Source organism: Agromyces flavus (assembly GCF_900104685.1).
In the GTDB taxonomy this organism is placed as follows: Bacteria; Actinomycetota; Actinomycetes; order Actinomycetales; family Microbacteriaceae; genus Agromyces; species Agromyces flavus.
Genome location: NZ_LT629755.1, coordinates 2,047,580 through 2,105,250, shown reverse-complemented (window position 1 = coordinate 2,105,250; position 57,671 = coordinate 2,047,580). Strand labels below are relative to the sequence as shown.

The window sequence follows — 57,671 nt, the reverse complement described above, 5'->3', positions numbered from 1 at the left end:
GCTCAGCCGTCGTCAGCGCCTCGTCTACGTGCTCGTCCTCGGCGCGCTCACCGCGCTCGGGCCGTTCACGATCGACCTCTACCTGCCCGCGTTCCCCGCACTCGAGGCCGAGCTCGGCGTCAACGCCGCCGCCATCCAGATCACGCTGACCGGCACGATGATCGGCTTCGGCCTCGGCCAGCTCATCGTCGGCCCCTGGAGCGACAAGGTCGGCCGTCGCCTGCCGTTGATGCTCTCGACCGCCCTGCACATCGCGGCGTCGGTCGCCGCGGCGCTCGCACCCGACATCGCGTGGCTCGTCGTGTTCCGCCTGCTGCAGGGCTTCGGTGCGGCGGCCGGCGGCGTCGTGGCGATGGCCATGGTTCGCGACCTCTTCGGCGGCAAGCCGCTCGTGCGCATGCTCTCGCGCCTCGCGCTCGTCAACGGACTCGCGCCCGTGCTGGCGCCGGTGATCGGCTCGCAGCTGCTGCAGGTCATGGACTGGCGCGGCGTCTTCTGGGTGCTCGCCGGCTACGGGCTGGTCGTGGTCGCCGCCGTCGGCTTCTTCATCGTCGAGACGCTGCCCGAGTCGCGCCGCCACATCGCCGGCCACTCGTCGGTCGGACAGCGGTACCGGGCACTGTTCCGCGACCGCGTCTACCTCGGTGCGGCCCTCGTAGGCGGCATGACCTTCACCGGGCTGTTCGCGTACCTGTCGACGTCCTCGTTCCTGTTCCAGCAGGTCTACGAATTCACGCCGCAGCAGTACGGCATCCTCTTCGCCGTCAACTCGATCGGCGTCGTCGCGGGCGTGCAGATCTCGTCGCGGCTCATCCGCGGCCCGATCCCGCCCCAGTACGTCATCGCCGGCACCACGGTCGTGCACCTCGCGATGGCGATCGCGATCGTCGTGCTCGACGGCGCCGGTGCCGGCTTCTGGGGCACCGCGATCCCGCTCTGGATCTACATCGCCGCATGCGGGTTCACCTTCCCGGCCGTGCAGGTGCTCGCGCTCGCGAACCACGGTGCCGAGGCCGGCACTGCGGCGTCGCTGCTCGGCGCGCTGAACTTCGGCCTGGCCGGTGCGATCTCGCCGCTCGCCGGACTGTTCGGCGTGGGCAGCGCGGTCCCCATGGCGGTCGTGATGCTCGGCGCCGCCGTGATCGCGATCGCCGGGGTCTGGGCGCTCGTGCGCCCGGCGACGGTTCCCGCCCTCTCCGACTGACCCCCGCCGAGCGGATATCGCGTGCCGCGCGATGCGCCGGCGCGCAGGCCGAAGGATAGCGGATCGCGCGATGCTCGGCCACGCGGCATCCGATCTCATGGGGTTCGCTGCGCGCGGACTACCGTGAGGGAATGAGCGCACCCGGCACCGACCAGGGCCCCGAGGGCACGACGACGAGCGAAGCCGGCCGCACCGCGGCGAAGAGCGACGACCTCAGGCCCGCCGCGCGGGTGGCGCGCACCGAGTACGTCGCACGGTTCGTGCCACTCGCCGCCGGCATCGCCGCGGTCGTGATCGCGGCCGTGCTCGGCGTGCTCATCGCACTGCGGTCGGGCGGGATGCCGTTCGGGATCGACGAGGAGTGGGCCGAGGAGGTCTTCGAGTTCCGCGGCGGGATCTGGGACGTCTTCGCCTTCGGCATGGACGAGCTCGGCGGGGGCATCATGGGCGTGGTCATCGTGCCGATCGCGACGGCCGTGACCCTTCTCGTCATCCGCCGGCCGTGGGCGGCGCTCTACTTCATCGTCGCGTCGGCGGCGAGTGCGCTCATGGTGCAGCTGCTCAAGAACCTGTTCGGCCGCGCGCGACCGGAGGACATCCTCGTCGTGGCGGACTTCGGCTCGTTCCCCTCGGGCCATGTGGCGAACGCGGCCACGATCGCGGTCGCGATCGGCATCATCGCGCCCAAGCGCTGGGTGTGGATCGCCGGCGCGATCTACACGTTCCTCATGGCGGTGAGCCGCACCTACGTCGGCGCGCACTGGCTCACCGACACGATCGGCGGCGCGCTCGTCGGGGCCGGGATGGCGCTGCTCACGTGGACGCTCTTCGCGCGCAAGCTCGAGGCCGAGCGGCTGCGCCGCGCGGCGATCATCGCCGAGCGCAACGCGGCCCGAGCGCAGTCGCACATCACGCCGCCGGCCCGGGTGCGGGAGCGCGCGTAGCGCCCGTGCCGGGCGGCGCTACTCGACGACCGACGTGCCGACCGGGGCCGTCTCCTCGACGAGCTGCAGGATCCGTGCGGCGACGCTCACCGCGATCGCCGCGGGCTCCTTCGAGCGGATGGCGTCGATGCCGATCGGCGTCGTGATGCGCTCGAGCGCGCGATCGTCGTGTCCGGCGGCGGCCAGTCGCGTGCGGAACCTCGCCCACTTCGAGCGCGAGCCGATCAGCCCGATCGACGCGATGCCGGGGGATCGCAGCGCGAGGTCGCAGATCGCGAGGTCCTCGGCGTGGTCGTGAGTCATCACGAGCACGTGCGCACCGGCCGGCAGGTCGCGCAGCGCCGCCTCGGGCACCGGCCGGTGCTCGACCTGCACGGTCGCCACGGGGTCGGCCAGCGGCCCGCGCTCGCCGGGCACGCCGAGGCGATCGACGGCCAGCATCGCCTCGCGCGAGTCGACGAGGTGCAGCTCGATCGGTTGTCGCGCCAGGATGCGCGCGAGCTCGAGGCCCACATGCCCCATCCCGAAGATCGCGACGACCGGCACGACGGGCACGGGTTCCAGCAGCATCGTGACCTCTCCTCCGCAGCACTGCACGCCGTAGTCGGTGACGGCCTTGTCGCTCAGCGTCAACGTGAGCAGTTCCGGTTCGACGGATGCCTCGGCCAGCATCGCTCGCGCCCGTTCGAGCGCGGTGCGCTCGAGGTTGCCGCCGCCCACGGTTCCGACCGCGCCGTCGGCGGAGACGACCATCTTCGCGCCGCCGTTGCGGGGAGCATGACCGCGCACCATCGCGAGCGTCACGATGACGCCCGGGCGGCGCTCGGCGCGGAGCCGCTGCACGGCCTCGATCCAGTCCACGCGCGCCTCGCTCAGTGCTCCGCGCGCGGGGAACGCCGTGCGGCGGCGAGTCCCGCGTCGGCGAGCCGGTCCGGCGCGCCCGCCGCGGTCTCAGCCCGCCGATCCGACCGTTCGGCCGACGCGTCACGGTCGGCGTCGCCGGCCCCGCGCGCCGCCTCGACCGCCCAGAAGACGGCCTCGGGCGTCGCGGGCGACCCGAGCTCGACGCTGTGCCCGCGCGGCCCGAAGGCGCCGACCGCCTCGCGGATCGCCTCCCGCACGCTGAAGGCGAGCATGAGCGGCGGCTCGCCGACCGCCTTCGAACCGTAGACCGCGCCATCCTCGGTCGCGCGCTCGAGGAAGTGCACGTTGAGCTCGTCGGGCAGTTCGCCGAGACTCGGCAGCTTGTAGGTGCTCGCCGACTGCGTGAGCAGGCGTCCGCGCCCCGGCCCATCGGTCTCGTCCCAGCGCAGCTCCTCGAGCACGAGCCATCCGACGCCCTGCAGGAAGCCGCCCTCGACCTGGCCGAGGTCGATGATCGGCGAGAGCGAGTCGCCGACGTCGTGCACGATGTCGACGCGCCGCAGCCGGGTCGCGCCGGTGAAGCCGTCGACCTCCACCTCGCTGGCGGCGACCCCGTAGGCGAAGTACTTGAACGGCGTGCCCTGCATCGTGCCGGGCTCCCAGCCGAGGCCCTCGGTGCGGTAGAACCCGGCGGCGAACAACTGCACGCGGCGTGCGTACGCCGCCTCGACCAATTCGTCGAAGCCGAGCGACGTGCCATCCGGATCAGGACCCGAGACCTTTCCGCCCTCGAACCGCACGTCTTCTGCGGCGACGCCGAGCAGATCGGCCGCGACGGGCACCAGGCGCTCGCGGATCTGGTCGCACGCGTGCTTGACCGCCGCCCCGTTGAGGTCGGCGCCGCTCGACGCGGCCGTGGCCGACGTGTTCGGGACCTTGTCGGTGCGGGTCGGCGCGAGCCGCACCGCCGACATCCGCACGCCGAGCGCGGTCGCGGCGACCTGCAGCATCTTGGTGTGCAGGCCCTGCCCGAGCTCGGTCCCGCCGTGATTCACGAGTACGGAGCCGTCGCGGTAGACGTGCACGAGTGCGCCGGCCTGGTTGTACGCGGTGAACGTGAACGAGATGCCGAACTTCACGGGCGTGATGGCGAGCCCGCGCTTGACGTCGGGGTGGGCGGAGTTGAACGCCTCGACCTCGGTGCGGCGCTCATCGAGCCGGCCCTCGGTGCGCACGCGCGCCCAGGCGTCGTGCAGGCGCTCGGCGTGCCGCACCTCCTGTCCGTACGGCGTCGTCTGGCCGGGCCGGTAGAGGTTGCGCTCGCGCAGCACCGCCGGATCGATCCCGAGGAGCGGAGCGACGCGGCCGAGGATGTCCTCGATCACGAACATGCCCTGCGGGCCGCCGAACCCGCGGAACGCGGTCTGCGAGGTCTTGTGCGTCTTCGCGATGCGACCGTGCACGACGATGTCGGGGATCCAGTACGCGTTGTCGACGTGGCACAGCGCTCGCCCGAGCACGGGCTCGGACAGGTCGAGGCACCAGCCGCCGTCGGAGGTGAGTGTCGCCTCGAGCGCGAGGATGCGCCCGTCCGCGTCGAAGCCGGCCCGCCAGGCGGCGTGGAACGGGTGACGCTTGCCCGTCATCGTGAGGTCCTGCGTACGGGTGAGCCGCAGGCGCACCGCCCGCCCCGTGAGCGTGGCGCCGAGCGCAGCGATCGCGGCGAACCCGTGCGGCTGCATCTCCTTGCCGCCGAACCCGCCCCCGAGCCGCAGCGACTGCACGGTCACGCGGTGGTTCGGCACGCCGAGCACGTGCGCCACGATCTCCTGCGTCTCCGACGGGTGCTGCGTGCTCGACTCGACGAACACCTGCCCCTCGGGATCGACGTGCGCGAGCGAGGCGTGCGTCTCGAGGTAGAAGTGCTCCTGGCCGTTGATCTCGCACACGCCCTCGAACACGTGGGGCGCCGACCCCAGGGCGGATGCCGCGTCGCCGCGCTGCACGGTCGGCGCGATGCCCTGGAACGAGCCGGCCTCGATGGCCTCGCCGATCGTGACGATCGACGGCAGCGGCTCGTACGCGACGTTGACCGCGGCGGCGCCGAGCCGAGCCGCCTCGGCGGTCTCGCCGAGCACCCACGCGAGCGCGTGGCCGTGGAACATCGCCTCGGACGGGAAGAGCGGCTCGTCGTGCTTCGCGCCCGCGTCGTTCTCGCCCGGCACGTCGGATGCGGTGAGCACGCGGACGACGCCGGGCACGTCGAGCGCCGGCGCGACGTCGAGGGTCACGAGCGCGTGCGCGTGCTCGGACTGCACCGGCCAGGCGGTGAGCACGTCGGCGCGACCGGCGGCGAGGTCGTCGGTGTAGATCGCGGTGCCCGTGGCGTGGCGCGCCGCGCTCTCGTGCGGCAGGGCGACGCCGACGAGGGCGCCGTCGGGGCGATCGGCGAGTCCGCTCATGCGGGCACCACCTCCTCGTGGGCCGCGGCCCGGAACAGCCGCAGCAACGACTGCTGGAGCATGATCGCGCGGTACTCGGCGCTCGCGCGGTGGTCGCTCATCGGCGTCCCCTCCGAGCCCAGCACGGATGCCGCGTCCCGCACGGCCTCGCCGTCCCACCGTCGTCCGACCAGCGCGGCCTCGGTCGCGCGAGCTCGGATCGGCGTCGCCGCGACGCCGCCCAGCCCGATGCGCGCCGCGGCCACGACGCCGTCGGCGCCGACGTCGAGCGCGAATGCCGCGGCCATGCTCGAGATGTCGTCGAAGCGGCGCTTCGCGACCTTGTGGAAGCCTGAGAGTGCGGCGAGGGGCAGGGGGATCCGCACCGAACGGATCAGCTCGCCCGGCCCGCGCACGGTCGTGCGATAGCCCGTGAAGTACTCGGCGAGGTCGACCTCGCGCTCGCCGTCGATCGAGCCGAGCACGAGCCGTGCCTCGAGCGCGAGCAGTGCCGGTGCGGCGTCGCCGATGGGGGAGGCGGTGCCGAGGTTGCCGCCGAGGGTCGCGCGGTTGCGGATCAGCGGCGACGCGAACTGCGGGAACAGCTCGGCGAGGAGCGGCACGCGGCCCTCGAGGAGCCGTTCGGCCTCGGCGAGGGTCAGCCCCGCGCCGAGCTCGATGCCGGCGTCGCCGAACGCGAATCCCCGCAGTTCGGGCAGGCGGTCGATGGCGACCGTGAGCGGCGCACGGCGTCCGCGCAGGTTCACCTCGACGCCCCAGTCGGTGCAGCCGGCCACGACCGCGGCGTCGGGCTCGTCGGCGATCAGGGCGAAGGCCTCGTCGAGCGAGCGAGGGCGGACGAAGCGAGCGCCGTCGGCCTCGATCCGGGTCGCGACCGTCTCGGGTGCGGGCCGGCTCCGGCGCGCGGCCAGCGGGTCGTCGGCGTCGGGGGTGCCGAGCCCGACCGCGGCGTCGCGGATCGGCCGGTAGCCGGTGCACCGGCAGAGGTTGCCGGCCAGCGCGTGCACGTCGAACGCGCCCGCGCCATCCGCCTCGCTCGCGCCATCCGCCTCGCTCGCGCCATCCGCTTCGCCCCGCCGGGCTCGGTAGAACTCGGCGGCCATGCTGCAGGCGAACCCGGGCGTGCAGTACCCGCACTGCGAGCCGCCCGCGGCGGCGAGCGCGGCCTGCACCGGATGCATGGACTGGGGCGCGCCCAGACCCTCGGCGGTCACGACCTCCTGGCCGTCGAGCGCGGCGGCCGGGACGAGGCACGAGTTCACGGCCGTCCACGCGGTGCCGTCGGCGCCGTCGGGCATGGCGACGAGCACCGAGCACGCGCCGCACTCGCCCTCGGCGCAGCCCTCCTTGGCGCCCGTGAGCCCCTGCGCCCGCAACCAGTCGAGCGCCGTCGTGTGCGGCGCGACTCCGCGCAACGTGCATGACCGTCCGTTGACGGTCACCATCGAGTCGTCCATCCTCGCACCCCTCGTTCCGGCGAGTCTACGCTCGCGCGGAAGGGCGGAGACCTCGTGACGGCGCGCCCGTCGTGCGCCAAGATGAGGGCAGCGTGGTGGCATCGACCCGGAGGGGAGCGGAAGCCGCATGACGATCGAGATCGCACGTGCCGACGACGTCGCGGGCGGGGAGGAGATCCTCGCCGACGACGCCCTCGCGTTCGTCGAGGAGCTGCACCATCGCTTCGACGCGCGTCGACGGGAACGGCTCGAGGCGCGCCGCGAGCGCCGCGACCGCATCGCGCGCGGCGAGGAACGTCTCGGATTCCTCGCCGAGACGGCCGACGTCCGGTCCGGCGACTGGAGCGTGCCTCCGCCTCCGCCGGCGCTCGTCGACCGCCGCGTCGAGATCACCGGTCCGGCGGCGCCCGCGAAGATGGCGATCAACGCGCTCAACTCGGGTGCGCGCGTATGGCTCGCCGACCTCGAGGACGCCTGCAGCCCGACGTGGGCGAACATCGTCGGCAGCATCCGCAACCTGCGCGACGCTGCGCGCGGCACGCTCGCCTTCACGTCGCCCGAGGGCAAGGAGTACGCGCTGCGAGACGACATCCGCCGGCCGACCGTCGTGACGCGTCCGCGCGGATGGCACCTGCCCGAGAAGCACGTCCTGGTCGACGGCGAGCGCGCTTCGGCCTCCCTCGTCGACTTCGGCCTGCACGCGTTCCACACTGCGCAGCTGCTCATCGACCGCGGCGACGCACCGTTCTACTACCTGCCCAAGCTCGAGTCGCACCTCGAGGCGCGCCTCTGGAACGACGTGTTCTCGTTCGCCGAGGAGCGGATGTCGCTCGCGCCGGGTACCATCCGGGCGACGGTGCTCATCGAGACCATCCCGGCGGCGTTCGAGATGGACGAGATCCTGTACGAGCTGCGCGACCACGCGTCGGGCCTGAACGCCGGCCGATGGGACTACCTGTTCAGCATCATCAAGGTGTTCCGCGACGCAGGGCCCGAGTTCGTCGTGCCCGACCGGGCCTCGGTGGCGATGACCGCGCCGTTCATGCGCGCGTACACCGAGCTCCTCGTGAAGACGTGCCACCGCCGCGGTGCGGTCGCCATGGGCGGCATGGCGGCGTTCGTGCCGAACCGCGCCGACCCCGAGGCGACCGCGGTCGCGTTCGAGAAGGTGCGGGCCGACAAGGCGCGCGAGGCCGACGACGGGTTCGACGGCTCGTGGGTCGCGCACCCCGACCTGGTGCCCGTCTGCCGCGAGGTGTTCGACGGCGTGCTGGGCGACCGGCCGAACCAGCTCGATCGGCAACGGCCCGAGGTCGAGGTGTCCGCGGCAGAGCTGCTCGACGTCGCCGCGACGGGCGGGCAGGTCACCGAGGCGGGCCTCCGCACGAACCTGTCGGTCGCCGTGGCCTACCTCGCCGTCTGGCTCTCGGGCAACGGCGCGGTCGCCCTGCACAGTCTCATGGAGGATGCCGCCACCGCCGAGATCTCGCGCTCGCAGGTGTGGCAGCAGCTGCGGCACGAGACCGTGCTCGCCGACTCAGGTCGGCGGCTGACGCCCGCGCTCGTGCGCGAGGTGCTCGACGACGAGGTCGCCGCCCTGCGCGCCGACGTGCCGCCGGACCGGTTCACGGCCCACTACGAGCCGGCGGCCCGACTAGTGGCCGACCTGTGCCTCGCCGACGAGTACGTCGACTTCCTCACGCTCCCCGCCTACGAGCTGCTGGAGTGAGCGTGCGCACCGCCCTCTCCGCCGCCGATCTCGCCGCGATCGACGCCCGGCTCGTCGCGACCGACGAGCTGCTCGCCCGCGCCTACCCGGGCGACGACAGCTCCCGCCAGCCGGTGCACACGGTGTACGTGCCCGGCGACCGGTTCACGCCCGAGCTCACGACGGTGTGGGGCCGACTGGCGCGCGAGGCGGTCGAGGCCGCGGGTGGCCTCGACGCGGTCGCGGGCCTGATCGGCTTCGACGAGCGGCTCGCGGCGGCGGTCGTGCCGCGCGTGCACGTCAAGCTGGACCGCGAACCGATCGAGGACCTCCGCATCGACTTCGAGGACGGGTACGGCGACCACGGCGACGAGCACGAGGACGCCGACGCGGTCCGCGCCGCGCGCCGGGTGCTCGCCGCCGAGGGGGCCGGCTTCGCGCCGCGATCCATCGGCATCCGCTTCAAGAGCTTCGAGGCCGCGACTCGCGTGCGCGGCATCCGGACGCTCGATCTCTTCATCACGACGCTCGTCGAGCACGGCGGAGTGCCCGACGGCCTCGCCCTGACCCTGCCGAAGGTCTCGACGGTCGCCCAGGTCGAGGCGATGGCCGACGTCGCGGCGGCCCTCGAGCGCGTGCACGGCCTGCCCGACGGCCGGCTGCGATTCGAGGTGCAGGTCGAGACGCCGCAGCTCGTGCTCGGCCCCGACGGCGTCGCGCCGGTGGCCCGGCTCGCACTCGCGGGCCGCGGCCGGGTGAGCGCACTGCACTTCGGCACGTACGACTTCAGCGCGTCGCTCGGCATCGCCGGGCCGTACCAGTCGCTCGAGCATCCGGCGGCCGACCACGCGAAGCACGTGATGCAGCTCGCGGTCGCGGGCACGGGCATCCGCCTGTCGGACGGTTCGACCAACGTGCTGCCGGTCGGCGACCGCGCCCCGGCAGCCTGGCGACTGCACGCGCGCCTCGTGCGTCGCTCGCTCGAGCGCGGGTTCCCGCAGGGCTGGGACCTGCACCCCGCGCAGCTGCCGACCCGCTTCCTCGCGACGTACGCCTACTATCGCCAGAGCTACGCCGGGGCCGCCGCGCGCCTGCGCGACGTGCACGACCGACGCGCGGGCGGCGTGCTCGACGAACCGGCCACGGCGCGCGCGCTCGCCGGGTTCGTGCGGCACGGCGTGCTGTGCGGTGCGCTGACCTCCGACGAGGTCGAGGCCGACACCGGGTTCGACGAGCGAGCGCTCACCGCGCTCGCGCGCGTGAGGGAGGGCGCATGAGCTACTTCACCCCGCCGGGCGGACTGCCGGGCCAGTCCGAGCTGCTCACCGACCGGGCGATCGTGACCGAGGCGTACACCGTGATCCCGAAGGGCGTGCTCCGCGACATCGTCACGAGCAACCTGCCCGGCTTCACGCGGACGCGCTCGTGGATCCTCGCGCGGCCCATCGCCGGCTTCGCGACGACGTTCGCGCAGCTCATCGTCGAGGTCGCGTCGGGCGGCGGTTCCGAGCGTCCCGAGCGCGAGCCGGGCGTCGAGGGCGTCGTGTTCGTGACGGCGGGCGCACTCACGCTGCGCCTCGACGGCGAGCGGCACGTGCTCGAACCCGGCGGCTACGCGTACCTCGCCGCCGGAGCCGAATGGGCGATCGCCAACGACGGCGACGCGATCACGAGCTTCCATTGGATTCGGAAGGCGTACGAGCCGCTCGACGACGTCGCCGCGCCGCGGTCGTTCGTGACGAACGACGCCGAGGTCGAGCCGCGTCCCATGCCCGACACCCAGGGCGCCTGGGCGACCACCCGCTTCGTCGATCCCGACGACCTCGCGCACGACATGCACGTGAACATCGTGACCTTCCAGCCCGGCGGCGTGATCCCGTTCGCCGAGACGCACGTCATGGAGCACGGGCTCTACGTGCTCGAGGGCAAGGGCGTGTACCGGCTCAACGGCGACTGGGTGGAGGTCGAGGCGGGCGACTTCATGTGGCTGCGCGCATTCTGCCCGCAGGCCTGCTACGCGGGCGGCCCGGGTCCCTTCCGGTACCTGCTCTACAAGGACGTGAACCGGCAGGTGCGGCTCACCGATCCGGCCGGCGGTCCGGCCGGCGGGCCGCGGTGGTGAGCGAGCGGATGTCCCGGGGCGGGCCGGTCGAGGCCGGCACCGCGCCGTACGACCTCGTCGTCACCGGCGCGCGGGTCCTGGTCGCCGGCGCGTTCGCGCCTGCCGAGGTGGGCGTGCGCGACGGGACCGTCGCGGCGATCGAGTCGCTCGGCGCCGGGCTCGAGGGCGTGCGGATGGCGCGGCTCGCCGACGACGAGGTGCTCATCCCGGGCCTGGTCGACACGCACGTGCACGTGAACGAACCCGGACGGACCGAGTGGGAGGGTTTCCGTACCGCGACGCGCGCGGCCGCCGCCGGCGGCGTCACGACGATCGTCGACATGCCCCTCAACAGCATCCCGCCCACGACCTCGGTCGCCGCGCTCGAGGTCAAGCGCCGGGCCGCGGCGGCCGCCGGTCTCTCCGTCGACGTCGGGTTCTGGGGCGGCATCGTGCCGGGCAATCTCGCCGACCTGCGGCCGCTCGTCGCCGAGGGCGTGTACGGATTCAAGTGCTTCCTGGTCGACTCGGGCGTTCCCGAGTTCCCGCCCGTGACCGCGCCGGAGCTCGAGGCGGCGATGCGGGTGCTCGCCGATCTCGACCGGCCCGTGATCGTGCACGCCGAGGACCCCGCCGTCATCCGCTCGGCGCCGGCGGCGAACGGCCGGCGTTACGCGGACTTCCTGGCGTCCCGACCGCCGGCCGCCGAGGCGGCCGCGATCACGACGGTGATCGAGGCCGCGCGGCGCACGGGCGCCCGGGCGCACATCCTGCACCTGAGCTCGGCGGCGGCGCTGCCGCTCATCGCCGCGGCGAAGCGAGACGGCGTGCGGATCACCGCCGAGACCTGCCCGCACTACCTCTCGCTCGTGGCCGAGGACGTGCCCGCCGGGGCGACGGACTACAAGTGCTGTCCGCCCATCCGGGAGACCGACAACCGCGACGCGCTCTGGGGCGGGCTCGAGGACGGCACGATCGACCTCGTCGTGACCGATCACTCTCCCGCGCCGGCCGACCTCAAGCACGCCGGCGACGGCGACTTCGCCGAGGCGTGGGGCGGCATCGCGTCCCTCCAGGTGGGACTGCCCGTGGTCTGGACCGAGGCGCGGCGCCGCGGCATCCCGATCGAGCGCGTCGTCGGATGGATGGCGTCGGCGCCCGCGCGCATGGCCGGCGTCGAGGGCAAGGGGCAGATCGCGGTCGGCGCCGCGGCCGACCTGGCCGTGGTCGCGCCCGATGCCGAGTTCGCCGTGGATGCGGCGCGGCTCGAGCACCGTCATCCGATCACGCCGTACGACGGGCGCACGCTGCAGGGTGTCGTCCGCGCGACGTACCTGGCGGGCGAGCCGGTCGACGGCGGGGCAACGCGCGGGCGGATGCTGCGCCATCCGTGACCCGTCGTCCCGACCCTGCTATCCATCTGGACAATTCGCGCGCCGGCGGCTACCGTACCCACCATGCGAATCCTCCTCGTCGGCGCCGGAGGCGTCGGAGACGCCATCGCCAAGATCGCCGCACGCCGCTCGTTCTTCGAGCTCATCGTCGTGAGCGACTACGACGAGTCGCGGGCGACCCGCACGGTCGAATGGATCCGTGCGCGGCACGGCGACGATGTGGCTGCCCGGTTCGCCACGGCCCAGATCGACGCGAGCGACCCTGAGGTCGTGGCATCCGTCGCGCGCGAGCACGGCGCAACCCACGTGATGAATGCGGTCGAGCCGAAGTTCGTGCCCTCGATCTTCGCCGGCGCGCTCGCCGCGGGCGCCGATTACCTCGACATGGCGATGAGCCTGTCGGAACCGCATCCCACCGAGCCGTACGCCGAGCCGGGCGTGAAGCTCGGCGACGACCAGTTCGCGCAGGCAGGCGACTGGGAGAAGGCGGGCCGCGTCGCCCTCGTGGGCATGGGCGTCGAGCTGGGGCTCTCCGATGTGTTCGCGCGGTACGCCGCCGACCACCTCTTCAGCGAGATCGACGAGCTCGGCACGCGCGACGGCGCCAACCTCGTCGTGCGCGACGATGCCGGCAACGAGATCTTCGCGCCGTCGTTCTCGATCTGGACGACGATCGAGGAGTGTCTCAACCCCCCGGTCGTCTGGGAGAAGGATCGCGGCTGGTACACGACCCCGCCGTTCAGCGAGCCCGAGGTGTTCGAGTTCCCCGAGGGCATCGGGCCGGTCGAGTGCGTGAACGTCGAGCACGAGGAGGTGCTCCTCATGCCGCGGTGGGTCGACGCCAAGCGCGTGACCTTCAAGTACGGTCTCGGCGACGAGTTCATCGGCGTGCTCAAGACGCTCAACCTGCTCGGGCTCGACAAGACCGCGCCGATCCGGGTCCGGAGCGCGAACGGTCCGGTCGAGGTCGCGCCGCGCGACGTCGTCGCCGCGGCCCTGCCCGACCCCGCCACGATCGGCCCGCGCATGACGGGCAAGACGTGCGCGGGCCTGTGGGTGACGGGCACCGGCACGGATGGCACACCCCGCGAGGTGTACCTCTACCACGTGAGCGACAACGAGTGGACGATGCGCGAGTACGAGGCCCAGTGCGTCGTCTGGCAGACCGCGCTCAACCCCGTCATCGCCCTCGAGCTGCTCGCGACCGGGGCCTGGCATGGCGTCGGCGTGCTCGGGCCCGAGGCGTTCGACGCGCAGCCGTTCCTCGACCTGATGGCGCGCGCCGAGGCCGACGGTGGCTACGGCCAGGCGTGGGGCATGGAGGACCGCCTCGCGCGCTGAGCGGCGCGTTGCGACATCCGTTCCTCGAGTGCCGCTTCTGCGCTCGAGTGCGGTTCGACGGCGTCCTCCAAAGCAGAAGCGGCACTCGTGCGCGCGCATCCGACCGGTCGACCCCGCGCGATAGGGTCGCGGGCATGACGGATGGCCCGGAGCTCGCTGCGGTCGCGCTCGCGGCCCGCGCACTCGCCGATGATGCCGACCGGCGCTCTGGCGTCGTCACGCGCGAGGCGCGCATGGACGAGCTGGCGGGCACGCTCGCCCGCTTCGACGCGACCTGGGGCGTTGGGCGCACGGTCGACCTCGCGTCGCTGACCGCGATCGCGCACGCGGGCAACACCGTGCTCCTCGCCGTCCCGGCGCCGGGGCGAGCCCAAGCCGCGGGCGAACTCGCCGCACCCGACGAACCGCCGCTCGGGGCCGCGCTCGGCTTCCTGGGCTGGACCGGCGGACTCCACGTGCACTCGCACATGAACGCGGTCGACCCGAGCGCGCGCGGGCGCGGCATCGGCGTCGCACTCAAGTTGCGGCAACGTGCGATTTGCCTCGAGCACGGCATCGAGGAGGTGCGCTGGACGTACGATCCGCTCATCCGCCGCAACGCGCGGATGAACCTGGTGCGCCTCGGCGCAGAGGTGATCGCGTACCACCCCGACTTCTACGGCGAGTTGCGCGACGCGATCTCGGGCGGCGACCGCAGCGACCGGTTCGAGGTGCGCTGGCGGCTGGCCTCGCCGCGCGTCGAGCGGGCCCTGCAGCGGATGCCGCAGCCCGCGTGGCGATCGGAGGGCGGACTCGCGCTCACGGCCGATTTCGAGGGCGTGCGGGCCGCCGACCCGCGGGCGGCGGCGGACCTCCGGGCTGCGTCGCGCGAGGCGTTCGCGGCGCTGGCGGACGGGCGGCTGCGCCCGGAGCTCGACGAGCGCGGAGACTACGTGTTCACGGCCGACGACGCCGACCGCGCGCCATCCGCCTCGGTGCCGCCGACGACGCCCGGCTCGTGAGGAGGCGCCACCCCACCAGTCGACTCGCGTACGACGATGCGGAACTCGGGCTTGACCTGGCGCGGCGGCCGGCGCTCGCCCTTCTCGAGGATGCGCTCCGAGAGCAGTTCGACGGCGATCTCCGCGATTTCGTCGCGCCCCGGGTCGACGCTCGACATCGACGGAACCGAGAATCGCGACTCGTCGATGTTGTCGAAGCCGATGACGGCCACGTCCTCGGGCACGCGCAAGCCGGCCTCGCCGAGCGAACGCAGTACGCCCAGGCCGAGGGTGTCGTTGAGGGCGAAGACGGCGTCGAACGACACGCCCTCGTCGATCATGCGCCAGGTCGCTGCCGCTCCAGTCTCACGGTTCCACGGCTGCGCGACGCGGATGAGCCGGGAATCATCGGCGATGCCCGCGGCCGCGAGCGCCTGCCGGTATCCGTCCAGTCGGAGTGATCCGGAGCTCGCATCGCCGTGCGGCGACTCGGGTGCGCCGATGAGGGCGATGCGGGTGCGCCCGAAGCCGAGGAGGTGCTCGACCGCCGCTCGTGCCGAGGTGACGTTGTGCATCGTCACGTGATCCGTCGGACCGCCGAAGATCCGCTCGCCGAGCAGGACCAGCGGGATCGAGACGTCGAGTGCCTCGGCATCGGCCTGGCCCAGGCTGACGGGACTGAACAACAGGCCATCGGTGAGATGGAGCCTGCCGCCCGAGAGCGATCGGAGTTCCTTCTCGCGGTCGCCGTTCGTCTGCTCGATCAGCACGCTCAGATCGCGACGCTCGGCCGCCCGGATGACGGAGTCGGCCAACTCGGCGAAGTAGTTCTCGCGAAGGGAAGGGACGGCGAGGCCGATGACCCCGGTGCGGCCGGATCGAAGTCCCCGCGCCGACACGTTGGGGCGATACCCGAGCTCGCGGATCGCGCTCAGCACTCGTTCGCGCGTCTGCGGCCGGACGTGCGGGTAGTCGTGCACCACGTTCGAGACGGTCTTGATGGAGACGCCTGCCACCCTGGCGACATCGTGCAGCGTGGCCCCCAATGTCGCCTCCGTCCTGCTCCGCGCCCCAGCGCCACTGTACTCCAGCGATTCTCCCGCACCCGGAGCGCGTCAGTGCGACTCGCGGGCCACGTCCGGACCGCTCGCGCCGACCAGGAAATCGAGGTCGGCCCCGGTGTCGGCCTGGAGCACGTGGTCGACGTACAGCCGCTCCCATCCGCGGACCGGGGCCGCGAAGGCATCCGACGTGGCGCCCGGCACCCGACGACGCTGCAGTTCCTCATCGGGGACGAGGAGCTCGATCCGACGGCCACCCACGTCGAGCAGGATCTCGTCGCCATCCTGCACGAGCCCGAGCGGACCGCCCGCGGCGGCCTCGGGGCTCACGTGCAGCACCACCGTGCCGTACGCGGTGCCGCTCATCCGGCCGTCGCAGATGCGCACCATGTCCCGCACCCCCTGCTCGAGCAGCTTCCGGGGCAGTGGCATGTTCGCCACCTCTGGCATGCCCGGGTATCCCCGCGGTCCGCACCCGCGCAGGACGAGCACCGACGAGGCGTCGACATCCAGGTCGGGGTCGTCGATGCGGGCGTGCAGGTCCTCGACCGAGTCGAACACGACGGCCCGACCCCGGTGCTCGAGCAGCTCAGGGCTGGCGGCGGCGGGCTTGATGATCGCACCGGTCGGTGCGAGGTTGCCGCGCAGCACCGCGATGCCGGCGGCGTCGAGCAACGGCTCGGAGCGAGGCGAGATGACGTCGGCGTCCCAGATCTCCTGGTCGTCGAGGTACTCCACGAGCGGGCGTCCGGTCACGGTGATCGCCGTGGGGTCGAGCAGGTCGCGCACCTGGTCGAGCACGGCGAGCAGGCCGCCCGCGCGGAAGAAGTCCTCCATCAGGTAGCGGCCGGCCGGCTGCAGGTTGACGAGCAGCGGGACGTCGGCGGCGATGCGGTCGAAGTCCTCGAGGGTGAGGTCGATGCCGAGGCGCCCCGCGATGGCGAGCAGGTGCACCACGGCATTCGTCGAGCCGCCGATGGCGGCGAGCGTGACGATGGCGTTGTGGAAGGACGCCGCCGTGATGGTCGTGCTGGGTGTGCGGCCCTCTGCGACCATCTCGACGACGAGCCTGCCGGTCGCGTGCGCGCCCTCGAGCAGTCGGCTGTCGGGAGCGGGCGTCCCCGCGATGCCCGGGATCGTCGTCCCGAGCGCCTCGGCGAGCAGCCCCATCGTCGAGGCGGTGCCCATGGTGTTGCAGTGACCCCGGCTTCGGATCATGGACGACTCGGAGCGGGTGAAGAGCTTCTCGGAGAGGGTGCCGGCGCGCACCTCCTCGCTGAGCTTCCACACATCGGTTCCGCAGCCGAGGGGAACGCCGCGGAACGTGCCGTTCAGCATCGGCCCGCCGGGCACCACGACGGCGGGGATGTCGACCGATGCGGCGGCCATGAGCAGGGAGGGGATGGTCTTGTCGCACCCTCCCAGCAGGACCACGCCGTCGATCGGATTGGCGCGCAGCATCTCCTCGATCGCCATCGCCGCCATGTTGCGCCACAGCATCGCCGTCGGCCGCACCTGCGTCTCGCCGAGCGAGACGACGGGCAGGTTCAGCGGGATGCCGCCCGCCTCGTAGACGCCCTGCTTGACGCTCTGGGCGACCTCGTCGAGATGGGAATTGCACGGCGTGAGGTCGGAGGCGGTGTTCGCGATCGCGATCTGAGGTCGGTCGAAGGCGTCGGCGGGGATGCCCCGTCTCATCCATGCGCGGTGGAGGTAGGCGTTCCGATCGGTGCCGTCGTACCACTGCGAACTGCGTCGTTCGTTCATTGCATTCCACTCCTCGGCGGGGCGTCCCGGCGCCCCGGTGTCGTCAGGTCATCGGTCGGTGGGCTCACGGCGTCGCGTCCGCCACTCGTCGGGTCGTGGCTCGGGGAACGGGCGGCGGAGTCGGCGGCGAGCGCGGCGATCAGGGAACGGACACCGAAGGTCCACGGCTCGAGCTGCTCGCTGATCCCGACGGTGTTGACGAGCGATCCGAGCGCCGGGCTCGAGATCGTGACCCGGTCGCCCACGCGGTGGGTGAAGCCGCGTCCGTCCACACCGCGATCCTGCACCGGAGCGAACAGCGTGCCCGTGAACAGGGCGAAGCCGTCGGGATACTGGTGATGGGCGCCACACACCGCTGCGATGAGTTCCTCGAAGGGCCGGCTGATGCGGTCGAGCGCGTTCGTTCCCTCGAGGATGAAGCCGTCCGCGCCCTCGACCCGCAGCCCGATGGTCTCCGAGCGCAGGCGGTCGAGACCGAAGCCCGCGTCGAACAGTCGCAGGAAGGGTCCGACCGCGCACGATGCGTTGTTGTCCTTCGCCGATCCCAGCAGCAGCGCGCTGCGTCCCTCGATGTCGCGCAGGTTCACGTCGTTCCCGAGCGTGGCCGCGACCGGCGTGCCTCGCGAGTCCATGACCAGGACGAGCTCGGGCTCGGGGTTGTTCCACCTCGATTCCCGTCGCACGCCGACCTGGGCACCGAAGCCGACGGAGGAGAGGACCGGGGCTTTCGTGAACACCTCGGGGTCCGGACCGATGCCGACTTCGAGGTACTGCGACCAGAGGCCTTCGGCCACGAGCGCCTCCTTCAGCTCCATCGCCTCCGGGGAGCCCGGTCGGACCCGGTCCAGCTCGCGGCCGATGGCGTCGGCGACGCGCTCGCGGATGGCATCCGCGGCGCTCGGGTCGCCGCCGGCGCGTTCCTCGATGACCCGTTCGAGCAGGGAGTCGGCGAACGTGACTCCGCACGCCTTGACGACCTGCAGGTCGATCGGGGCGAGCAGCCGCGGACGCGACGGGTCGCGCGCCAGCGAGGCGTGGAGGACGTCGTCGAGTTCCCAGGAGCGCGCGGCCGGGTCGGCGCCCCCGAGCGCTCCATGCACGTCGCCGAGGTCGAGCAGGTCCGAGACGGTCGCCGAGACCGATGAGACGTCGACCAGGGCATCGCCGCGCACGACGGCAACGGCGGGCGCGGCTCGCCCGGGATCGCTCACGCGGGCGATCAGCAGCGCCTCCTCGGCGTCGTCGGGCAGGAACCCGAGGATCGATCCTGCCGGCTCCGTGGTCGTCACGAGGGCCTCCTCCTGCGGGCCTCGATGCCCGCTCCGCTCGAAACGATGACATACTCGCCCGAAACATCGAAGGCCGAGGGAGGGCCGGGATGCGGGCGGAACGGATCACCGGGCGCGTCGCGTACCACGGCGAGGGCGCCTTCTGGGACGACAGGGACGACCGCCTGCGATTCGTCGACATGCTCGCGGGCGCGGTCGTCACGCTCCTGCCGACGGGGACCGTCAGCCGGCGGCAGGTCGGTGAGGTGGCCGCCGTCATCCGGCACCGCTCCGGCGGCGGTTACGTCGTCGCGGGGGCGCGCGACATCCTGCTGCTCGATGCGGACTGGGGACCCGAGCGATCGATCCCAGTGCTCGACGACCCCGCGATGCGCTTGAACGAGGGTGGATGCGACGCCGCCGGGCGCTTCTACATCGGGTCGATGGCGTACGACATGACGGCGGGCGCGGGGACGCTGTACCGCCTCGACCCGAACGGCCGCCTCGGCACCGCCCTGACGACCGTCACGATCCCGAACGGGCTCGTCTGGTCGGCGGATGGCGCCCGCGCGTTCCACAACGACACGGCCGCGGCGACCATCACTGCATACGATGCCGACCCCGACGGGCGACTGCTCGATCCCCGGGTGCTGGTCCGATTCGAGCCCGGTGGCGCCGCGCCGGACGGAATGGCGATCGACGCCGACGGCGGGCTGTGGGTCGCGTTGTGGGGTGGGGCGCGCGTGCACCGCTACTCGCCGGACGGCATCCTCGACGAGGTCGTCGACGTACCGGGCGCGCACCATGTGACGTCGTGCGCCTTCGGCGGCGACGACCGGCGGACGCTGTTCATCACCACCTCGGTAGAGGGGATCGAGCCTGCCGCGCGCGGTGCCGGCGGCTCGCTGTTCGCCGTCGACCTCGCGGTCGCCGGCGCGCCTGTGCACGCCTACGCCGGCTGACGGCCGCTCGACGTCCCGGAAGTTTCGTCCACGCCCTTGACAACTTCCGGTCGCGGGCGGATACTCACTGCAACGTTGCATATACAACGTTGTACACCCTGGCGGAATATTCGCAAGTCGTCCGATTCGCTCGACCTGTCGTTCCGTATCTGGGAATGCACCGACAAGGATGTCCACGCTTCCGAAAGGGAACCCCAGTGAAGACCAAGCACCTCCTGGCCGCGACGGCCACGGTCGTTCTCGCCGGCTCGCTCGCCGCCTGCACCCCCGGCGAGGACAGTGGCAATGACGACGCCAACTGCACCAACACCATCCCCAAAGCCGACCTGCCCGTGGTGACGATGTGGGCCTGGTATCCGAACATGGAGCTCGTCGTCGACAACTTCAACGAGCAGAACGACGAGGTCCAGGTCTGCTGGACCAACGCCGGTGCCGGCGGTGACGCGTACGACAAGTTCCAGACGGCGATCTCGGCCGGAAGCGGGGCCCCCGACGTGGTCATGCTCGAAGCCGACCGCATCCCGACGTTCCAGGCCCAAGATGCGCTCGTGGAGCTCAACGACCTCGGCTACGAGGACGTGAAGGACGACTTCAGCGATGGCGCCTGGAAGGACGTCTCGGTCGGTGAGGGCATCTACGGGGCTCCCGTCGACGGTGGCCCGATGGGAATGATCTACCGCAAGGACATCTTCGAGCAGTACGGCCTCACGCCGCCGACCACCTGGGCGGAGTACGAGGAGGCGGCACAGGCGCTGAAAGACGCCGGCGGCCCGTTCTTCGGCGACCTCGGTTCCAACGTCCCGGCGGTGATGATGGCGCTGCAGTACCAGAACGGCGCCCAGCCGTTCACCTACGACGCGGCAGAGCCGGAGAAGATGGGCATCACCCTCAACGACGACGCCTCGAAGGAGGTGCTCGACTACTGGGCCGGGCTCTCCTCGAAGGGCCTGGTCGGCAAGCAGGACCAGTTCACGCCCGAGTACATCTCGGGAGTGATCGGCGGCGAATACGCGACCTACCTCTCGGCCGCGTGGGCGCCCGGGTACCTGCAGGGCGCCGGGGTCGGCGAGGGTGCCGACGAGGGCGTGTGGGCGGTCGCCCCGCTGCCGCAGTGGGATCCCGACAACCCCGTCTCGGTGAACTGGGGAGGCTCCGCGTTCTCGGTGACCAAGCAGGCCGACGACCCGGAGCTCGCCGCCCAGGTGGCGTTCGGCGTCTACGCCGACGAGGCGTCGCTCGAGGACGGCTGGCAGAACCAGATCATCTTCCCGCTCAACGTGAACGTCCTGGAGGACCCGGCGTTCCAGGACTACGAGGTGCCGTTCTTCGACGGCCAGCAGGCGAACAAGGAGGTGTACGTACCGGCGGCGAACGCCTACACGGGCATGACCTACACGCCGATCGGGCAGTACTACTACTCCGCGTTCACGGAGCAGATCGCCGCCATCAACGAGGGCTCGGTCAGCGGGTCCGAAGCCGCCGACGCACTCCAGGAGGACGTCGTGGGCTACGCGGAGGAACAGGGCTACACCGTCGAATGACGTGAGCCTCGCGGGCCGGTCCGCCTCGCGGGCCGGCTCGCCTCCTTCCTTCCATCTCCACCTGATCGGGAGTATCTGCCATGACCGTCGATCTCATCGAAGAGGCCGCCGCCCCTCCACGAACCCGACGCCCGCGCACGAAGAGCGACGTCCGCCGCAATGTCACCGGGTGGGCCTTCGTCGCGCCCTTCGCCGTCGTCTTCCTGGCGTTCCTCATCGCTCCCCTCGTGTACGCCCTGTACCTCAGCCTCTTCCAGAAATCGCTCGTCGGGGGGACGCGCTTCGTCTTCTTCGGGAACTACCTGAAGGCGTTCAGCGATCCCAGCTTCCTCGACGGCGTCTGGTTCGTGATCAGCTTCTCGATCGTCCTGATCCCGCTGCAGATGGCGATCTCGCTCGCGATCGCCCTCATCCTCGACGTGGTCACGACGTCCTTCGCGCGGTTCTCGAGGCTGATGATCTTCCTGCCCTACGCGATTCCCGCCGTCATCGGCGCGCTGATGTGGGGCTTCCTGTACAGCCCGAACTTCGGTCCCATCGCCGACTTCTTCGACGCGTTCGGAGCGACGGGCCCGGACTTCCTCAGTTCGGACCTGATCTTCTACGGCCTGCTCAACATCGTGACCTGGCAGTGGGCCGGCTACTACATGATCATCCTCTACGCCGCCCTGCAGGGGATCGACCCGACTCTCTACGAGGCGGCTCGCATCGATGGTGCGTCGCAGTGGCAGATCGTCCTGCGAATCAAGATCCCGCTGGTCGCGCCCGCGCTGGTCCTGATCCTCGTGTTCGCCCTCATCGGGACCCTGCAGTTCTTCAACGAGCCCAAGATCCTCCAGCAGCTCGCGGCCGGGGCGATCCCCGATGACTTCACGCCGAACATGTACGCCTACGAGCAGGCCTTCACGTTGGCGAACTACAACTACGGCTCGGCCATCTCGTTCGCGCTCGGCGCCGTCGTGTTCATCTGCGTCTACATCTTCCTGTTCTCCACACGCAAGCGAGGGAGCTTCCTCTCATGAGTGCCAGCGTCACTCGCGCCACGCGCCGTCCGACGCGGTACGTCTCGCTCCAGATCGTGCTCGGCGTCCTCATGGTCTACTTCCTCGTGCCCTTCTGGTGGGTCGTGGTCAACAGTTCGAAGACCTCGGCGGGACTGTTCGGAGGCGGAAGCGCGCTCTGGTTCGCGGACGACATCGATTACCTCGGCAACCTCCAGCAGCTGTTCACCTACGGCGGCGGCATCTACCTCCAATGGCTGTTCAACTCGGCGCTGTACGCGATCGTCGGCGGGGTCGGAGCCACGGTGCTCGCGGTGCTCGCCGGCTACGGCTTCGCCAAGTACCAGTTCGGCGGGCGGCGGCTCGGCTTCGCCGTGCTCCTGGGTTCGGTCATGGTGCCCTCGACGGCACTCGTCATCCCGACGTTCGTGCTCTTCGCTCAAGCGGGCATGACGAACACCATCTGGGCGGTCATCCTGCCGACGCTCCTCAATCCGTTCGGCGTGTACCTGATGTGCGTCTACGCGCGGGATGCGGTGCCCGACGAACTGCTCGACGCCGCCCGCGTCGACGGCGCCGGGGAGTTCCGCGTGTTCCTGCAGGTGGCGCTTCCGATGCTCCGGCCCGCGATCGTGACGGTGCTGCTGCTGTCGGTCGTGGCATCGTGGAACAACTACTTCCTGCCGCTCGCGATGCTCTCCGACAACCGCCTCTTCCCCGTGACGGTCGGGATCGGACTCTGGCAGGCGACGGCATCGACGTACGGCGCGGCCGGCGGGGAGAGCCTGTGGAGCATCGTCATCCTCGGGTCGCTGGTCTCGGTGATCCCGCTGATCATCGCGTTCCTGACCCTGCAGAAGTACTGGCAGGGTGGGCTCTCGATCGGAAGCCTCAAGTGACCGCGAGCCGCGCAACGGCTGCCCCAGACCACGCCCGAGACAGGCAACGAGGAATATGAAGCGAGCACATCTCACCATCGACCCGCACTTCGTCGTCGGCCGGGTGCAGCGCCGGCTGTTCGGCTCGTTCGTGGAGCACCTCGGTCGATGCGTGTACGACGGCATCTACGAGCCGGGCCATCCGAACGCCGATCCCGATGGGTACCGGTCCGACGTCATCGAACTCGTTCGCGAACTGGGGGTCTCGGCCATCCGCTACCCGGGTGGCAACTTCGTCTCCGGGTACCGCTGGGAGGACGGCGTCGGCCCGCGGGACGAGCGACCGCGGCGCCTCGACCTCGCCTGGCACTCGACCGAGACCAACGAGGTCGGCCTCGACGAGTTCGCATCATGGCTGCGCAAAGTCGGCAGCGAGCTGATGTACGCCGTCAACCTGGGCACGCGCGGTGTCCAGGAGGCCCTCGACGTGCTGGAGTACGCGAACATCCGATCCGGCACGACGTTGAGCGATCGACGGGTCGCGAACGGCTCGCCCGAGCCCCACGACATCCGCATGTGGTGCCTCGGCAACGAGATGGACGGCCCGTGGCAGCTCGGCCACGGGACCGCCGAGGAGTACGGCAGGCTCGCCTCGAAGACGGCCCGGGCGATGCGACAGGTCGACCCCGAGCTCGAGCTCGTCGCGTGCGGGAGCTCGAGCGCCCACATGCCGACCTTCGGGCACTGGGAGCGCACGGTCCTCGAGGAGACGTACGACGACGTCGATTACATCTCCTGCCACGCGTACTACGAGCCCAAGGGCGGGGACTACGGCAGTTTCCTCGCCTCAGGAGTCGACATGGACCGGTTCATCGACTCCGTCGTCGCGACGGCGGACCACGTGAAGTCCGCCCGCGGCAGCGAGAAGACGATGTACATCTCGTTCGACGAGTGGAACGTCTGGTACCAGTCGCGGTACAACGAGGTCGACCGCATCACCGACGTCGCGGAGTGGCCGGTCGCGCCGCGCCTCCTCGAGGACGTCTACTCGGTCGTCGACGCGGTCGTGTTCGGAAGCCTGCTCATCTCGCTCATCCGGCACGCCGATCGCGTGACGTCCGCGTCGCTGGCGCAGCTCGTGAACGTGATCGCGCCGATCATGACGGAGCCGGGCGGACCGGCCTGGCGGCAGACGACCTTCTTCCCGTTCTCGGTCACCTCCGCACTGGCCAAGGGCGACACGCTCGAGCTCAAGCTGGATTGCCCGACGTACTCGACGGCCCTCTACGGCGAGGTCCCCCTCGTGGACGCGGTGGCGACGTACGAGCCGGCGACCGGTGAGACCGCGGTGTTCCTGGTCAACCGCAGCCTCGACGAGGAGGTCTCCCTCGAGATCGACACGAGCATCCTCGACGGGCTGACGGTCCGTTCATTCCAGACGCTCAGCGACGAGGACATCCACGCGGTCAATACCCTCGAGGTGCAGGATCGCGTCCGCCTGCGCGACAACGACTCGGCGAGGACGACGGAGGGCGCGGTGACGGTGACGTTGCCACCCGTCTCGTGGTCCGCGCTCACGCTCGCATGATGACCGGGGAGCTCCTGCGCGTCGACGGTACGCGCATCATGGCTGGCGACGCTCCGGTCGTGCTGACCGGCCTCGGGCTGGGCGGCTGGATGAACATGGAGAACTTCATCACCGGCTATCCGGCGACCGAGTCGCAGCAGCGGCGGGCGCTGCGACGCGTGCTCGGCGACGAGGGGTACCGGCGGTTCTTCGACCGGTTCCTCTCGGTGTTCTTCACCGACGCGGATGCCGCCTTCCTGGCCGGCCTCGGACTGAACTCGGTGCGCGTGCCGTTCAACTACCGGCACTTCGAGGACGACGACGCCCCCTTCGTCATCACGGAGGAGGGATTCCGGCTGCTCGACTCGGTTGTCGAGGCGTGCGCCCGGCACGGGATCTACACGATCCTCGACCTCCATGCCCTGCCCGGGGCGCAGAACCAGCACTGGCACAGCGACAACCCCACGCAGTGGGCGCACTTCTGGAGCCAGCGGCAGTTCCAGGACCGGGTCGTGAACCTGTGGGAGCACATCGCCGAGCACTACCGCGGCAATCCGTGGGTCGCGGGATACAACCCCGTGAACGAGCCCGCCGATGCGCACGGCACGGCGATCCGGCCGTTCTACGAACGGCTCGAGGCGGCGATCCGTGCGATCGATCCGCATCACATCCTCTTCCTCGACGGCAACCGGTACTCCACCCAGTTCGACCAGCTGGGCGATCCCATGCCGAACTGCGTCTACACCGCGCATGACTATGCGCTCCCGGGGTTCGTCGACGGCGGACCGTATCCCGGCGTCAGCCGCGGTCGCTTCGTCGATCGCGACGTCGTCGAGGAGACCTTCCTCGAGCGCACGGCGTACATGCGGGAGACGGGGACGCCGATCTGGGTCGGCGAGTTCGGGCCGGTGTACACCGGCGACCCGGAGCGTGACGCTCAGCGTTTGCGGCTGCTGGAGGACCAGCTCGAGATCTACCGCCGTCACGATGCGAGCTGGGCCCTGTGGACCTACAAGGACATCGGGCTCCAGGGGCTCGTGCATGCCGATCCCGACTCGCCGTACCTCCGCCGGATCGCGCCGGTGCTCGAGAAGAAGGCGCGGCTCGGCGTCGACTCCTGGGGCTCCACCGATGCGGGCGTCCGGCACATCCTGGAGCCGATCGAGCGACTGTTCGAGACGGAGTTCCCCGACTTCCAACCGTATCCGTGGGGGGCGCGGCGATGGATCCACGGTCATATCCGCCACGTGATGCTCGCGGAGGCGATGGTGGACGAGTTCGCTCGGGCCTTCGAGGGCGTCGAGCCCGACGAGGCCGAGCGACTCGCCGACGCGTTCTCGTTCGATGCGGTCCGGGTGCGGGAGCCGCTCGCCGCCATCCTCGGTCGCGCAGCCACGCAGGGGTGACGCGCATGCGTCCCTCGCGATCGCTCACGGCGAAGGGGCGCGTGCGATCGTCACGCCTGCGGTGCGGGCGGGCTCATGGCGGATGAACGACGGTCGCGAGTCACGCTGGCCGCACTCGCCGCCGAGGCGGGCGTGTCCCTCACGACGATCTCGAAGGTGCTGAACGGCCACGCGGATGTCGCGCCGTCGACGCGATCCCGTGTCGAGGCGCTCCTCCGCCGCAGCGACTATCGACGGCGGGGGAGCGGCCGGCGCACCAGGGCCGTGGAACTCGTCCTGCCGAACCTCCACGGTCCGCTGTCGCTCGAGGTGATCGACGGCGTCCGTGAGGCGGCCGCTGCATCGGGCCTTTCGCTGACGCTGACGGTCAGTGGGAACGGGAACGGGAAGGCCGGCGACGACTCCTGGCTGGATGCCGTGCTGGAGCGGAGGCCCGCCGCGGTGATCGTGTACTCGGGTGTGGCCGCCGAGGTTCGCGAGGCGCTCCGGTCCCGCGACATCCCGGTGGTGGTACTCGAGCCGGCGGATGCGGCGGACCCCTCCGTTCCCGCGATCGGGGTCGCGCACTGGTCTGCTGCCGTCACGGCGACGCGCCACCTCATCGACCTGGGGCACCGGCGCGTCGCGGCGATCAGCGGGCCGGACGCCGTGGTGGGATCGCACGCACGCCTCGACGGCTACCGGTCGGCGATGCACCTGGCCGGGCTGCCGGTGCCCGAGGGCTGGGCCCGCTTCGAGGAGCTCGACGCCGAGGCCGGCGAACGCGTCGCGCTCGAGCTGCTCCGCTCCTCGCATCGGCCGACGGCGATCCTCGCCGGTGGTGACCTCCAGGCGCTCGGCGTCCTGAACGCGGCGCGCGCCGCTGGGCTCCGCATCCCCGAGGATCTCTCCCTCGTGGGGTACGACGATCAGCCCGTGTCGACGTCGTCGTCCCCGAGGCTCACGACGGTCCACCAACCGCTCCGCGAACTGGGCGTCGCGGCCACGCGGCTGGCGCTCCGGCTCGACGACCAGCGAGATGTCGAGCCCACGCGGCTCGACCTCGCGGCGACGCTCATCCTGCGCGATTCGACGGCGCCACCGCCCGATTCATATACAACGTTGGAAATCGACTCTTGACAACCAACCGCCACCGCGGACAGCATGAACGCGGGGTCCGATTTACGACGTTGTAAATGGGAGTTCGATTCGAGTACGGCGCCGTGGTCCGACCCCTCACTCGGTCAGCCGAAGGCTGGCCTCTCCGTGCAAGTTCCGCGCACGTCCCGAACACGGGGCGGAAGTGAGAGGAAGAAGGATCGATGGAGATCACGGCAACGGAGCGTCGCCCTCGACGCCTGCCGCAGCGACGCCGATTGGCGTCGCTGCTTGCGGCAGCAGCGGTCGCGGCCAGCGCGCTCATCGCAACCCAGCCTGCGGCGGCTGAGGATCCATGGCTCACGCAGCTCGATGGCGGCTACGTGCGCATCACCATTCCGAACGCCGCGGTGGAGGCGGCGGTCGGGCCCGTGTCGCAGGTGGTCGTCGAGGGCAACTTCGCGCCATCCGCCAACTGGGGTCAGATCGGGCTCACGCGGAGCGGCGCCAACTGGCAGACGACCTTCGGACCGCTCGAGCCCGGTCTGCACTACTACCAGGTCACGGGCGACGACTCGAATGTCTTCAAGGACCCCACGAACCCGACCTCGGTCGCCTCGGAGCCGGAGTGGAGCACGTTCTTCGTCGCCGGTGAGTCGGCGGCGCTCCTCGCCGACGCCCCGGAGGAGGCCGGGACGATCAAGACCCTGACGTACCACAGCGACGTCGCCGATGAGGAACGCTCGGCCCTCGTCTGGACGCCGCCCGGCTACCGGACCGATGGCAGGCCGTACCCGGTGCTGTACCTGCAGCACGGCGGCGGCCAGGGCTACCGCGACTGGACCGAGGTCGGTCGTGCCGAGCAGATCCTCGACAACCTCAGCCTGTCGGGTGAGCTCGCCGACATGGTCGTCGTGATGGGCGACGGCAACGTGCCCGACTTCACCACGGAGCTGCTGGACAACCTCATCCCCGCCGTGCGCGACGCCTACCACGTCTCGAACGCCAAGAAGGATCGCGCGCTGGCCGGGCTCTCCATGGGCGGCGTGCAGGCGTTCCGCGTCATGCGGGACCACCCGGGCGAGTTCGCCTACGTCGGCGTCTTCGGCGCCGGTCCGAGCCGATTCGGCGACATCCGGGATGTGCCGGTCGAGGAGCTCAACGACCTCACCACCCTGTTCCGGCTCTATGTCGGGAACAAGACCGACATCGCCTACAACGACGTCTATGAGTCGATGCAGCAGTTCGACGAGCTCGGCCTCCGCTACCAGTTCGACGGCGTCAATCCCGACAACGGGCACAACTGGAACGCGTGGCAGGAGAACCTCGTGGACTTCGCGCCACGACTGTTCCAGGGCAAGAAGGAGACGGGCGACGCCGGTTTCAGCGCGGGCCACACGGCGCTCGAGGAGCGCTTCGATCCGCCGGCTGCGGGCACGACGCCGACCCCGTGGATCACGGACGACGGCTTCGTGACCTTCGAGACCACGACCGACTTCGCCGAGGCCGACTTCGTCTCGGTCTGGGCCAACTGGGGTCCGAACGGCAGCTGGGTGCGGGTCGAGGCGACGAAGGTGGGCGATCGCTGGCGGGCGACCGTCGGACCGCTCGATCCCTGGTCGTACTACTACCGGCTCATCGTCGACCGCGTCTCGGTGAAGGACACGTCGAATCCGACCAAGGTCACGTCGGAGCCCGCGTGGAGCACGTTCTTCATCCCCGGTGAGGAGTCGCGGCTGCTCGCCGATGTGCCGCAGGGAGAGGGCGGAACGCTCGACGTGCTCACCTACCAGAGCGCCGTGGCGAACCAGCAGCGGAGCGCGTACGTGTGGACGCCGCCGGGCTACGACCCCGAACGGGCCGAACCGTATCCGCTGTTCGTCCTCAACCACGGCGGCGGGCAGAGCTGGACCGACTGGGTGGAGGTCGGCCGCGCCAGGCAGATCCTCGACAACCTGACCCGGGACGGCGACGCCGAGCCGATGATCGTCGTGATGCCGAACGGCAACGTGTCGAACTTCAACGCCGAGATCCTGGGAAGCCTGCTTCCCGCAGCGGAGGCGAAGTACCACATCAGCACCGACCCGGCGGAACGTGCCATGGCGGGCCTGTCCGCCGGGGGTGCCCGTACAGCCGGCATGCTGAAGGCGAACCCGGGTGCGTTCGCGTACATCGGGTTGTTCTCGGCCGGATTCGGGGCCACCACCGGGATCGACGTGGCGGCGATCAACGAGGGCACCGAGCTCCTGCTCATGCACGTCGGCGACGTCACCGACTTCGTCTACCCCGGTGCCATCGCCTCGATGGCGCAGATGGAGGCGGCCGGGATCGAGTTCGAGTTCGACGGGGTCACTCCCGGCCCGCACGGCTGGGACCCCTGGCAGAAGAACCTGATCGACTTCGCGCCGCGCCTGTTCCACGACGCGCAGTGAGGTTCGGCTCGTGCCCCGGCGATCCCGCGATCGCCGGGGCACGGGCGTGTCCGTCGTGCGGGTCGAGGAGCGCGCGCAGCGCGTGTCATCTGTGCGGGTCGCGGAACGCGCAGCGCGCGTCCCGAGACCCCGAGCATGCGAGAGTGAGGACCGTGGAACGCAACTGGGCGGGCAACCTCGAGTACCGCGCGACGCGCATCGTGCACCCGTCGTCGATCGACGAGCTGCGTGAGGCGCTCAGCGGCGACGGGCCGATCCGCATGCTCGGCACGAGGCACACGTTCAACGACCTGGCCGACACCGCTGGCACGCTCATCGCGACCGACCGGCTGCCGGCCGAGGTCGATGCGGGCAGCGCCCCCGGCGTCGTCCGGCTGAGCGGTGGTCTGCGGTACGGGGAGGTCGCGCCGCGCCTGCAGGAACGCGGACTCGCGCTGGCGAACCTCGCGTCGCTGCCGCACATCTCGGTCGCAGGCGCGGTCGCAACCGGCACGCACGGCTCGGGTGACCGAATCGGCTCGCTCGCGAGCGCCGTCCGCGCCGTCTCGTTCCTCACCCCTGATGGCGAGGTGCGCTCGCTGCGGCGCGGCGACGCCGACTTCGACGGTGCGGTCGTGCACCTCGGTGCGCTCGGCGTCGTGCTCGCGCTCGAGCTCGACGTCGAGCCGACGTACGACGTCGCCCAGACCGTGCACGAGGCACCCCGATGGGACGCGATCCTCGCCGACCTCGACGCGACGACCTCGCTCGGCACGAGCGTGAGCATCTTCACGCGATGGTCCGACGCCGAGACGGCCGACCAGCTGTGGGTCAAGCAGCGACTGCCCGTCGAAGCGGATCCCGCGGAGCGCCGTCGCGCGGTCGTCGACCGCCTCGGCGCCCGGCCGGCGTCGGTGCCGCGCCATCCGATCCTGGGCATGCCCGCCGACGCGTGCACCGCGCAGCTCGGCGAGCCCGGGCCGTGGTTCGAGCGGCTCCCGCACTTCCGGCTCGAGTTCACGCCCTCTGCCGGCGAGGAGCTGCAGTCCGAGTACCTCGTGCCGCGCGCCGACGCGGTCGACGCCATCGAGGCGCTGCGCTCGCTCGCCCACCGCATCGCGCCGCTGCTGCAGGTGTGCGAGGTGCGCACGGTCGCCGCCGACTCGCTGTGGCTGAGCCCCGCATACGGCACCGACGTCGTCTGCCTGCACTTCACGTGGCTGCTGGACCAGGCGGCCGTCGAGGCGCTGCTGCCGGTCATCGAGGCAGCGCTGCCGACGACGGCGCGCCCGCACTGGGGCAAGCTGTTCACCCTCCCGGCCGACGAGCTGCGCCGCCGGTACCCGCGGTTCGACGAGTTCGCCGCGCTGCGCGAGCGCTTCGACCCCGCCGGGCGTCTCCGCAACGCCTACCTGGAGCGGATCGGCCTCTGACGAGCCGGCAGCGGGCGGCCCTGGCTCGAGAAGTCGCGTTTGCAAGGCCGGGCCGTGCATCCGCGACTTCTCGATTCCGCCCGGCGTGCCGTACGGCCCTGCGCCAGACTGGGAACAGCGGCTGACGACCAGGAGGCGACCATGACGACGGCGAGCACGCCGAAGATCGAGGCGATCGAGCTGCACCGGCTCGAGGTGCCGCTCGTGCGCCCGTTCGAGACGTCGTTCGGTCGCGAGACGGCGCGCGAGGTGCTCCTCGTGCGCGTGCGGACCGATCAGGGCGACGGGTGGGGGGAGTGCGTCGCGGGTCGCGACCCGTTCTACTCGTCCGAGTACGTGGACGGCGCGGCATCCGTCATCGAGCACTACTTCGCGCCGGCGCTGATGGAGCGGCCGGCACCCCACGCGGTGGACGACGGTCATGTCTCCGGCGTCCTCATCGAGGATCCCGCGCACTCCGCCGGCATCTGGGTCGACGACCGCGAGCAGCACGTCGAGGGCGCGGCAGGGCCGGCTGCGGCGGGCGGCGCGACCGCGTCGATCGCGACCGTGCCGCTCGCGGCATCCCTCGCCCCCGCCCTGGCGTTCGTCGCGGGCCACCGGATGGCCAAGGGCGCGCTCGAGGCCGCCGTGCTCGAGGCCGAGCTCCGGGCCCAGGGCCGGTCGATGGGGGAATGCTTCGGTGCCGTACGCGAGTGGGTCGACTGCGGCGTCTCGGTCGGCATCGCACCGACCATCGAGGAGCTGCTCGACGAGGTCACCGGATACCTCGAGCAGGGCTACCGGCGCATCAAGCTCAAGATCAAGCCCGGCTGGGACCTCGTGCCCGTCGCGGCGGTCCGGGAGCTCCTCGGCCGCGATGCGCTGCTGCAGGTCGACGCGAACACGGCCTACACGGCCGACGACATCCCTTTGCTCGCGAGCCTCGACCCGTTCGAGCTGCTGCTGATCGAGCAGCCGTTCGCCGAGGAGGATCTCGCGACGCACGTCCGGCTCGCCGAAGCGGCCACGACGCCCGTGTGCCTCGACGAGTCGATCCTCGACGTGACGACCGCGGTCGACGCGATCGAACGCGGCGCGGCGTCGATCGTCAACATCAAGCCGGGCCGCATGGGCGGGTATCTCGAGGCGCTGCGGGTGCACGATGCGTGCCGGGCGCGCGAGGTTCCCGTGTGGTGCGGCGGCATGCTCGAGACCGGAGTGGGCCGCGCGGCGAACGTCGCGCTCGCGGCCCTGCCCGGGTTCGTGCTGCCGGGCGACACCTCGGCGTCGGCGCGCTACTTCGCGGACGACCTCACCGAGCCGTTCATGCTCGGCGAGGGCGAGCACCGCGGGCAGTTGCGGGTTCCGGATGGCGCGGGCACGGGCGTGCACGTGCGGGAGGAGCTCGTGCGCGACTGGGCGAGCAGCGCGCCCGTGACGATCACGGCGCGCTGACGCCGTCGGGCGAGGACTCCGGGCGGAGGTCGCGGTCCCGCGGCTGCGCCGCCAGCACGGGCATCAGCAGCCCGGCGAGCAACGATCCGAGCGTGCCGAACACCATGTCGGAGACGGTGTCCTCGTAGGTGAGCACGGTCGCCGGGTCGATGAACGTCGTCGTGAACCACTCGAAGATCTCCCAGAGCGCCGCGAGGCCGGCGCCGATCGTCGTCGTGACGACGGCATACGAGAACCTCGAGCGTCGCAGCGTCGCAGAGTCCGCCATCGCGCCGAACCGCACGAACAGGATGTAGCAGGTCGCTGCGGCGATCCCGGTCATCGCGAAGTGCATCACGTCGTCGAGCCACCACACCACGCTGTAGAAGTCGGTCACGCTGCTCCAGGTCGCCGCGAGCGCGATGACGCCGTAGGTGATGTCGAGGGCCGGCCGCACCCCGAGCGCCCGCGGCAGCAGCATGGCGACGCTCACGACGGCGAAGCTCGACACCCCCTTCCCGCCCCAGCCGAGCCCGGCCAGGACGATGCTCGCCACGGCGAGCACGCGCAGGCCGTCGGCGACCAGTTCGGCGGGCCCGTGCGGGCGCCGGCGCAGGTTCGCCAGGAGTCCGCGCATGAGGTTCCCCTTCGTCGGGTCGGCGGTCGAGGCCGGGCGCCGTACGTCAGGCCACGGGGCGCGTCGGCGGGCCGTCGGAGGCGGCGGTCGAGCGGTCTGCGCCGGCCGCCCCGCCCTCGCCGGCGTCCGCGGACGCCGCCGCCCGGCCCGGTTGCGCGACGAGCACGGGCATGATCAGGCCCGCGAGCAGCGACCCGAGCCCGCCCGCGACGATGTCGCCGATCGTGTCGCGGTAGCCGACATAGATCGTCTCGTCGAGGAAGGTCTTGCCGAACCACTCGAACATCTCCCAGAACGTCGCGAGCGCGAGGCCGATCGCGGTCGTGACGACGGAGGTCGAGAGGAGCGGGCGCGGCAGGGTGGATGCCTCGGCGACGACGCCGAACCGCTCGAGCGGGATGTAGCACACCGCCGCCGCGAGCGCGGTCATGAGGAAGTGCATGGGCAGGTCCCACCACTTCACGGTGACGTAGAGGTCGGTGACGCTGCTCCACACCGAGACGAGGGCGATGACGCAGTAGGCGATGTCGAACCCGGGGCGAACGGCCAGCGCGCGCGGCAGCAGCATCGCGCCGCTGACGAAGGCGAGGCTGACTGCGCCGAGCGGGCCCCATCCGATGCCGGCGATGACGATGCACACGAGCCCGACCACGCGCAGCCCGTCGGCGACCAGTTCGGCCGGCCCGTGCGGTCGGCGACGCAGGTTCGCGAGCAGCTCGTGCATCATTCGTCCTCCTCCGTACGGCGGGTGGTACCGGCGCGGCGGTGGCGCAGCACCGCCTGCACCGGCTCGTGGTCGGATGGCGATCGTCCGTCGAATCGCGTGGCGTTGATGCCCGCGCGAAGCACGTCGAGTCCGTCGTCGACGAGGATGTGGTCGATGCGCCGTCCGCCCACCCTGAGCCGACGATAGCCCGAGTAGGTGCCCCACTGCGGCGTGACCCGCTCGTCGGCCGCATCCCAGACGTCGCGGAGGCCGTCGCCGAGCACGAGGTTGCGGTGCACCGCCGAGTCCTCGCCGGCGTTGAAGTCGCCCGTGATGACGACGGCCGCGGCGGGGTCGGCGGCACGCGCGGCCTGCGCGAGCCGCGCGATCATGCGGGCGGAGTGCAGCCGCGAGCGCCATGAGATGTGGTCGAGGTGTGTGTTGAACGCCATGAGCCGTGCGCCCGTCTCGCGGTCGGTGAACTCGGCCGTGACGAGGATGCGGCGGGTGACGTTCCCCCACGACCGCGAGCCGTGGAGGTCGGGCGTCGCCGAGAGCGCGAGCTGGCGCCAGGCCGTGAGCTCGAGGCGCGTCGTGTCGTAGAAGATCGGACAGCGTTCTCCGCGCCCCGACGGGTCGCGCCCCGTGCCCACCCAGCGATAGTGGTCGCCGAGGGCCTCGGCGACGACCTCGATCTGGTCGGCGAGCGCCTCCTGCACGCCCAGGACGGTCGGCAGCTCGGCGGCGAGGAGGCGACGGACGAGGCGCTTGCGCTGGGCCCAGTCGTCGGGGCTGCCCGGCCGGTATCGCGGGATCCGACGCCGGATGTTGAAGGTCATGACGTGCAGCGCGGGCGGTTCCACCCGGCCGATCAGCGCGACATCCGTCATCCCGCCAGCGTACGCGCGGCGGCGGCGATCGAGCTCAGGCTTGTGCGCCGGCGGCCTGCTGCTCGGCGATCCGGCGCCGCACGTCGTCCATGTCGAGCGCCTTCGCGCCCTGGACCACCTGCTCGAGCTGGGTGCCGTTCAGCGCACCGGGCTGGGCGAAGACGATGATGCCCTGGCGGAAGACGACGAGGGTGGGGATGGAGGTGATGCCGAAGCCGGCGGCGAGTGCCTGCTCGGCCTCGGTGTCGACCTTGCCGAACACGACGTCGCCGTGCTGCTCGGAGGCCTTCTCGAAGATGGGGCCGAACATGCGGCAGGGCCCGCACCACTCGGCCCAGAAGTCGAGCAGCACGATGTCGTTGTCGCGGACCGTCGACTCGATGGTGTCGTGGGTGATGTTCACGGAAGCCATGCGCCGAGTCTAGCAGATACCCTGGGGGTATCCTCCGAACGCGCTGGACGCGAGGGCGGCGCGGTCGGCGGCCCAGATCAGGCGAGCGCGCCCCCGTCGAGACCGGCCGCGAGCTCGCCGATGCGCGCCACCGCGGCCGAGCGCTCGGGGTCGTCATCGAGCGCGAACCAGGTCGACGAGAGCGCGCACCACGCCACGAGCCAGTCGCGCAGCCGACGTTCGTCGAAGCCCGTCGCCTCCACGACCACGGCGAACTGCCGGGCGAGTCGACCGGGGGCGAGCGCCAGGTCGTGGGGATTGCAGAGCAGGTTGCACACGTCGAACTCGGCGTCGCCGACCAGCCCCTTCGGATCGATCGCGAGCCAGCCGTGCTCGCCGAAGTCCAGCACGTTCGCGTGGTGCAGGTCGCCGTGGAGCACGACGGGCTCGCCCGGTTCGTCGAGCAGCCGCCGGGCGAGCGATGCGCCCGCACGGTGCAGCGGCTCGAGTGCGTCGGCGTGCTCAAACAGGCGTCGGAACCACGTCTCGAGAACGACGAGGTCGGGCGGCTCGGCCGAACCGAGCACCCGTCCGGTCTGCCGGTGGAGTCGCCCGGCCACGGAACACACGATGCGCGTCGCCTCGTCGTCGGACCCGGCGCGCACCATCTCGACGAGGTCGCGATCGCCCATCGCACGCTCGAGCAGCAGCGCCCGTCCGTCGCGTCGGAGGACGCGCGCCGCGCCGTGCCCCTCGAGCGCGACGAGGAGGTCGGCGCCGCGAGCCTCCTCCTCGACATGCGCGATCTTCAACATCGCGGGCGTGCCGTCCTCGGTGCTCACCGGGATGAGCCGGCTGGACGCGGTGGTGACGGCGTCGCCGTCCTGATGCAGCCGCCAGCGGCGCAGCCACGCGAGGTCCGCTCCGTGGCCGGGGTCCACGGGTCCGAGGTCGCTCACCGCTCCAGTATTCCGGCTCCGGCCGCTGCGCCGCGGCTAGGGTGGGGCCATGTCGGACGACGCGGTGAAGCAGGCACAGGAAGCGGCCGCGGCCGCGGCGGCGGCAGCCGAAGCGCTGCAGCGGCAGGCGCAGGAGGCGATCCGCAAGGCCGAGGAGGCTGCCGCACTCGCGAAGGCCGCGGCGGACGCGCAGCAGGCGGCCGCCCGATCCGCACCGGATGCCGCGAGCGCACCGCCCGCGGACGCTCCGCCTGACGCGCCCGACGCCGGCCCGCTCGGCGCCGATGGGGTCGAGGCGATCCGTTCCGGCTACGCGTTCGAGGGCGCCGCGCTCGAGATGGGTGCGCTCGTCAACGGCGAGGCGATGCCCGACGTCCCCGTGCGCATCCCGCTCGCGATGACCAACCGCCACGGGCTCGTCGCGGGAGCGACGGGCACGGGCAAGACCCGAACGCTCCAGGTGCTCGCCGAGCAGCTCGCCGCCAATGGCGTGGCCGTGTTCGCCGCCGACATCAAGGGCGACCTCTCGGGGGTCGCGACTCCCGGAGAGGGCAACGAGAAGCTCCTGAAGCGCACGGCCGGCATCGGCCAGGACTGGACGCCGGCGAGCTTTCCGACCGAGTTCTACTCGCTCGGGGGCGTCGGCCGTGGGGTTCCCATCCGCGCGACGATCTCGGGATTTGGACCGCTCCTCCTGAGCAAGGTGCTCGGCCTCAACGAGACGCAGGAATCCAGCCTCGGGCTGGTGTTCCACTACGCGAACAAGAACAGCCTCGCGCTCCTCGACCTCGACGACCTGCGCGCGGTCCTCGCCTATCTCGTGAGCGACGAGGGCAAGGACGAGCTCGAGGGACTCGGCGGCCTGTCGAAAGCGACGGTCGGCGTCATCCTGCGCGAGCTGATCGCGTTCGCCGACCAGGGCGCCGACGTGTTCTTCGGCGAGCCCGAGATCGACACCGCCGAGTTCCTGCGCAGCGCGTCCGACGGCCGCGGCGTCATCAGCCTCCTCGAGGTCCCCGGAGTCGCCGACAAGCCCGCGTTGTACTCGACGTTCCTCATGTGGCTGCTCGCAGACCTGTACGGCGGCCTGCCCGAGGTCGGCGACCTCGACAAGCCCAAGCTCGTGTTCTTCTTCGACGAGGCGCACCTGCTCTTCCGGGATGCCTCGAAGGAGTTCCTCGCTCAGGTGGTGCAGACCGTGCGGCTCATCCGCTCCAAGGGCATCGGCGTGTTCTTCGTCACGCAGACCCCGAAGGATGTGCCGGGCGACGTGCTCGCGCAGCTCGGCTCGCGAGTGCAGCACCAGCTGCGCGCGTTCACGCCCGACGACGCCAAGGCGCTGCGGGCGACCGTCTCGACGTACCCGAACTCGGGCTACGACCTCGAGGAGACGCTCACCGTGCTCGGCACCGGCGAGGCGATCGTCACGGTCATGAACGAGAAGGGCGCGCCGAGCCCCGTCGCGTGGACCCGGCTCCGCGCACCCCAGGCGTCGATGTCGCCGAGCCCCGATGCGGTGATCGATGCCGCCGTCGCGGCATCCCCGCTGCTGGCGAAGTACGGCACCGCGATCGATCGCGAGTCCGCCCACGAGCTGCTGACGAAGAAGATGGCGGATGCCGCGGCCGCCGCAGACGCGGCCGAGGCCGCCAGGGCCAAGGCCGAGGCCGACGCCGGGTACGAGAAGATGCAGGCGAAGATCCGCGCCGATCAGGAGAAGGCCGAGAAGAAGGCGCAGGCCGAGTACGACCGGATGATGAAGCGGACCTCCGGCACCTCGCGGTCGCGATCCCGCACGCCCGAGCGATCGGCGCTCGAGCAGGTCCTCGGTTCGAAGCAGACGCAGAAGATCATCGGCCAGGTGCTCACGGGCCTGTTCGGCATGGCCAAGCGTCGATGACGGATGCTGCGGGGCGGGCGCCCGCGATCAGGCCGTACCGGGCGTCGGACCGCGAGACGATCGCGCGCATCTGCCTGCTGACGGCGGCCGGCGGCGGCGATGCGACGGGAGTGTACGGCGACGACGCGCTGATGCCCGAGGTGTACGCGCTGCCGTACGTCGACTACGCGCCCGACCTCGCGTTCGTGGTCGACGACGGCGGGATCGTCGGCGGGTACGTGCTCGGGGTCGCCGACACGGCCGACTTCATCGACTGGTACGCACGCGAGTGGGCGCCCGGGTTCCGTCGGCGACATCCGACGCCCTCGCCGCCCACCGCGCACCGGCCGGCCTACACCGAGGCGCAGCTCATCGCCGACGGCGGCGACCCCGAGCGCATGCGCATCGCCGAGCTCGACGCCTACCCGGCGCACCTGCACGTCGACCTCCTGCCGACGTACCAGGGGCGGGGTCTCGGACGGCGGCTCATCGACACGCTGCGGACCGCGCTCGCCGACCGGGGCGTGCCCGCGGTGCACCTCGGCCTGGATCCGGCGAACGTCGGCGCGAGGGCGTTCTACTCGCGGATCGGCTTCCACGAGCTGCCGTCGAGCCGGCCCGACGCACCGCTGCTCGGCATCGCCACGCGGTGAGCGGATTGCGCACCATCCGCTTCGCGCTCACCGACGGCGCAGGCCGCGGCCCTCGAACCAGTAGAGCAGCTTCGGATCGGTCGCCCTGAGCTCCGACATCGTGACGGGCTCTGCGCGCACCACCTCGTCGACGCCGAGGATCCTCGAGACGAGGTCCATCGACGCGTCGTCCCAGAACGTCCCTCGCATGCGGAACACGCAGCGTCCATCCCGGTCGACCACGAAGAGCTGCTTCACCGTCTCGAGCGTGTCCCCGCGATAGGTCTCGAGCCGGAGCACGCCCGCGATATCGCGCCGCGCCACGCTGTGGATGCGCCCGAAGAACCCGCGCTCGACGATGCCGTGCGGACTGACCGCCGCCTCGGTGCGCTGGTACCGGATCCAGGCCGCGAAGGAGAGTGCGCCGAGCGCGGTCGCCGCGAGCACGGCGCCGGCGACGGCCACGGGGCCGAGTGGGCGGAGCACCCATCCGAGCGTCACGAGCAGGGGCAACGCAAGGGCGAGCACCGGGAGGCCGATGCTGCGGGCGAGGGTGCGGCGGGGTCTCAGGGTGTGCACCCTGAGACCCCGGCCCTCTGTCGACGTCTGGTCGGTGCGGAAGCCCCCTGCGTCCCCACTTCCCACCATGACCACTGTTGCCGTTGACATCGAATTCATGATCCGCCGATGCCGCGGGGGCCGCTATTCGGCATTAAGGAGGACTTGCGCGGAGGACCTGGATGCGCGTGCGGATGACGGGGTCCGCTTCACGGCTCTGAGGGCACCGAACGGCTCACTCCAGGATGGGCAGCGCTGCCTCGCAGAAGTCGTCGCTTCGGCCGGTCGAGCCCTTCACCTGGCCGAGGAACTCGAGGAACTCATCGTCGCTCGGGTCGGTGATGTCGTCCCCGTAGTCGATGAGGACCTCGAAGCGGACCTGGCCGGGGTTGCGTGCGATGGCCTTGCCCGACTCGTCGTACACCGTGGCGTTGCCGGTCGAGAGCACCAGGATCGTCATCGTGCCGTCGCCGTTGTCGGTGATCCTGAGGTCCTTCTCGACCCCGCGGATGTGCTCGCGCACCATGCCGTTCTCGGTCGTGTACGTCGCGTCGACGGTGTAGTTGCCCTTCCAGTACGGGGCGGTTCCCGGCTTGCGGGAGTTGAAGAGGACGTGGACCTCACGGGTGAGGTCGACCTCGACCGAGAGGCCCACGTCGCAGAAGTTCAGGTCGGTGAAGGCCTCGTGCTCGGTGAACGTGAAGTTCTCGAGCGGGCGCGCCGAGGCCGAGGGCGCCACGATCAGCGTCCCGGCGAACGCGACGGCGGCCGCCGCGGCGATGGCACCGCGCCGGCGGGTGGAGACGGACATCATGCTCCCTTCTCGCGCGCGAGGAGTGGAGCGCCCCGCAGCGCTGCGATGGCCGGGCTGGCGGAATCCTCCCGCGCCCGGGCGCGCGCGGCGACTCCCGTTCGGGGGCCATTCGGGGCGCAGAGCGATGACATGCGGGGCGCTGCGCGTCACCCGTTTCGTCGTACTCAATCGGCGGAGGATGGGGGATTCGAACCCCGGTGGGGGCGCTGCGCGTCACCCGTTTCGTCGTACTCAATCGGCGGAGGATGGGGGATTCGAACCCCGGTGGGGGCGCTGCGCCTCACCCGTTTCGTCGTACTCAATCGGCGGAGGATGGGGGATTCGAACCCCCGAGGGCTTTCACCCAACACGCTTTCCAAGCGTGCGCCATAGGCCACTAGGCGAATCCTCCTGGGACCCCTCGCGCACCCGCCAGAGCCCGGTTACCCTTGCTGCGTTTCCGCCCTGGGGGAGTTGGCCTGGATGGCGCCACGCGAGGAGCCGTCGGACAGTCTACCCGAGCGCGCGACGCCCGCGAACCGCGCGGTCGCCAGCACGGCACTCGCCCCGGATTCCCAGCGGGGTGTCCGGCCCGGCCAATAGGCTGGCGGCGTGGCGCACAGCATCTACATCTGCTCCGCGGAAGGGAACACCGGCAAGTCCACCGTCGCACTCGGCGCGGTCGACACGTTGAGTCGGCGCGCGATCCGCGTCGGGGTGTTCCGTCCGATCGCCCGATCCTCCGAGGAGGACGACTACGTGCTCGAGCTGCTGCTCGCGCACGACGGGGTGATCGAGCTGGGGTACCACGACGCGATCGGGGTCACGTACGAGGACGTGCACGCCGATCCCGAGGGGGCGCTCGCGACGATCGTGCGCCGCTTCAAGGCCGTCGAGTCGCGCTGCGACGTGGTGGTGGTGATCGGGTCCGACTACACGGATGTCGCGAGCCCGACCGAGCTGGCGTTCAACGCCCGGATCGCGGCGAACCTGGGCGCGCCCGTGCTCCTGGTCGTCGGCGGACGCGTGCCGCACGGCCGTGGTGCGAGCGAGCGCCTCGGCTACACCGACGCGCGCACGCCCGACGAGCTCGCGCAGCTGACCGAGCTCGCGGTCGAGGAGCTCACGCGCGAGCACGCGACGCTGCTCGGCATCGTCGCGAACCGTGCCGATCCCGATCGGCTCGAGCAGGTGGTCGACGCGGTCCGGTCGGCCGCCGGAGGTGCGCCGCAGGTCGCGTCATCCGCTCGCCCGGATGACGGCGCCGGAGCCGCGCCAGCGGTCGCCGTCTGGGCGATCCCCGAGGACGAGTACCTGGTCGCGCCCTCGATGCGCAGCATCATGCACGCCCTCGGGGGCGAGCTGTACGCGGGCGATCCGGAGCTGCTCGAGCGCGAGGCGCTCGGCGTGGTGATCGCGGCGATGTCGATGGAGAACGTGCTCGCCCGGCTCATCGAGGGCTCGGTCGTGATCGTGCCGGGCGACCGCAGCGAGGTGCTGCTCGGCGTGCTCACCGCGAATTCGTCGGCGACCTTCCCGTCGATCTCGGGCATCGTGCTGAACGGCGGCTTCCCGGTCTCCGAGACGGTCGAGCGGCTCATCGAGGGCCTGAAGTCGGTGCTGCCGATCATCCGCACCCAGCTCACGACCTACGACGCGGCCCTCGCGATCACGTCGACGCGCGGTCGCCTCGCGGCAGAGTCGCAGCGCAAGCGCGACACGGCCCTCGCGTTGTTCGAGAAGCACGTCGACGGGCCGGCCCTGCTCGACCGACTCGATGTCGCGACCACCGACGTGGTGACCCCGCTCATGTTCGAGTACGGGCTGCTTGCCCGCGCCCGGCAGGTGCGCAAGCACATCGTGCTGCCCGAGGGGTACGACGACCGCATCCTTCGCGCCGCTGCCACGCTGCTCGCGCGGGACGTCGCCGACCTCACCATCCTCGGTGAGGAGATCGAGATCCGCGCCCGCGCGATCGGGCTCGGCCTCGACATCTCGAAGGCGACCGTGCTGTCGAACCACGACCACGTGCTCGTGTACCGCTTCGCCGACGAGTACCAGCGGCGTCGCGCGCACAAGGGCGTGACGCTCGAGCAGGCGCGCGACACCGTCCAGGACGTGTCGTACTTCGGCACGATGATGGTCGAACTCGGACTCGCCGACGGCATGGTCTCGGGGGCGATGCACACGACCGCGCACACCATCCGGCCTGCGTTCGAGATCATCAAGACCCGGCCCGACGTCGAGGTCGTCTCGAGCGTCTTCCTGATGGCGCTCGCCGACCGCGTGCTCGTGTACGGCGACTGCGCGATCGTGCCCGACCCGACGGCAGAGCAGCTGGCCGACATCGCGATCTCCTCGGCGGCGACGGCGGCCGAGTTCGGGATCGAACCGCGCGTGGCGATGCTGTCGTACTCGACCGGCGAGTCGGGCAGCGGCGCCGATGTCGACAAGGTGCGGCGGGCCACCGACCTCGTGCGCGAACGTGCGCCCGAGCTGCCCGTCGAGGGGCCGATCCAGTACGACGCCGCGGCCGACGCCGCCGTCGCGCGCACCAAGATGCCGGGGTCGGATGTCGCGGGGCGGGCGACCGTGTTCGTCTTCCCCGACCTCAACACGGGCAACAACACCTACAAGGCCGTGCAGCGTTCGGCGGGGGCCGTCGCGATCGGCCCGGTGCTGCAGGGGCTACGGAAGCCGGTAAACGACCTCTCGCGCGGTGCGCTCGTGCAGGACATCGTGAACACGGTCGCGATCACCGCGATCCAGGCCGCCGCGGGCGATGGCCTCCAGCACTCGGCCGGACCGCTCGACCGGCTCGAGTCCCGGACGGCCGCGTCATGACCACGGTCCTCGTCGTCAACTCGGGGTCGTCATCGCTGAAGTACCAGCTCCTCGACGTCGAGGCCGGAGAGGCGCTCGCCACGGGGCTCGTCGAGCGCATCGGCCAGCCCGAGGGGCGAGCGACGCACACGGACGGCTCGGGCGCCGAGGTGCGCGACGAGCTCGCGATCCCCGACCACGACGCCGCCTTCGCGTGGATGCTGCGCGCGTTCGCCGACCACGGCCCGTCGCTCGAGGCGCACCCGCCCGTCGCCGTGGGGCACCGCGTCGTGCAGGGCGGCGCCCGGTTCTTCGAGCCGACCGTCATCACCGAGCTCGTGAAGATCAACATCGACGAGCTCTCGGTGCTCGCACCGCTGCACAATCCGGCGAACCTGGCGGGCATCGTCTCGGCCGAGCGGGCGTTCCCCGACGTCCCGCACGTCGCGGTGTTCGACACCGCCTTCCACCAGACGATGCCTCCGGCGGCGTACACCTACGCGATCGACCGGGAGGTCGCGGAGCGGCACCGCGTCCGTCGCTACGGCTTCCACGGCACATCCCACCGGTACGTCTCGCGGGCCGCGGCGGCGTACCTCGAGCGTCCGATCGAGGAGCTCAAGCTGGTCGTGCTGCACCTCGGCAACGGCGCATCGGCGTGCGCCGTCGACGGCGGGCGCTCGGTCGAGACGAGCATGGGGATGACGCCGCTCGAGGGGCTCGTGATGGGCACGCGTTCGGGCGACCTCGACCCCGCCGTCCTCCTGCACCTGCAACGGCGCGCACGGCTCGACACCGACGATGTGGACGACCTGCTCAACAAGCGGAGCGGCATCCTCGGCCTCGGCGGTCACCATGACATGCGCGACCTCGTCGCGGCGGCCGAATCGGGCGACGCGCGCGCCGAGCTCGCGCTCGAGGTGTACTGCCACCGCATCCGGTCGTACGTGGGGGCGTACGCCGCGCAGCTCGGCCGCGTCGACGCGATCGTCTTCACCGCGGGAGTGGGGGAGAACGCCGCGGAAGTGCGCCGGCGCTCGATCGCCGGGCTCGAGGGGTTCGGGGTCGAGCTCGACGCGACGCGCAACGCCGAGCGCTCGGGAAAGGCGCGCCGCATCTCGACCGAGGCCTCGCGCACGCAGGTCCTGGTGGTGCCGACGAACGAGGAACTCGAAATCGCGCGGCAGACGTTGGAGGTCGTCGCGGGCTGATGCGCGCCGCCCGGTCGACTCGCGCCAGCCGGAGTGCAGGCTCCGGCGGGCCGCGCCATCCGGAGCCGGGTCCGTGGCGAATTCGACAAGGAGTCTTGTACAAGAGATCTTGTAGGTCTAGCCTCATCGTATGGACGAGTCGCGCCCCGACCCCGACCGCATCCGGCTCCGCGACGCCGGGCCCATGCGCGCGCTCGCGCATCCGGTGCGGCTGCGCGTGCTCGGCATGCTTCGAGTCGATGGGCCCGCCACGGTGGGCATGCTCGCCGAGCGCACCGGCGAGGCCGCGGGATCCGTCAGCTATCACATCGCGACGCTCGCGAAGCACGGGTTCGTCGAAGAGGCGCCCGAACTCGCGCGCGACCGCCGTGAGCGCTGGTGGCGCGCCGCGCACGAGGTGACGAGCTGGCGCACCGAGGAATTCCTCGACGATCCCGAGCGGCACGCGGCATCCGATGCCCTTCGTCGCGCCGTGCTCGAGGCGTACCACCGCGAGCTGCTCGACGCGCTCGAGGCCGAGGTCGCGCTCGACCCCGAGTGGGTCGCGGCATCCGACTCGAGCGACGGCGCCGCGCAGCTCACCCTCGAGGAGTTCCGCGAGCTGGCCGCCGATCTCGCCGCGGTGCGCGAGAAGTGGTGGGCTCGCGGGCGCGAGCCGCGCGACGGCGCCCGCGCCGTGCGGTGGATCACGCACGTCTTCCCGAGGAGCGACGCGTGAGCGCCGCCGAACCGCGCGACGCCGTCGCCGAGCCGGGCGATCACGTTCGCAGGAGAACCGGCGATGTGCCGGATCGAGCCGGCGCGCGCGACCCGCACGTCGCCGATTCTCCTGCGAACCGTCGTGGCGGCCGACGCCGCATCCCGCTCGTCGCCCTGTTCGCCGCGCAACTGTGCTCGCTCGGAGGCAACGCCATCGCGATCGTCGCGATCCCGCTCATCGTGCTGCAGCAGACCGGTTCACCGCTCGCCGCCGGCGTCGCCGGGATCTTCGCGACCGTGCCGCTCGTGATCGGCGGCGCGTTCGGCGGGGTGCTCGTCGACCGATTCGGGTATCGGACGTCGAGCATCGCGGCGGATGTCGCGAGCGGCGCGACCGTACTGGCGATCCCGCTGCTCGACGCGGCGGGCCTCCTCTCGTTCGGCGCGCTGCTCGCCCTCGTGTTCCTCGGTGGACTGCTCGACCCGCCCGGCGACACCGCGAAGACCGTGCTCATGCCCGACCTCGCTGCGCTCGCCGGTACACCGCTCGCCCGGGCAGCCGGGGCGCAGTCGGCGGTGCAGCGCACCGCGACCATGGTGGGCGCGGGGACCGCGGGCGCCCTCGTCGCGATCTCCGGCCCGATGACCGCGTTGGTCGCGGATGCCGCGGGCTTCGCCGTGTCGGCGCTCCTCGTCGCCGTGTTCGTTCCGGGGCGGCGCCGCTCCGCCGGTCGCGCGGCCTCGGCCGGAGAGACTGACGTCGCCTCGAGCGCCGCCGGATTCGTCGCGGGCATCCGCTTCATAGTCCGCACCCCCCTCGCGCGCGCCGTCGTCCTGCTCGTCACGCTGACGAACGCGATCGACGCGGCGGGCATGACGGTGCTCAAGCCGGTGTACGCCTCGCAGGTGCTCGGCGATCCGGCCGCGCTCGGCTTCATGATCGGCTGCTTCGCGGCCGGCGCACTCGCCGGATCGGCGCTCTTCGGTCTGGTCGGGCATCGCGGTTCCGGCCGGCTCATGTTCGCGGCGTGCTTCGTCCTGGCCGGCACGCCGCCCTACCTGGCGATGGCGTTGGAGGCGCCGCGCGCAGTGCTCTTCCCGGTGCTGGCGCTGTCGGGGCTGGCGGCAGGGGCACTCAACCCCATGATCGCGACAGCGCTGTTCGCGGTGGTCCCCGACGGCATGCGCGCCCGCGTGTTCGGGGCCCTCACCTCGGGCGTGGCCGCCTCGATGCCGGTCGGCGCGTTCGCCGCCGGCCTCGCCGTGGATGCGTTCGGGCTCGTGCCGGTGCTCGCCGGAGCCGCCGCGCTCTACGCGGTGCTCGGCGCGAGTCCGCTCGTGCTGCGCGGCTTCGACGGGCTCGCGGGGGCGCGGGACGCGGCATCCGCTGTCTCGGTGGACGTCGCCGAGGCCGATGCGTCATCGTCGAGCACTGCAGGGTCCCGCCTCGACGAGGTCGCCGAGCCGTCGCGCTCGTCGTAGTGCGCGGTGCTCAGCGCACGAGGCGCGCGCAGTCGATGCACAGGGTCGCCGTCGGGCGCGCCTCGAGTCGGCCGACCGAGATCTTCTGGCCGCAGCGCTCGCAGATGCCGTAGGTGCCGGCGTCGATGCGCGCGAGCGCGCGGTCGATGTCGGCGAGCTCGTGCTCGACGTCGTGCAGCACCGCGGTGCGCTGCGACCACTCCTGGCTCATCGTCGGGCCGTCGGGATCGTGCTCGTCGTCGACGGAGCCGTCGGATCGAGCCTCGCGCACGGCCGTGATCCCCTCGCTCTGCGAGAGGAGCCGTTCCTCCGCTTCGCGACGTTCCGCGAGCAGCAGTTCTCGGAACCGCTCCATCTGCCCGGCGCTGCGGATGCCCGTCATGCCCACCTCCGTCGTCGTGCACCGGCCGGATGTCGCGCCCGCACCGATGCGGTGCACGCATCCTACGCCCACCGGGCGACAGGGACGCCGAGGTGCCGTCGCACGGCGGTTCGGGCCCCGGCCGCGGTGTCGGATGCCGCGACTACGATTGACGCGTGGTCACCGCCCTCTATCGCCGCTACCGGCCCGAGACCTTCGCCGAGATGATCGGGCAGTCGCAGGTCACCGAGCCCCTCATGACGGCGCTCCGCACCGATCGGGTGAACCACGCGTACCTGTTCAGCGGCCCGCGCGGCTGCGGCAAGACCACCTCGGCGCGCATCCTGGCGCGGTGCCTGAACTGCGCCGAGGGGCCGACCGACACCCCGTGCGGCGTGTGCCCGAGCTGCGTCGAGCTGTCGCGCGCGGGCGGCGGTTCGCTCGATGTGGTCGAGATCGACGCGGCCAGCCACAACGGCGTCGACGATGCACGCGACCTCCGCGAGCGAGCGGTGTTCGCACCGGCCCGCGACCGGTACAAGATCTTCATCCTCGACGAGGCGCACATGGTGACGCCGCAGGGGTTCAACGCGCTGCTCAAGCTCGTCGAAGAGCCGCCCGAGCACGTGAAGTTCATCTTCGCGACGACCGAGCCCGACAAGGTCCTCGGCACCATCCGCTCGCGCACGCACCACTACCCGTTCCGGCTCGTGCCGCCCGCTCCCATGCTCGACTACGTGCAGAAGCTGTGCGACGACGAGGGCGTGCAGGTCGAGCCCGGCGTGCTGTCGCTCGTGGTCCGCGCCGGCGGCGGCTCGCCCCGAGACACGCTGTCGCTGCTCGACCAGCTGATCGCGGGGTCCGAGGGGTCGACCGTGGGCTACGAGCGCGCGGTCGCGCTGCTCGGCTACACGCACGGCGCGCTGCTCGACGAGGTCGTCGACGCGATCGGCGCGGCCGACGCCGCGGGCGCGTTCGCGGCCGCCGACCGCGTGATGCAGACCGGTCAGGATCCGCGGCGCTTCGTCGAAGACCTGCTCGAGCGTCTGCGCGACCTCATCGTCGTGGCGGCGACCAGTCCCGAGGCCGCGGCCGCCGTGCTGCGTGGCGTGCCCGCCGACGAACTGGCCCGCATGGCCACGCAGGCCGCGGCGTTCGGCGCAGCCGAGCTCTCGCGGGTCGCCGACCTCGTCAGCCAGACGCTCACCGAGATGACCGGCGCCACCTCGCCGCGCCTGCACCTCGAGCTCATGCTCGCACGGGTGCTCGTGCCCGCGAGCGACGCGACCGAGCGAGGCGCACTCGCCAGGGTCGAGCGGCTCGAGCGGCGAGTCGGCGTGACGGATGCCACGGGGCCGGCCGAACGTCCGGATACCCCGTCGATCGCGCCCGCGTCCCGCCGCGAGCCGTCCGCCACGCGCGCCTCATCGGGCGCGGCCTCCGCTCCCGCCGCAGCGCCCGCCGAGCGGCCCGTCGAGGCCACCGCGCCCACGCCGGCCGACGCGCCCTCGGGCTCGTCTGCGCCCCGCCCGAAGTCGGTCGGGCCGGTGACCCTCGAGCAGGTGCGCGACGCCTGGCCCGAGATCCTGAGCGTGCTCGAACGCACGAAGCGCACCGCCTGGATGGCCGCGCTGACGGCTCAGGTGCTCGAGTACCGCACCGACGAGTCGGTGCTCGTCCTCGGCTTCCCGAGCCAGAACGACGTGCAGGACCTCCGCGGGAGCACCGGCACCCAGAGCCCCGCCGAGCTGTTGCGCGGCGCGATCGCCGAGGTGCTCGGCGTGCAGGTCAAGTTCATCCCACGCGTGATCGCGCCCGGAGCGCCCGACGGTGGCCAGAGTGCGACGCCCATGACCGAACCGGGCACGAGCGACCAGGGCGACCGCCAAGCGGCGGACCCGCCGCAGCCCCGATCCGCGGCGTCGGCCCGAAGCGCCGCTTCGGCGCCCGCGCCGAACGCGTCAGCGGATTCGCGATCGACGGCCACCTCGACGCGAGGGCCGGCTTCGACCTCCCCGGCGCGGGCCGTGACCGATGCGGGCGCCGGTCCCGTCGACTCCTGGGCGACCGTCGCGATCCCCACATCCGACCCGGCCGCGACCGGGTCGGCGGCCGCGGACTCGCCGTCGGCTCGCGCCGCGATCGCCGTCATCGACCGTCCGGCCGTTCGGCCGAGTCCGCAGCCCGCCGACGACGTTCCACCACCCGATGAGGCCGATGCGCCGCCGCCCGACGTCGAGCCGACGTTCGACCCCGGGCCCGACCCGGTCGGCGACGACGCGCCGATCGAGTCGGCGCCCGCACGAGGGCGAGGGCGAGGGCGCGCCCCCGCCCCTGCGCCGGCCGAGCCCTCGAACGGCGGTATCCAGCGCTACGGCGAGGCCGTGGTGCGCGACCTCCTCGGCGCCACGTTCCTCGAAGAGGTCGAGGCTCCGCCCGCGCGATTCGGCGAGCGAGGGTAACGCGTGTACGAGGGCATCGTCCAGGAGCTGATCGACGAACTCGGGCGCCTTCCCGGCATCGGTCCCAAGTCCGCGCAGCGCATCGCGTTCCACATCGTGCAGACCGAGCAGTTCGACGTCTCCCGGCTGGCCGAGATCCTGCTCGAGGTGCGCGACAAGGTGCGGTTCTGCGAGATCTGCGGCAACGTCGCCGAGGAGTCCACTTGCTCCATCTGCCGTGATCCCCGGCGTGACGCGTCGCTCATCTGCGTCGTCGAAGAGGCCAAGGACGTCGTCGCGATCGAACGGACTCGCGAGTTCCGCGGGCTCTACCACGTGCTCGGCGGGGCGATCAGCCCGATCGACGGCATCGGGCCCGACGAGTTGCGCATCCGCCAGCTGATGCAGCGGCTCGCCGACGGCACCGTCCGCGAGGTCATCATCGCCACCGATCCCAACCTCGAGGGCGAGGCGACGGCGACCTACCTCAGCCGGCTGCTCACGACGCTCGAGATCCGCGTGACGCGCCTCGCCTCGGGCCTGCCGGTCGGCGGCGACCTCGAATACGCCGACGAGGTCACGCTGGGCCGCGCGTTCGAAGGGCGCCGCGTCGTCAGCTGAACCGGCGCGACCGCCCGGCCGCCGCCACCGATGTCGGTGGCTCCGCTGAGGATCGAACCATGCCGAGCAGAGGTTCAGAGTGGGTCCAGGGCTACGTCGCGGCGTGGAAGTCGAACGATCCCGACGAGATCGGGGCGCTCTTCACCGATGACGCCGTCTACCTGACCGCACCCGATGTCGAGCCGCGCCGAGGGCGCGAGGCGATCGTGGCCGGATGGGTCGACGACCTCGACGAACCCGGAACGTGGACCTTCGACTGGGAGATCATCCACGAGCATGACGACGTCGTGCTCGTGCAGGGCCGAACGGAGTATCCGGCGGAGCGGGACTACCTCAACCTCTGGATCATCCGCCTGGCCGACGACGGCCGTGCCACCGAGTTCACCGAGTGGTACATGCCGCGCCCACACGGCGGCGACTGAGCGCAGCGCCATCATCTCGAACGGGGTGCGCATGAGGCCGTCGCCACCCCGTTGACGCCACTCCCGCCCGCCAGTAGAACGGAGCGCATGAGCGCTGGAACCGAGTGGGTCGAGGGGTACGTGCGAGCCTGGGAGAGCAACGACCCCGACGACATCGCCGCGATCTTCACCGACGACGCCGTGTACGAGTACAGCCCCGACGACCCCGACGCGCTGCGCGGCCGAGAGGCCATCATCGCCGGATGGCTCGACTCGAAGGACGAGCCGGGCGAGTGGACGTTCGACTGGGAGGTGCTCATCGAGACCGACGACACCGTGATCGTGCAGGGGCGCACCGACTACCCGGCCGAGAAGCTCTACGACAACCTCTGGGTGATCCGGCTTGCGCCGGACGGGCGCGCGAGCCGGTTCACCGAGTGGTACATGGCGCGCGATCGCTGACACCGGCGCACGCGACCTCGGCCGCAGCGCCCCCGTCACATGGCGGGGGCGGAATGCGTGCCGCCGTATGATGGACCTTCCGGCGCCGGGTGAGCATTTCCCCGGCCCAGTCACCCCGGGAGCGCCCACGTGAGCTTGATCGTGCAGAAATACGGCGGATCCTCCGTCGCCGACGCGGAGAGCATCAAGCGGGTCGCCAAGCGCATCGTCGAGGCGCGAAAGGCCGGCAACGACGTCGTCGTGGCGGTCTCCGCGATGGGCGACACGACCGACGAACTGCTCGACCTTGCGCACGAGGTCACGCCGATGCCCGCCCCGCGCGAGCTCGACATGCTGCTCACGTCGGGCGAGCGCATCTCGATGGCGCTGCTCGCGATGGCCATCAAGAGCATGGGCCACGAGGCGCGGTCGTTCACCGGCAGCCAGGCCGGCATGATCACGGATGCCACGCACGGCGCCGCCCGCATCGTCGAGGTCACCCCGGTGCGCCTGCGCGAGGCGCTCGACGAAGGCGCGGTCGTGATCGTCGCGGGCTTCCAGGGGTTCAGCCGCGAGTCGCGCGACATCACCACGCTCGGCCGAGGAGGCAGCGACACGACGGCCGTCGCGCTCGCGGCCGCACTCGAGGCCGACGTCTGCGAGATCTACACCGACGTCGACGGCGTGTTCACCTCAGACCCCCGCGTGGTCAAGAAGGCCCGGAAGCTCGACCGCATCACGAGCGAGGAGATGCTCGAGCTCGCGTCATCCGGCGCCAAGGTGCTGCACATCAGGGCCGTCGAGTATGCACGCCGCCACGGCGTCACGCTGCACGTCCGCTCGTCGTTCAACAACAGCGAGGGGACGATCGTCTACGACCCCGAGCGCCTTCCCGAAGGAGAAGCTGTGGAAGAGTCCGTCATCGCCGGAGTCGCGGTCGACCTCGGGCAGGTCAAGATCACCGTCGTCGGCGTGCCCGACGTGCCCGGCGCCGCGGCCAAGATCTTCAAGATCGTCGCCAAGACCAACGCGAACGTCGACATGATCGTCCAGAACGTCTCGGCCGCGGCCACGGGACGCACCGACATCTCGTTCACCGTGCCGAAGTCCGACGGCGAGCGCGCGCTCACGGCGCTCTCCGACGCGCAGGAGTCGCTCGGCTTCCAGTCGCTGCAGTACGACGACCAGATCGGCAAGCTCTCGCTCGTCGGCGCCGCGATGCGATCGGCGACCGGCATCTCGGCGAAGCTGTTCGAGGCGCTGTACGAGGCCGGCATCAACATCGAGATGATCTCCACCTCCGAGATCCGCATCTCGGTGGTCACGCGGGCCGACAGCGTGAACGACGCGGCGGTCGCCGTGCACCGTGCGTTCGACCTCGACGGCGACAGCGACGCGGTCGTGTACGCGGGCACCGGTCGCTGACGCGCCGAGACGAGGGGGATGCCGCGACCGTCGCGGACGCGCCATCCGTCGATCGGCTGCCGGATTTCAGGAGAACGCTGCCAGAACAGGACGGCCAAGCGCCCTCGGATCCTGAATTCCCAGCGATCTCCTGAATACTTGAGGGCCACGAGAGGGAGCACCATGGCACACGGAGTGAACATCGGCGTCGTCGGCGCCACCGGACAGGTCGGCGCGGTCGTGCGCCGTCTCCTCGAAGAGCGCGACTTCCCGGTCGCGTCGATCCGCTTCTTCGCGTCGGCGCGGTCGGCGGGCACCACGCTTCCATTCAAGGGCGAGGATGTCGTCGTCGAGGATGCCTCCACGGCCGACCCCACGGGCCTCGACATCGCGATCTTCTCCGCGGGTGCGACGCTGTCGAAGGCGCAGGCTCCCCGGTTCGCCGAGGCCGGCGTGACCGTCATCGACAACTCCAGCGGCTGGCGCATGGATCCCGAGGTGCCGCTCGTCGTGAGCGAGGTCAACCCGCACGCGATCGCCGAGGCGCGCAAGGGCATCATCGCGAACCCGAACTGCACCACGATGGCCGCGATGCCCGTGCTGAAGGTGCTGCACGACGAGGCGGGCCTCGAGCGCCTCATGATCTCGACGTACCAGGCCGTGTCGGGTGCCGGCCTCGCGGGTGGCGAGGAGCTGCTCGAGCAGGCGAAGGCCGCGGTCGAGCAGGATGCCATCGGCCTCGTGCACGACGGCGACGCGGTGACGATGCCCGAGCCCCAGAAGTTCGCGCGCCCGATCGCCTTCGACGTGATCCCGCTCGCCGGTTCGATCGTCGACGACGGCGACCTCGAGACCGACGAGGAGAAGAAGCTCCGCAACGAGAGCCGCAAGATCCTCGAGCTGCCGGGCCTGCGCGTCGCGGGCACGTGCGTGCGCGTGCCCGTGTTCACGGGACACTCGCTGTCGATCCACGCCGAGTTCGCGAACGACATCACGCCCGAGCGCGCGACCGAGCTGCTCGCCGCCGCGCCCGGTGTCGAGCTCAGCGACATCCCGACGCCCCTGCAGGCCGCGGGCAACGATCCGAGCTACGTCGGCCGGATCCGGCAGGACCAGTCGGCCCCCGAGCACAAGGGCCTCGTCCTCTTCGTCTCGAACGACAACCTGCGCAAGGGCGCCGCGCTCAACGCCGTCCAGATCGCCGAGCTCGTCGCCGCGAAGCTGCCGGCCGCGGTCTAGACCGGATGTCGCGGCCGCGCGCTCGCACCGCGCGCCACTGAGGCCTCGTCGAACGGCCCGCCCCCGCACCACCGCGGAGCGGGCCGTTCGCTCCGCTGCGCCTCAGCGGCCGAGGCCGCGCCGCGCGGCTACGTCCTGGTGGGCGAGTCGCCGCAGCGCGAGGATCACCGGCTCGTACACGGCCGTGCCCAGGACCGTGTACTCGACCGCGGCGTGGGGGTCGTCGGGCATCCGGTCGAGGTCGTACTGCGCGATGTCGCGCAGTCGCGCACCGTAGGCGCTCAGCCGCTCCGCCGAGATCGGCATGCCCGCCGCATCGGCCGCCGCGAGCGCCGACTCGAGCTGTGCCACGGCCGCGAACCGGGGATCGAACACCTGGCCGAGGGACTCGAGCGCTTCCCGGGCACGGGGGAACGGGTCGGGGTCGTCGTCGCGAGGGGGTTCGACCGTCGGGGGCAGGGCCGAGACGGCGCGTCCGAGCGTCGCGTACAGGTCGTCGCCGGGCTCGTCGACGAGGTCGAGGATGGCGCGCGCCTGCTGGACGCTGAGCCCCACCGACCCGATGAGCGATCGGATGAGGCGCAGCCGGCGCACGTGGGCGTCGTCGTAGCTCGCCTGAGTCGCCGAGGTCGCGACGCCGGGATGGAGCAGTCCCTCCCGCAGGTAGAACTTGATGGTCGCGACGGACAGCCCGGTCGCCGTGGCGAGTGCGGAGATGCGCATCCCGGCCTCCTTGCATTGGATAGTGCAACTCTCTAGTATTGGAGAGCACCACTATCCAATCATGATCCGACCGGAAAGGCGCACGCCATGCCGTCCTCCATCGACCTCATCCTCATCGGAGCCCTCCTGCTCGCGCTGATCACCGTCGAGAGCGGCGGATGGTTCCTCACCCGGGTGGTGCGCGGCTACGCTCCGGCGAACGCCCTGCAGGTGTCGTTCTTCCGCGCGGGCCACGCGCACGCCGCCGTGCTCATCGTGCTCTCGGTGGCGATCCTCACCGTGGTCTCGGCCGCCGCGCTCGACGGCGCCTGGCTCTGGATCGCCCGACTCGGCGCGCCCGTCGCCGCGATCCTCATGCCTGCCGGGTTCTTCCTGTCGGTCCTGGGCCGCGACCCGCAGCGGCCGGGACGTGCCATCCTGCTGCTCTGGATTGGCGCCGCGTCGCTCGCGATCGGCCTCGCGACGGCCGGAGTCGGACTGATCGCGGCCGGCGTCGCCGCGCTGTGACGCGAAAGCGAACTCCGCCGGGCCCTCGCCGCCGTGGCGCCCGGGCGGAGATCGGCTGGTCATCGCGTCCATCCGGGCGGACTTAGACTGGAACCCGTGAACTCAGAGGACACCGTCGACGTCGTGCTGATCGGCGGGGGCATCATGAGCGCCACGCTCGGCTCCCTGATCTCGAGGCTCCAGCCCGACTGGAGCATCCGCCTCTACGAACGACTCGGCCGCGCGGCCCAGGAGTCGTCCAACCCCTGGAACAACGCCGGCACCGGCCACGCCGCGCTCTGCGAGCTGAACTACATGCCCGAAGCGCCCGACGGCACGGTGAGCGCCGACAAGGCCGTCTCGATCAACGAGCAGTTCCAGGTCAGCCGGCAGTACTGGTCGCACCTCGTCGAGACCGGGGCCATCGGCGACCCGAAGCAGTTCATCAATTCCACGCCCCACATGACCTTCGTCAGCGGCAAGGCCAACGTCGAATACCTGCGCAAGCGGCGCGCCGCCCTCGAGGGCCAGCCGCTCTTCGCCGACATGGAGTACACGGAGGACATCGACACCCTCGCCGAGTGGACTCCCCTGCTCGCGAAGAAGCGCAACCGGCGCCAGCGCATCGCCGCCACCCGCGCGACCTCCGGCACCGACGTCGACTTCGGCGCCCTGACCCAGCTGCTGCTGCGGGACCTCGAGCAGCGCGGCGCCGAGATCCACAACAACCACCAGGTCACCTGGCTGAAGCGGCAGAACGACGGCACCTGGCGGCTCCGCGTGCGCCACACCGTCGGCAACACGCCCCGCGTCGTGCGCGCGCGGTTCGTATTCGTCGGTGCGGGCGGCGGCGCGCTCGCGCTGCTCCAGCACGCCGGCATCCCCGAGATCAAGGGGTACGGCGGCTTCCCGATCTCGGGGCAGTTCCTGCGCACGACCGATCCGAAGATCGTCGCCCAGCACAATGCCAAGGTCTACGGCAAGGCCGCCGTCGGTGCCCCGCCGATGTCGGTGCCGCACCTCGACACGCGCGTCGTCGACGGCGAGACCTCGCTGCTGTTCGGGCCCTACGCGGGCTTCACGCCGAAGTTCCTCAAGTCGAGCACGTGGTTCGACCTGCCCTTCTCGATCCGGCTGCACAACATCATCCCGATGCTGCAGGTCGCGTTCAAGAACTTCGACCTCGTGCGCTACCTCGTCTCCGAGCTCCTCGCCGGGCGCGACAAGAAGCTCGCGGCGCTGCGCCAGTTCATGCCGACCGCGAAGAGCAAGGACTGGGAGCTCATCACGGCGGGCCAGCGCGTCCAGGTCATGAAGAAGGACCCGAAGCAGGGCGGCGTGCTGCAGTTCGGCACCGAGGTCATCTCCGGTGCGGATGGAACGATCGCGGGCCTGCTCGGTGCGTCGCCCGGTGCGTCGACCGCCGTGCCGATCATGCTGCAGGTGCTCGCGAAGTGCTTCCCCGACCGTGTCGGGGAGTGGGAGCCGCGCCTGCGCGAGATGATCCCGTCCTACGGCACCACGCTGTCCGATGATCCCGAGCTCGCCGCCGCGTCGCTGGCGCGCACGGCTGCCGTGCTCGGGCTCGACGCCGGCGAGCCGCAGGGCGAGATCGCGGCGGCGGTCAAGGTTCCGGCACTGGCATCCGCCTGAGTTTCCGTTCGCGGCAGCGGCACGACACGACTCGACTCGGGCCGCGCGAGTCTGCTATGGTCGTGCTCGCTATGAAGTGAGCACATCCCATCGTCCCGCGCCTGAGGCGCCGTTGACATCCGGGGTGTGCTCTTCGCACTGATCGCGACAGTGTTCGCGCGCGCTCCGACGACGGCAGACACCCGGCGGGATCCATCTCCGTCCCGGGCCGTCGCCGCCTCCCTCGCGTGGCGCGCGACCGGTTCGACGCGTCGTCCGGTTCCGCTCCCGCGGTCGTGCGTGGCGGCGGCTCGGGGCATTCTCGCGAAGGGGATCCACCCTCATGCCAGTCAACCTCTCTTCCTCCACCCACCTGTGCGTCGACGGACTGTCCGTCGCCTTCGGCGATCGGCGCGTGCTCTCCGACCTCGGCTTCGCGGTCGCGGCCGGCCAGCGGCTCGGCCTCATCGGCGAGAACGGCGCCGGCAAGTCGACGCTGCTGCGCGTCATCGCAGCGGGGTCGACGGATGCCGCGGGGTCGTCGTCCGCCGACGACGACCCGTTGCCCGGCGCCGCGGTCGACGGGCGCATCGCGCGACCGGCGCGCACGGGCATCTTGCTCCAGGAGCTGCCGTTCGCGTCGGACGACCGCGTCGACGACGTGCTCGAGTCGGCGATCGCCGAGGTTCGCTCGATCGAGCGCGAGCTCGACGCGGCCGCGTCGGCCCTCGCCGAGCCGGATCACGCCGCCGACGCCGCCGAGCGCTACGCCGCCGCGCTCGCCACGGCTGAGCGGGCCGACGTGTGGTCCGTCGATCGCCGTCGCGACGAACTGCTCGACGGCCTCGGGCTGTCGGGCCTCGGACGCGACCGGCGCATCAGAGAACTGTCGGGCGGTCAGCGAAGCCGGTTCGCCCTGGCCGCGCTCCTGCTCGCGTCGCCCGACGCACTGCTGCTCGACGAGCCGACGAATCACCTCGACGACGACGCTGCGGCGTTCCTCGAGGATCGGCTCCGCGCCTGGCGCGGACCGGTCGTGTTCGCCAGCCACGACCGCGAGTTCCTCGACCGCGTCGCGACGAGCCTGCTGGATCTCGACCCCGGACGTGTCGGCGCGACCTCGGTCGCGCAGGCGGCCGGGGGTCGAACGAGCGGCGGCGGCTCGCGTGCGGCTGTGCTCGCGGCATCCGTCGGCACGGTCTTCGGCGGCACCTTCAGCGAGTACCTCGAGGTCCGCGCCGACGAGCGGGTCCGCTGGGAACGACAGCACGACGATGAGCAGGCGGAGCTGCGCCGTTTGCGTCTCACCGTCGCCGAGTCGGCGCGTTCGGTCGCCCACGGTCGTGCGCCCACCGACAACGACAAGTTCCTCAAGCACTTCAAGCGAGAGGGCGTCGAGCAGGCGGTGTCGCGTCGCGTGCGCAATGCCGAGGTGCGACTCAGCGAACTCGAGCGCACCCAGCTGGCCGCGCCGCCCGCGCCCCTGTCGTTCGCGGGTATCCCGTCAGGCTCGCACGTGCTCGACCAGGAGTCCGGGGCGTTGCTTCAGGGCGCGGACATCGCGGTGGGCGGACGGCTCGAGCTCGAGTCGCTGCGCATCGAACCCGCGACCCGTCTGCTCGTCACGGGCGCGAACGGCGCGGGGAAGTCCACGCTGCTCGCGCTCCTCGCGGGTCGCGTCGCGCCCGACCGGGGCGTGCTGCACCGCCGGCGAGGGTTGCGGGTAGGGCTGCTCGAACAGGACGTGCGGTTCGCCGATCCGGATGCCACGCCGCGCGCGATCTACGAGCGGGCGCTGGGGGAGCGGCGCGCCGAGCGCGTCCCGCTCGCGGGGCTCGGCCTCGTCGCGCCGCGCGACCTGGACCGGTCGGTCGGACGACTTTCGGTCGGGCAGCAGCGACGTCTCGCGCTCGCGCTCGTGATCTCGTCGCCGCCGCACGTATTCCTGCTCGACGAGCCGACGAACCACCTCTCGCTCGCGCTCGCCGGCGAGCTCGAGGAGGCGCTCGGCGGCTATCC

At 71.4% G+C, this 57,671-nt stretch carries 48 protein-coding genes, 1 tRNA gene and 1 other RNA gene (2 of these 50 running past the window's edge); 33 read left to right on the top strand and 17 right to left on the bottom strand.

All coding sequences use genetic code 11. From position 1 onward, the window contains the following. Together BLT99_RS09870 and BLT99_RS09865 are read left to right on the top strand one after the other, a co-directional pair. Positions 1-1,204: the 3' portion of a multidrug effflux MFS transporter gene (locus BLT99_RS09870; RefSeq protein WP_092671671.1), read on the top strand. 68 nt of this gene lie to the left of the window's left edge; only the last 1,204 of its 1,272 coding nucleotides appear in the window; the start codon falls outside the window, past its left edge; the stop codon is at positions 1,202-1,204. Positions 1,205-1,335: 131 nt separating this feature from the next. Further along, complete coding sequence (locus BLT99_RS09865) at positions 1,336-2,148, top strand: phosphatase PAP2 family protein (RefSeq protein ID WP_229724315.1); 813 nt, start codon at positions 1,336-1,338, stop codon at positions 2,146-2,148. A gap of 18 nt (positions 2,149-2,166) precedes the next feature. Here the strand turns inward: BLT99_RS09865 and xdhC are convergent, their stop codons facing one another. From xdhC to BLT99_RS09850, 3 genes are read right to left on the bottom strand one after another with little or no spacing between them, the layout of a single operon-like run. Next, positions 2,167-3,009: a xanthine dehydrogenase accessory protein XdhC gene (gene xdhC, locus BLT99_RS09860; RefSeq protein ID WP_092671668.1), complete on the bottom strand. Its 843-nt coding sequence runs from the start codon at positions 3,007-3,009 to the stop codon at positions 2,167-2,169. An 11-nt stretch (positions 3,010-3,020) separates the two neighbouring features. Continuing rightward, positions 3,021-5,474, bottom strand: a complete 2,454-nt coding sequence (xdhB, locus tag BLT99_RS09855) for a xanthine dehydrogenase molybdopterin binding subunit (protein ID WP_092671665.1) — start codon at positions 5,472-5,474, stop codon at positions 3,021-3,023. Next, entirely contained in the window at positions 5,471-6,931 is a 1,461-nt protein-coding gene (locus tag BLT99_RS09850; RefSeq protein WP_092671663.1) for a xanthine dehydrogenase small subunit, read from the bottom strand. Before BLT99_RS09850 ends, xdhB begins: the two co-directional genes overlap by 4 nt. A 127-nt stretch (positions 6,932-7,058) precedes the next feature. Here BLT99_RS09850 and aceB point away from each other — a divergent pair, with 127 nt between their 5' ends. From aceB to BLT99_RS09820, 6 genes are all read left to right on the top strand, one after another. Continuing rightward, on the top strand, positions 7,059-8,660 hold the full coding sequence (aceB, locus tag BLT99_RS09845; RefSeq protein ID WP_092671660.1) for a malate synthase A: 1,602 nt from the start codon (positions 7,059-7,061) through the stop codon (positions 8,658-8,660). Between the two features lie 2 nt (positions 8,661-8,662). Next, positions 8,663-9,916 (top strand): DUF6986 family protein, encoded by a 1,254-nt coding sequence (locus BLT99_RS09840; protein WP_092676020.1) that lies wholly within the window; start codon positions 8,663-8,665, stop codon positions 9,914-9,916. Further along, a complete protein-coding gene (locus BLT99_RS09835) occupies positions 9,913-10,761 on the top strand; it encodes a bifunctional allantoicase/(S)-ureidoglycine aminohydrolase (protein ID WP_092671658.1) in 849 nt (282 codons plus the stop codon). Before BLT99_RS09840 ends, BLT99_RS09835 begins: the two co-directional genes overlap by 4 nt. 8 nt (positions 10,762-10,769) lie before the next feature. After that, the gene (gene allB, locus BLT99_RS09830; RefSeq protein WP_092676017.1) at positions 10,770-12,134 is read left to right on the top strand and encodes an allantoinase AllB; all 1,365 of its coding nucleotides are present in this window, start codon (positions 10,770-10,772) and stop codon (positions 12,132-12,134) included. Positions 12,135-12,197: 63 nt separating this feature from the next. Then, positions 12,198-13,475: a saccharopine dehydrogenase family protein gene (locus BLT99_RS09825; protein WP_092671655.1), complete on the top strand. Its 1,278-nt coding sequence runs from the start codon at positions 12,198-12,200 to the stop codon at positions 13,473-13,475. A 134-nt stretch (positions 13,476-13,609) separates the two neighbouring features. Continuing rightward, the gene (locus BLT99_RS09820) at positions 13,610-14,476 is read left to right on the top strand and encodes a hypothetical protein (RefSeq protein WP_092671652.1); all 867 of its coding nucleotides are present in this window, start codon (positions 13,610-13,612) and stop codon (positions 14,474-14,476) included. Here BLT99_RS09820 and BLT99_RS09815 read toward each other — a convergent pair. From BLT99_RS09815 to BLT99_RS09805, 3 genes are all read right to left on the bottom strand, one after another. Next, entirely contained in the window at positions 14,404-15,501 is a 1,098-nt protein-coding gene (locus BLT99_RS09815; protein WP_092671649.1) for a LacI family DNA-binding transcriptional regulator, read from the bottom strand. The genes BLT99_RS09820 and BLT99_RS09815 overlap by 73 nt on opposite strands. Positions 15,502-15,570: 69 nt before the next feature. After that, the gene (locus BLT99_RS09810; protein WP_092671646.1) at positions 15,571-17,283 is read right to left on the bottom strand and encodes an IlvD/Edd family dehydratase; all 1,713 of its coding nucleotides are present in this window, start codon (positions 17,281-17,283) and stop codon (positions 15,571-15,573) included. After that, positions 17,280-18,572 carry a fumarylacetoacetate hydrolase family protein gene (locus tag BLT99_RS09805; protein WP_229724312.1) on the bottom strand — a complete coding sequence of 431 codons (1,293 nt, stop codon included), beginning with the start codon at positions 18,570-18,572 and terminating at the stop codon, positions 17,280-17,282. Before BLT99_RS09805 ends, BLT99_RS09810 begins: the two co-directional genes overlap by 4 nt. Positions 18,573-18,661: 89 nt before the next feature. Here BLT99_RS09805 and BLT99_RS09800 point away from each other — a divergent pair, with 89 nt between their 5' ends. The 10 genes from BLT99_RS09800 (at position 18,662) to menC (ending at position 32,264) form a co-directional block, all read left to right on the top strand. Continuing rightward, positions 18,662-19,513: an SMP-30/gluconolactonase/LRE family protein gene (locus BLT99_RS09800; RefSeq protein ID WP_092671643.1), complete on the top strand. Its 852-nt coding sequence runs from the start codon at positions 18,662-18,664 to the stop codon at positions 19,511-19,513. A gap of 197 nt (positions 19,514-19,710) precedes the next feature. Continuing rightward, complete coding sequence (locus BLT99_RS09795; RefSeq protein WP_092671639.1) at positions 19,711-21,054, top strand: ABC transporter substrate-binding protein; 1,344 nt, start codon at positions 19,711-19,713, stop codon at positions 21,052-21,054. Between the two features lie 80 nt (positions 21,055-21,134). Then, positions 21,135-22,076, top strand: a complete 942-nt coding sequence (locus BLT99_RS09790; RefSeq protein WP_092671636.1) for a carbohydrate ABC transporter permease — start codon at positions 21,135-21,137, stop codon at positions 22,074-22,076. Further along, positions 22,073-22,954 (top strand): carbohydrate ABC transporter permease, encoded by an 882-nt coding sequence (locus BLT99_RS09785; RefSeq protein ID WP_092671633.1) that lies wholly within the window; start codon positions 22,073-22,075, stop codon positions 22,952-22,954. Before BLT99_RS09790 ends, BLT99_RS09785 begins: the two co-directional genes overlap by 4 nt. Before the next feature lie 55 nt (positions 22,955-23,009). Continuing rightward, complete coding sequence (arfA, locus tag BLT99_RS09780; protein WP_092671630.1) at positions 23,010-24,521, top strand: arabinosylfuranosidase ArfA; 1,512 nt, start codon at positions 23,010-23,012, stop codon at positions 24,519-24,521. Beyond that, a complete protein-coding gene (locus BLT99_RS09775; protein WP_197675484.1) occupies positions 24,521-25,906 on the top strand; it encodes a glycoside hydrolase family 5 protein in 1,386 nt (461 codons plus the stop codon). The genes arfA and BLT99_RS09775 overlap by 1 nt, the downstream gene beginning before the upstream one ends. Before the next feature lie 75 nt (positions 25,907-25,981). Beyond that, a complete protein-coding gene (locus tag BLT99_RS09770; protein ID WP_092671624.1) occupies positions 25,982-27,025 on the top strand; it encodes a LacI family DNA-binding transcriptional regulator in 1,044 nt (347 codons plus the stop codon). A gap of 182 nt (positions 27,026-27,207) precedes the next feature. Continuing rightward, positions 27,208-29,415: an alpha/beta hydrolase gene (locus BLT99_RS09765; protein WP_092671621.1), complete on the top strand. Its 2,208-nt coding sequence runs from the start codon at positions 27,208-27,210 to the stop codon at positions 29,413-29,415. 152 nt (positions 29,416-29,567) lie between these two features. Further along, positions 29,568-30,827: a D-arabinono-1,4-lactone oxidase gene (locus BLT99_RS09760; RefSeq protein ID WP_269456989.1), complete on the top strand. Its 1,260-nt coding sequence runs from the start codon at positions 29,568-29,570 to the stop codon at positions 30,825-30,827. Between the two features lie 141 nt (positions 30,828-30,968). Next, positions 30,969-32,264: an o-succinylbenzoate synthase gene (gene menC, locus BLT99_RS09755; RefSeq protein ID WP_229724311.1), complete on the top strand. Its 1,296-nt coding sequence runs from the start codon at positions 30,969-30,971 to the stop codon at positions 32,262-32,264. Here the strand turns inward: menC and BLT99_RS09750 are convergent. The 5 genes from BLT99_RS09750 to BLT99_RS09730 form a co-directional block, all read right to left on the bottom strand. After that, positions 32,251-32,880 carry a hypothetical protein gene (locus tag BLT99_RS09750; RefSeq protein WP_092671614.1) on the bottom strand — a complete coding sequence of 210 codons (630 nt, stop codon included), beginning with the start codon at positions 32,878-32,880 and terminating at the stop codon, positions 32,251-32,253. The two genes, menC and BLT99_RS09750, sit on opposite strands and share 14 nt — an antisense overlap. Positions 32,881-32,926: 46 nt before the next feature. Beyond that, positions 32,927-33,607, bottom strand: coding sequence for a hypothetical protein (locus BLT99_RS09745; protein WP_092671611.1), 681 nt, complete (start codon positions 33,605-33,607; stop codon positions 32,927-32,929). Beyond that, positions 33,604-34,476 (bottom strand): endonuclease/exonuclease/phosphatase family protein, encoded by an 873-nt coding sequence (locus tag BLT99_RS09740; RefSeq protein WP_092671608.1) that lies wholly within the window; start codon positions 34,474-34,476, stop codon positions 33,604-33,606. Before BLT99_RS09740 ends, BLT99_RS09745 begins: the two co-directional genes overlap by 4 nt. Before the next feature lie 34 nt (positions 34,477-34,510). Then, the gene (gene trxA / locus BLT99_RS09735; protein WP_092671605.1) at positions 34,511-34,888 is read right to left on the bottom strand and encodes a thioredoxin; all 378 of its coding nucleotides are present in this window, start codon (positions 34,886-34,888) and stop codon (positions 34,511-34,513) included. Positions 34,889-34,965: 77 nt separating this feature from the next. After that, the gene (locus BLT99_RS09730; RefSeq protein ID WP_197675483.1) at positions 34,966-35,826 is read right to left on the bottom strand and encodes an aminoglycoside phosphotransferase family protein; all 861 of its coding nucleotides are present in this window, start codon (positions 35,824-35,826) and stop codon (positions 34,966-34,968) included. 49 nt (positions 35,827-35,875) lie between these two features. Here BLT99_RS09730 and BLT99_RS09725 point away from each other — a divergent pair, with 49 nt between their 5' ends. Together BLT99_RS09725 and BLT99_RS09720 are read left to right on the top strand one after the other, a co-directional pair. Beyond that, a complete protein-coding gene (locus tag BLT99_RS09725) occupies positions 35,876-37,726 on the top strand; it encodes a helicase HerA-like domain-containing protein (RefSeq protein WP_092671602.1) in 1,851 nt (616 codons plus the stop codon). Continuing rightward, a complete protein-coding gene (locus tag BLT99_RS09720; protein ID WP_092671599.1) occupies positions 37,723-38,358 on the top strand; it encodes a GNAT family N-acetyltransferase in 636 nt (211 codons plus the stop codon). Before BLT99_RS09725 ends, BLT99_RS09720 begins: the two co-directional genes overlap by 4 nt. Positions 38,359-38,385: 27 nt before the next feature. On the opposite strand, the gene BLT99_RS09715 is transcribed toward BLT99_RS09720, so the two are convergent. From BLT99_RS09715 to ffs, 4 genes are all read right to left on the bottom strand, one after another. Then, a complete protein-coding gene (locus BLT99_RS09715; RefSeq protein WP_133988478.1) occupies positions 38,386-39,006 on the bottom strand; it encodes a hypothetical protein in 621 nt (206 codons plus the stop codon). Positions 39,007-39,130: 124 nt separating this feature from the next. Then, positions 39,131-39,709, bottom strand: coding sequence for a hypothetical protein (locus BLT99_RS09710; protein WP_092671593.1), 579 nt, complete (start codon positions 39,707-39,709; stop codon positions 39,131-39,133). A 306-nt stretch (positions 39,710-40,015) separates the two neighbouring features. Then, positions 40,016-40,100 (bottom strand) — tRNA-Ser (locus BLT99_RS09705). Then, an RNA gene (gene ffs, locus BLT99_RS09700) (signal recognition particle sRNA small type) lies at positions 40,098-40,194 on the bottom strand. The genes BLT99_RS09705 and ffs overlap by 3 nt, the downstream gene beginning before the upstream one ends. A gap of 106 nt (positions 40,195-40,300) precedes the next feature. Between ffs and pta the strand changes: the two genes are divergently transcribed. The 4 genes from pta to BLT99_RS09680 all read left to right on the top strand — a co-directional run bounded on the left by pta (position 40,301) and on the right by BLT99_RS09680 (position 45,903). Then, the gene (gene pta, locus BLT99_RS09695) at positions 40,301-42,532 is read left to right on the top strand and encodes a phosphate acetyltransferase (RefSeq protein ID WP_092671590.1); all 2,232 of its coding nucleotides are present in this window, start codon (positions 40,301-40,303) and stop codon (positions 42,530-42,532) included. Continuing rightward, positions 42,529-43,722 carry an acetate/propionate family kinase gene (locus BLT99_RS09690; protein ID WP_092671587.1) on the top strand — a complete coding sequence of 398 codons (1,194 nt, stop codon included), beginning with the start codon at positions 42,529-42,531 and terminating at the stop codon, positions 43,720-43,722. The genes pta and BLT99_RS09690 overlap by 4 nt, the downstream gene beginning before the upstream one ends. 130 nt (positions 43,723-43,852) lie before the next feature. Then, a complete protein-coding gene (locus tag BLT99_RS09685; RefSeq protein ID WP_092671584.1) occupies positions 43,853-44,440 on the top strand; it encodes an ArsR/SmtB family transcription factor in 588 nt (195 codons plus the stop codon). Then, on the top strand, positions 44,437-45,903 hold the full coding sequence (locus tag BLT99_RS09680; protein ID WP_157674971.1) for an MFS transporter: 1,467 nt from the start codon (positions 44,437-44,439) through the stop codon (positions 45,901-45,903). The genes BLT99_RS09685 and BLT99_RS09680 overlap by 4 nt, the downstream gene beginning before the upstream one ends. A 10-nt stretch (positions 45,904-45,913) precedes the next feature. On the opposite strand, the gene BLT99_RS09675 is transcribed toward BLT99_RS09680, so the two are convergent. Beyond that, entirely contained in the window at positions 45,914-46,342 is a 429-nt protein-coding gene (locus BLT99_RS09675; RefSeq protein WP_229724310.1) for a TraR/DksA family transcriptional regulator, read from the bottom strand. Positions 46,343-46,440: 98 nt separating this feature from the next. On the opposite strand from BLT99_RS09675, the gene BLT99_RS09670 reads away from it, so the two are divergent. From BLT99_RS09670 to BLT99_RS09645, 6 genes are all read left to right on the top strand, one after another. Next, positions 46,441-48,726: a DNA polymerase III subunit gamma and tau gene (locus tag BLT99_RS09670; RefSeq protein ID WP_092671578.1), complete on the top strand. Its 2,286-nt coding sequence runs from the start codon at positions 46,441-46,443 to the stop codon at positions 48,724-48,726. A gap of 3 nt (positions 48,727-48,729) precedes the next feature. After that, entirely contained in the window at positions 48,730-49,326 is a 597-nt protein-coding gene (recR, locus tag BLT99_RS09665; protein WP_092671575.1) for a recombination mediator RecR, read from the top strand. A gap of 59 nt (positions 49,327-49,385) precedes the next feature. Continuing rightward, the gene (locus BLT99_RS09660) at positions 49,386-49,748 is read left to right on the top strand and encodes a nuclear transport factor 2 family protein (protein WP_092671572.1); all 363 of its coding nucleotides are present in this window, start codon (positions 49,386-49,388) and stop codon (positions 49,746-49,748) included. A gap of 87 nt (positions 49,749-49,835) precedes the next feature. Next, positions 49,836-50,189, top strand: a complete 354-nt coding sequence (locus tag BLT99_RS09655) for a nuclear transport factor 2 family protein (protein WP_092671569.1) — start codon at positions 49,836-49,838, stop codon at positions 50,187-50,189. A gap of 129 nt (positions 50,190-50,318) precedes the next feature. Next, entirely contained in the window at positions 50,319-51,593 is a 1,275-nt protein-coding gene (locus tag BLT99_RS09650) for an aspartate kinase (RefSeq protein ID WP_092671566.1), read from the top strand. A gap of 162 nt (positions 51,594-51,755) precedes the next feature. After that, the gene (locus BLT99_RS09645) at positions 51,756-52,811 is read left to right on the top strand and encodes an aspartate-semialdehyde dehydrogenase (protein WP_092671563.1); all 1,056 of its coding nucleotides are present in this window, start codon (positions 51,756-51,758) and stop codon (positions 52,809-52,811) included. 102 nt (positions 52,812-52,913) lie between these two features. Here the strand turns inward: BLT99_RS09645 and BLT99_RS09640 are convergent, their stop codons facing one another. Next, positions 52,914-53,534: a MerR family transcriptional regulator gene (locus tag BLT99_RS09640; protein ID WP_092671560.1), complete on the bottom strand. Its 621-nt coding sequence runs from the start codon at positions 53,532-53,534 to the stop codon at positions 52,914-52,916. A gap of 87 nt (positions 53,535-53,621) precedes the next feature. Here BLT99_RS09640 and BLT99_RS09635 point away from each other — a divergent pair, with 87 nt between their 5' ends. The 3 genes from BLT99_RS09635 to BLT99_RS09625 form a co-directional block, all read left to right on the top strand. After that, the gene (locus tag BLT99_RS09635; RefSeq protein WP_092671557.1) at positions 53,622-54,041 is read left to right on the top strand and encodes a hypothetical protein; all 420 of its coding nucleotides are present in this window, start codon (positions 53,622-53,624) and stop codon (positions 54,039-54,041) included. 96 nt (positions 54,042-54,137) lie between these two features. Beyond that, positions 54,138-55,673, top strand: coding sequence for a malate:quinone oxidoreductase (locus tag BLT99_RS09630; protein ID WP_092671554.1), 1,536 nt, complete (start codon positions 54,138-54,140; stop codon positions 55,671-55,673). Positions 55,674-55,995: 322 nt separating this feature from the next. Continuing rightward, positions 55,996-57,671, top strand: partial view of an ABC-F family ATP-binding cassette domain-containing protein gene (locus tag BLT99_RS09625; protein WP_092671551.1) — the 5' portion only. The gene runs 106 nt beyond the window's last position; only the first 1,676 of its 1,782 coding nucleotides appear in the window; the start codon lies at positions 55,996-55,998; its stop codon lies off the right edge, out of view.

Coding starts and splice junctions, on each gene's coding strand:
- BLT99_RS09865 (WP_229724315.1), top strand. CDS start 1,336: ATGAGCGCACCCGGCACCGACCAGGGCCCCGAGGGCACGACGACGAGC.
- xdhB (WP_092671665.1), bottom strand. CDS start 5,474: ATGAGCGGACTCGCCGATCGCCCCGACGGCGCCCTCGTCGGCGTCGCC.
- BLT99_RS09850 (WP_092671663.1), bottom strand. CDS start 6,931: ATGGACGACTCGATGGTGACCGTCAACGGACGGTCATGCACGTTGCGC.
- aceB (WP_092671660.1), top strand. CDS start 7,059: ATGACGATCGAGATCGCACGTGCCGACGACGTCGCGGGCGGGGAGGAG.
- BLT99_RS09835 (WP_092671658.1), top strand. CDS start 9,913: ATGAGCTACTTCACCCCGCCGGGCGGACTGCCGGGCCAGTCCGAGCTG.
- allB (WP_092676017.1), top strand. CDS start 10,770: ATGTCCCGGGGCGGGCCGGTCGAGGCCGGCACCGCGCCGTACGACCTC.
- BLT99_RS09825 (WP_092671655.1), top strand. CDS start 12,198: ATGCGAATCCTCCTCGTCGGCGCCGGAGGCGTCGGAGACGCCATCGCC.
- BLT99_RS09820 (WP_092671652.1), top strand. CDS start 13,610: ATGACGGATGGCCCGGAGCTCGCTGCGGTCGCGCTCGCGGCCCGCGCA.
- BLT99_RS09810 (WP_092671646.1), bottom strand. CDS start 17,283: ATGAACGAACGACGCAGTTCGCAGTGGTACGACGGCACCGATCGGAAC.
- BLT99_RS09800 (WP_092671643.1), top strand. CDS start 18,662: ATGCGGGCGGAACGGATCACCGGGCGCGTCGCGTACCACGGCGAGGGC.
- BLT99_RS09790 (WP_092671636.1), top strand. CDS start 21,135: ATGACCGTCGATCTCATCGAAGAGGCCGCCGCCCCTCCACGAACCCGA.
- BLT99_RS09785 (WP_092671633.1), top strand. CDS start 22,073: ATGAGTGCCAGCGTCACTCGCGCCACGCGCCGTCCGACGCGGTACGTC.
- arfA (WP_092671630.1), top strand. CDS start 23,010: ATGAAGCGAGCACATCTCACCATCGACCCGCACTTCGTCGTCGGCCGG.
- BLT99_RS09775 (WP_197675484.1), top strand. CDS start 24,521: ATGACCGGGGAGCTCCTGCGCGTCGACGGTACGCGCATCATGGCTGGC.
- BLT99_RS09770 (WP_092671624.1), top strand. CDS start 25,982: ATGGCGGATGAACGACGGTCGCGAGTCACGCTGGCCGCACTCGCCGCC.
- BLT99_RS09765 (WP_092671621.1), top strand. CDS start 27,208: ATGGAGATCACGGCAACGGAGCGTCGCCCTCGACGCCTGCCGCAGCGA.
- menC (WP_229724311.1), top strand. CDS start 30,969: ATGACGACGGCGAGCACGCCGAAGATCGAGGCGATCGAGCTGCACCGG.
- BLT99_RS09750 (WP_092671614.1), bottom strand. CDS start 32,880: ATGCGCGGACTCCTGGCGAACCTGCGCCGGCGCCCGCACGGGCCCGCC.
- BLT99_RS09745 (WP_092671611.1), bottom strand. CDS start 33,607: ATGATGCACGAGCTGCTCGCGAACCTGCGTCGCCGACCGCACGGGCCG.
- BLT99_RS09740 (WP_092671608.1), bottom strand. CDS start 34,476: ATGACGGATGTCGCGCTGATCGGCCGGGTGGAACCGCCCGCGCTGCAC.
- trxA (WP_092671605.1), bottom strand. CDS start 34,888: ATGGCTTCCGTGAACATCACCCACGACACCATCGAGTCGACGGTCCGC.
- BLT99_RS09725 (WP_092671602.1), top strand. CDS start 35,876: ATGTCGGACGACGCGGTGAAGCAGGCACAGGAAGCGGCCGCGGCCGCG.
- BLT99_RS09720 (WP_092671599.1), top strand. CDS start 37,723: ATGACGGATGCTGCGGGGCGGGCGCCCGCGATCAGGCCGTACCGGGCG.
- BLT99_RS09715 (WP_133988478.1), bottom strand. CDS start 39,006: ATGTCAACGGCAACAGTGGTCATGGTGGGAAGTGGGGACGCAGGGGGC.
- BLT99_RS09710 (WP_092671593.1), bottom strand. CDS start 39,709: ATGATGTCCGTCTCCACCCGCCGGCGCGGTGCCATCGCCGCGGCGGCC.
- BLT99_RS09690 (WP_092671587.1), top strand. CDS start 42,529: ATGACCACGGTCCTCGTCGTCAACTCGGGGTCGTCATCGCTGAAGTAC.
- BLT99_RS09685 (WP_092671584.1), top strand. CDS start 43,853: ATGGACGAGTCGCGCCCCGACCCCGACCGCATCCGGCTCCGCGACGCC.
- BLT99_RS09660 (WP_092671572.1), top strand. CDS start 49,386: ATGCCGAGCAGAGGTTCAGAGTGGGTCCAGGGCTACGTCGCGGCGTGG.
- BLT99_RS09655 (WP_092671569.1), top strand. CDS start 49,836: ATGAGCGCTGGAACCGAGTGGGTCGAGGGGTACGTGCGAGCCTGGGAG.
- BLT99_RS09645 (WP_092671563.1), top strand. CDS start 51,756: ATGGCACACGGAGTGAACATCGGCGTCGTCGGCGCCACCGGACAGGTC.
- BLT99_RS09640 (WP_092671560.1), bottom strand. CDS start 53,534: ATGCGCATCTCCGCACTCGCCACGGCGACCGGGCTGTCCGTCGCGACC.
- BLT99_RS09635 (WP_092671557.1), top strand. CDS start 53,622: ATGCCGTCCTCCATCGACCTCATCCTCATCGGAGCCCTCCTGCTCGCG.